This is a genomic window from Streptomyces sp. B15 (genome assembly GCF_018070605.1).
GTDB lineage: Bacteria > Actinomycetota > Actinomycetes > Streptomycetales > Streptomycetaceae > Streptomyces > Streptomyces smyrnaeus.
Map to the genome: position 1 here is coordinate 1 of NZ_JAGPXJ010000072.1, position 40,613 is coordinate 40,613.

34 protein-coding genes and 1 rRNA gene are annotated in these 40,613 nt (G+C 72.3%); 25 read left to right on the plus strand and 10 right to left on the minus strand.

Going from position 1 to position 40,613, the window contains the following annotated elements:
- Position 1 precedes the first annotated feature (1 nt).
- Positions 2-118: ribosomal RNA gene (gene rrf, locus KBY19_RS26470) — 5S ribosomal RNA — on the plus strand.
- Between the two features lie 1,055 nt (positions 119-1,173).
- On the plus strand, positions 1,174-1,932 hold the full coding sequence (locus KBY19_RS37635) for a tetratricopeptide repeat protein (protein WP_307842768.1): 759 nt from the start codon (positions 1,174-1,176) through the stop codon (positions 1,930-1,932).
- A 129-nt stretch (positions 1,933-2,061) separates the two neighbouring features.
- On the opposite strand, the gene KBY19_RS26480 is transcribed toward KBY19_RS37635, so the two are convergent.
- The 5 genes from KBY19_RS26480 to KBY19_RS26500 all read right to left on the minus strand — a co-directional run bounded on the left by KBY19_RS26480 (position 2,062) and on the right by KBY19_RS26500 (position 8,959).
- Positions 2,062-3,900 carry an IucA/IucC family siderophore biosynthesis protein gene (locus KBY19_RS26480; RefSeq protein ID WP_210966844.1) on the minus strand — a complete coding sequence of 613 codons (1,839 nt, stop codon included), beginning with the start codon at positions 3,898-3,900 and terminating at the stop codon, positions 2,062-2,064.
- A complete protein-coding gene (locus KBY19_RS26485) occupies positions 3,897-4,478 on the minus strand; it encodes a GNAT family N-acetyltransferase (RefSeq protein WP_185016467.1) in 582 nt (193 codons plus the stop codon). The genes KBY19_RS26480 and KBY19_RS26485 overlap by 4 nt, the downstream gene beginning before the upstream one ends.
- Positions 4,475-5,860, minus strand: coding sequence for a lysine N(6)-hydroxylase/L-ornithine N(5)-oxygenase family protein (locus KBY19_RS26490; protein WP_307843628.1), 1,386 nt, complete (start codon positions 5,858-5,860; stop codon positions 4,475-4,477). The genes KBY19_RS26485 and KBY19_RS26490 overlap by 4 nt, the downstream gene beginning before the upstream one ends.
- Before the next feature lie 23 nt (positions 5,861-5,883).
- Positions 5,884-7,428, minus strand: a complete 1,545-nt coding sequence (locus KBY19_RS26495) for an aspartate aminotransferase family protein (RefSeq protein WP_210966846.1) — start codon at positions 7,426-7,428, stop codon at positions 5,884-5,886.
- A gap of 241 nt (positions 7,429-7,669) precedes the next feature.
- Positions 7,670-8,959, minus strand: a complete 1,290-nt coding sequence (locus tag KBY19_RS26500; protein WP_185016464.1) for a DUF1015 family protein — start codon at positions 8,957-8,959, stop codon at positions 7,670-7,672.
- A 156-nt stretch (positions 8,960-9,115) separates the two neighbouring features.
- Here KBY19_RS26500 and KBY19_RS26505 point away from each other — a divergent pair, with 156 nt between their 5' ends.
- Positions 9,116-10,219 carry an HAD hydrolase-like protein gene (locus KBY19_RS26505; RefSeq protein ID WP_210957577.1) on the plus strand — a complete coding sequence of 368 codons (1,104 nt, stop codon included), beginning with the start codon at positions 9,116-9,118 and terminating at the stop codon, positions 10,217-10,219.
- A gap of 21 nt (positions 10,220-10,240) precedes the next feature.
- Here KBY19_RS26505 and KBY19_RS26510 read toward each other — a convergent pair whose 3' ends face one another.
- The gene (locus KBY19_RS26510) at positions 10,241-11,155 is read right to left on the minus strand and encodes a siderophore-interacting protein (protein ID WP_210966847.1); all 915 of its coding nucleotides are present in this window, start codon (positions 11,153-11,155) and stop codon (positions 10,241-10,243) included.
- A gap of 90 nt (positions 11,156-11,245) precedes the next feature.
- On the minus strand, positions 11,246-12,253 hold the full coding sequence (locus KBY19_RS26515; RefSeq protein ID WP_185016462.1) for an ABC transporter substrate-binding protein: 1,008 nt from the start codon (positions 12,251-12,253) through the stop codon (positions 11,246-11,248).
- A 245-nt stretch (positions 12,254-12,498) separates the two neighbouring features.
- On the opposite strand from KBY19_RS26515, the gene KBY19_RS26520 reads away from it, so the two are divergent.
- From KBY19_RS26520 to KBY19_RS26555, 8 genes are all read left to right on the plus strand, one after another.
- A complete protein-coding gene (locus KBY19_RS26520) occupies positions 12,499-13,518 on the plus strand; it encodes an iron chelate uptake ABC transporter family permease subunit (protein ID WP_307842767.1) in 1,020 nt (339 codons plus the stop codon).
- Positions 13,515-14,567, plus strand: a complete 1,053-nt coding sequence (locus tag KBY19_RS26525) for an iron chelate uptake ABC transporter family permease subunit (RefSeq protein ID WP_210966848.1) — start codon at positions 13,515-13,517, stop codon at positions 14,565-14,567. Before KBY19_RS26520 ends, KBY19_RS26525 begins: the two co-directional genes overlap by 4 nt.
- A 154-nt stretch (positions 14,568-14,721) precedes the next feature.
- Entirely contained in the window at positions 14,722-15,564 is an 843-nt protein-coding gene (locus tag KBY19_RS26530) for an ABC transporter ATP-binding protein (protein WP_099879277.1), read from the plus strand.
- A 47-nt stretch (positions 15,565-15,611) separates the two neighbouring features.
- Positions 15,612-16,034 carry a hypothetical protein gene (locus KBY19_RS36880; RefSeq protein WP_247691449.1) on the plus strand — a complete coding sequence of 141 codons (423 nt, stop codon included), beginning with the start codon at positions 15,612-15,614 and terminating at the stop codon, positions 16,032-16,034.
- 3 nt (positions 16,035-16,037) lie between these two features.
- On the plus strand, positions 16,038-16,844 hold the full coding sequence (locus KBY19_RS26540) for a TlyA family RNA methyltransferase (RefSeq protein ID WP_210966849.1): 807 nt from the start codon (positions 16,038-16,040) through the stop codon (positions 16,842-16,844).
- 50 nt (positions 16,845-16,894) lie between these two features.
- On the plus strand, positions 16,895-17,842 hold the full coding sequence (locus KBY19_RS26545; RefSeq protein ID WP_099879273.1) for an NAD kinase: 948 nt from the start codon (positions 16,895-16,897) through the stop codon (positions 17,840-17,842).
- A gap of 129 nt (positions 17,843-17,971) precedes the next feature.
- A complete protein-coding gene (gene recN, locus KBY19_RS26550) occupies positions 17,972-19,714 on the plus strand; it encodes a DNA repair protein RecN (RefSeq protein WP_210966850.1) in 1,743 nt (580 codons plus the stop codon).
- A gap of 245 nt (positions 19,715-19,959) precedes the next feature.
- A complete protein-coding gene (locus KBY19_RS26555) occupies positions 19,960-21,168 on the plus strand; it encodes a glycosyltransferase family 4 protein (protein WP_307843629.1) in 1,209 nt (402 codons plus the stop codon).
- Positions 21,169-21,329: 161 nt separating this feature from the next.
- Here KBY19_RS26555 and KBY19_RS26560 read toward each other — a convergent pair whose 3' ends face one another.
- Complete coding sequence (locus tag KBY19_RS26560; protein ID WP_099879266.1) at positions 21,330-23,159, minus strand: glycoside hydrolase family 15 protein; 1,830 nt, start codon at positions 23,157-23,159, stop codon at positions 21,330-21,332.
- A gap of 428 nt (positions 23,160-23,587) precedes the next feature.
- Here KBY19_RS26560 and KBY19_RS26565 point away from each other — a divergent pair, with 428 nt between their 5' ends.
- From KBY19_RS26565 to KBY19_RS26605, 9 genes are all read left to right on the plus strand, one after another.
- Positions 23,588-25,237: a CTP synthase gene (locus KBY19_RS26565; RefSeq protein ID WP_099879264.1), complete on the plus strand. Its 1,650-nt coding sequence runs from the start codon at positions 23,588-23,590 to the stop codon at positions 25,235-25,237.
- A gap of 5 nt (positions 25,238-25,242) precedes the next feature.
- Positions 25,243-25,881, plus strand: a complete 639-nt coding sequence (locus KBY19_RS26570) for an NUDIX domain-containing protein (RefSeq protein ID WP_099879262.1) — start codon at positions 25,243-25,245, stop codon at positions 25,879-25,881.
- Positions 25,882-26,062: 181 nt separating this feature from the next.
- A complete protein-coding gene (locus KBY19_RS26575) occupies positions 26,063-28,417 on the plus strand; it encodes a tetratricopeptide repeat protein (RefSeq protein ID WP_210966852.1) in 2,355 nt (784 codons plus the stop codon).
- 216 nt (positions 28,418-28,633) lie between these two features.
- A complete protein-coding gene (gene ald, locus KBY19_RS26580; RefSeq protein WP_099886369.1) occupies positions 28,634-29,749 on the plus strand; it encodes an alanine dehydrogenase in 1,116 nt (371 codons plus the stop codon).
- A gap of 382 nt (positions 29,750-30,131) precedes the next feature.
- Positions 30,132-31,337 carry a ParA family protein gene (locus KBY19_RS26585; RefSeq protein WP_099879258.1) on the plus strand — a complete coding sequence of 402 codons (1,206 nt, stop codon included), beginning with the start codon at positions 30,132-30,134 and terminating at the stop codon, positions 31,335-31,337.
- A complete protein-coding gene (locus tag KBY19_RS26590; RefSeq protein ID WP_185019337.1) occupies positions 31,334-32,056 on the plus strand; it encodes a hypothetical protein in 723 nt (240 codons plus the stop codon). Before KBY19_RS26585 ends, KBY19_RS26590 begins: the two co-directional genes overlap by 4 nt.
- 25 nt (positions 32,057-32,081) lie before the next feature.
- Complete coding sequence (locus KBY19_RS26595) at positions 32,082-33,194, plus strand: ScpA family protein (RefSeq protein ID WP_185016456.1); 1,113 nt, start codon at positions 32,082-32,084, stop codon at positions 33,192-33,194.
- An 85-nt stretch (positions 33,195-33,279) separates the two neighbouring features.
- Complete coding sequence (gene scpB / locus KBY19_RS26600) at positions 33,280-33,912, plus strand: SMC-Scp complex subunit ScpB (RefSeq protein ID WP_099886368.1); 633 nt, start codon at positions 33,280-33,282, stop codon at positions 33,910-33,912.
- Positions 33,912-35,153 (plus strand): pseudouridine synthase, encoded by a 1,242-nt coding sequence (locus KBY19_RS26605; protein WP_099879252.1) that lies wholly within the window; start codon positions 33,912-33,914, stop codon positions 35,151-35,153. The genes scpB and KBY19_RS26605 overlap by 1 nt, the downstream gene beginning before the upstream one ends.
- 52 nt (positions 35,154-35,205) lie before the next feature.
- Here KBY19_RS26605 and KBY19_RS26610 read toward each other — a convergent pair whose 3' ends face one another.
- Positions 35,206-35,526 (minus strand): DUF952 domain-containing protein, encoded by a 321-nt coding sequence (locus KBY19_RS26610; RefSeq protein WP_099879250.1) that lies wholly within the window; start codon positions 35,524-35,526, stop codon positions 35,206-35,208.
- A gap of 110 nt (positions 35,527-35,636) precedes the next feature.
- Here KBY19_RS26610 and aroH point away from each other — a divergent pair, with 110 nt between their 5' ends.
- From aroH to der, 5 genes are all read left to right on the plus strand, one after another.
- Positions 35,637-36,008, plus strand: a complete 372-nt coding sequence (gene aroH / locus KBY19_RS26615) for a chorismate mutase (RefSeq protein ID WP_099879248.1) — start codon at positions 35,637-35,639, stop codon at positions 36,006-36,008.
- 45 nt (positions 36,009-36,053) lie between these two features.
- Positions 36,054-37,163 carry a prephenate dehydrogenase gene (locus KBY19_RS26620; protein WP_099879246.1) on the plus strand — a complete coding sequence of 370 codons (1,110 nt, stop codon included), beginning with the start codon at positions 36,054-36,056 and terminating at the stop codon, positions 37,161-37,163.
- Positions 37,164-37,307: 144 nt separating this feature from the next.
- On the plus strand, positions 37,308-38,042 hold the full coding sequence (gene cmk, locus KBY19_RS26625; RefSeq protein WP_307842763.1) for a (d)CMP kinase: 735 nt from the start codon (positions 37,308-37,310) through the stop codon (positions 38,040-38,042).
- On the plus strand, positions 38,039-38,728 hold the full coding sequence (locus KBY19_RS26630) for a lysophospholipid acyltransferase family protein (protein ID WP_307843630.1): 690 nt from the start codon (positions 38,039-38,041) through the stop codon (positions 38,726-38,728). Before cmk ends, KBY19_RS26630 begins: the two co-directional genes overlap by 4 nt.
- Positions 38,729-38,808: 80 nt before the next feature.
- Positions 38,809-40,287, plus strand: a complete 1,479-nt coding sequence (der, locus tag KBY19_RS26635; protein ID WP_099879242.1) for a ribosome biogenesis GTPase Der — start codon at positions 38,809-38,811, stop codon at positions 40,285-40,287.
- Between the two features lie 63 nt (positions 40,288-40,350).
- On the opposite strand, the gene KBY19_RS26640 is transcribed toward der, so the two are convergent.
- Entirely contained in the window at positions 40,351-40,611 is a 261-nt protein-coding gene (locus tag KBY19_RS26640) for a hypothetical protein (RefSeq protein WP_099879240.1), read from the minus strand.
- Positions 40,612-40,613 lie beyond the last annotated feature (2 nt).

The window sequence follows — 40,613 nt, forward strand, 5'->3', positions numbered from 1 at the left end:
TTTCGGTGGTCATAGCGTGAGGGAAACGCCCGGTTACATTCCGAACCCGGAAGCTAAGCCTTTCAGCGCCGATGGTACTGCATGCGGGAGTGTGTGGGAGAGTAGGACGCCGCCGAACAATCTTTGAGGCCCTTGGCCTCCAGCGTGCATGCGCTGGAGGCCAAGGGCCTTTTGTTTTTCCCTTGTCCTTTGTTCCTTGTCCCCTTGTCCTCCACTGACCCTCTCTTTTTCCTTCCGCTTTTTCGAAGAGCGCTGTTCCACCGCCTGCGCGAGAATCGACGTGCAGGCACGCAGACAGGAGTCCTCATGTCCCCCAGCTCCTCCGACGACCGCGACCGCGGCCGCGCCGAACGCCGGCCCCGACAGTCCGCCCCGCGCACCAGCGACGGCCGCGAGCGTGCTCGCGGGCCCAGGCGGGAGGACGGTGGCCGTGCCGGTGGAGGCTTCCGGCGCGATGAGCGAGGCGGCTCCTCCGGCGGGTTCCGCAGGGATGACCGCCGGGGTGACGAGCGACGGGGCGACGATCGCCGTCGGGAGGACCGGCCGCGCGGTGAGCGGGGGTTCGACAACCGCGGGCGTGACGACCGCCGTGGACGTGCCGGTGGCCAGGGTGGCCCCGGCTTCCGCCGCGACGACCGCCGGGACGACAGGCGGGACGACCGTCGTGACGAGCGGGGCCCATCGCAGCGCGGCGGAGACCCCCGCGGCCGAGACGGCGACCGGGATCGGGACAACCGCGGCCGCGGTGACAACCGGGGACGTTCGGATTTCCGGCGTGATGACAGGGGCCGTGACGACAGGGGCCGCCCCGAGCGGCGGGACGACCGGCGCGGGGGCTACCGGGGGGACCGGCCACAGCGGGACGACCGCGATCGCGAGCGCACGCCGTACCGCCGGGACGACCGGGACGGCGGGAGGCCGCAGGGCGGCCGGGGGCCGCGCCGTGAGGACGACCGCGCGGGTCGGCGGCCGTACGGCCAGGGCGGCGGACGTGGAAGGGACGACCGGCGCGACGACCGGCGCGACGAGCGCCGTGGTGGCGGCTTCCGGCGGGATGACAACCGTGGCGGCGGTGGCGGCTTCCGGCGTGGCGGGGACCGGGACCGGCCGCCGTACGGGCGCGGGGACCGGGACCGTGACCGGGGCGGCCGGGAGCGCCCGGACCGCGAGCCGCTGCGGCGGCTTCCGATCGACGAGGACGTCACCGGCGAGGAGCTGGACAAGGACGTCAAGCAGGAGCTGATGAGCCTGCCGAAGACGTTGGCGGAGGATGTCGCGCGCAACCTGGTGATGGTGGCGCGGTTGCTGGACGAGGAGCCCGAGCAGGCGTACGCGTACGCGAAGGTGGCGCTGCGGCTCGCGTCGCGGGTGCCGTCCGTGCGGGAGGCCGCCGGATTCGCGGCGTACGGGGTGCAGAAGTACTCCGAGGCGCTGGCCGAGTTCCGGGCCGCCCGGCGGATGACCGGACTCCAGCACCTGTGGCCGGTGATGGCCGACTGCGAGCGTGGGCTGGGACGTCCGGAGAAGGCGCTGGCGATGGCGGGCGAGCCCGAGGTGCACAAGCTCGACAAGGCGGGGCAGGTCGAGATGCGGCTGGTTGCCGCCGGGGCCCGCCGTGACATGGGGCAGCCGGACGCCGCGGTGGTGACGCTGCAGAGTCCGGAGCTGGCCTCCAATTCCATACAGCCGTGGACGGCCCGGCTGCGCTATGCGTACGCGGACGCTCTGCTGGAGGTCGGTCGGCAGGACGAGGCACGCGAGTGGTTCGCCAAGGCGCTGGAGGCGGATCAGGGCGGGTTGACCGACGCCTCCGACCGGCTCGCCGAGCTGGATGGTGTGGAGTTCATCGACGCCCTCGACGAGGAGGTCGAGGACTTCGAGGCGGACGAGGCGGACGAGGCGGCCTCCGGTGAGACGGAGTCCAAGGACTGAGTCCTCAGCAGCGCGCCGAGACGAAGAGCTGAAACGAAGAGCTGAAGCGAAGAGCCGAAGGGCGGATCCCCGCGCGGGGGTCCGCCCTTTTTCTCGGCTTTCGTCGACGGTCTACCGCCGGTGTGCGGCCTACCTGTGCGGGGCGAGCGGGTTCTTCAGCGTGCCGGTCAGCTGGAGGGCGCCGGCCGGGTCCTGGAGGTCGACCATCTGCTGGTTGTTGCGCAGCTGGAGGCGGTTGAGGCAGGAGAGGGCGAACTCGTCGGCGAACAGGTCGTACCGGGCGTGGCGGGCCGCCAGATGGGGGGTCGACTTCTGGTAGCTCTTCACCACGTCGGCCACCGTCGACCAGAAGGTCGCCTCGTCCAGCACGCCGGCGGCGTCGAGGGTGGGGGCGAGGAAGCGGAAGAAGCAGTCGAAGACGTCGGTGAACAGGGAGAGGATCTTCATGTCCTCGGGGACGTCCGCGCGGATGCGTTCCACCTCGGGCGGCAGTTCGGCGTCCTGGCTCATGACGGCGATCTCCTCGGCCAGGTCCTTGAAGAGCGCGCGGCGCGGGACGCCGTGCTCGTCCAAGACCAGGATCACGTTCTCGCCGTGCGGCATGAAGACCAGGTCGTAGGCGTAGAACGAGTGCAGGAGCGGCGTCAGATAGGCGTGCAGATAGGAGCGGAGCCACTCGGTGGGCTCCAGGCCCGAGCCTTCGATGAGCGCGGCGGCGAGTGAGTTGCCGTCGCGGTCGATGTGCAGGAGCGACGCCATGGTGGCGGGCTTCTCGCCCTCGTTCAGGAACGGTACCGGGCTCTCACGCCACAGGGCGGCGAGCATTTTGAGGTAGGGGGAGCCCTTGGGGGCGGCTGCCTCGTAGGGGGCGGGGTGGTAGCCGACGGCGGCGCGTTCGCGCAGCACCCCCAGCCCGGTGTCGCGCAGGATCTCGTCGCCGGCCACCAGTTCGGCCAGCCAGTCGTTGATGGCGGGGGTGGCTTCCATGTAGGCGGCGGACAGCCCGCGGACAAAGCCCATGTTGAGGACCGAGAGGGCGGTCTTCACATAGTGCTTGGCCGGGTTGGTGGCGTTGAAGAAGGTGCGGATGGACTGCTGGGCCAGGTGTTCGTCGTCGCCGTGGCCGAGGCAGACCAGATTGCGCTGGGCGATCTCGGCGGCGAAGGTCACCGACAGCTTGTTCCACCACTGCCAGGGGTGGACCGGCAGGAGGTAGTAGTCGTCCAACTCCAGGCCCTGCTCGGTCATGGCGGCGGAGAAGCGGCGCAGGGTGGCGGCGGACAACTCGGTGAGCAGCAGTTTGTCGTAGCCGAGGTCCGCGCAGGCGGTGAAGGTGGCGCGGTCACGGCGCGCGGCGACCCAGACCAGCCGTACCGGCGCGGCGGCCTCGGGGGCGTAGGCGCGGTACTCGGCGATGTCGAAGCCGAGGCGGCCGTTGTTGGCGACGAAGCAGGGGTGGCCCTCGGTCATGCCGGACTCGATGTCCTGGAAGCCGGCCGCGGCCAGCTGTGCCGCGGTGACCTCGGGGGCCGCCAGTTTGTAGGCGGTGCTGGCCAGGGTGGAGCTGATCTCCTCCAGGTAGACGGGGAGGATCTCCTCGCCGAGTCCCAGCGTGGTGCGCAGCTCGGTGATGAAGGCGAGGGCGTCCAGCGGGAGTTCGGCGCCGTCGCGGTGGCGGGTGACGCTGTCGGCGTCGACCTGCCAATGGTCGAGGGCGAAGCGGCGGGCGGCGAAGCGGTACTCGGTGGCGCCGTCGTCGGAGCGGACCGCGTAGCGGTTCTCGCCGTCGTCCAGCGGTGTCGGTCTCAGCAGCCGCTCGTGGGTGAACTCGGCCAGTGCTTTGCGGACGAGGAGCCGGGTGGCCCGGGCCCACCGTTCGGGGGTGAGATGGCTGACGGCGTCGTTCAGCTGGGTCTGCTGGGTCTGCTGGGTCTGCTGGGTCTGCAGGGGTGTGCTGGGGAGGGTCATGCGGAAGTCACTCCAGTGGCGGTCCGGAACTGCTCGCGGGTGCAGAAGCTGAGCAGGGCTTCTTTCTCCGGTTTGGTGAGGGTGGAATCGACCTGGAAGCCGACCGCTTCGTTGAGTGCGTGCACGGCGGTGTTGCGGACGTCGGGCTCGACGACGACGCGGTGGGTGTCCGGGTCGGAGAAGAGCATCGCCATGACGGTGGTGATGACGGCGCGGGTGAAGCCGTGGACGGGCTGTTCGGCGGGTGCGCACAGAAAGTGCATGCCGACGTCGCCGGTCTGGTGCGGGTAGAGCCCGGCCAGCTCCACATGGCGGGGGTCGTAGCGTTCCATGAGGAAGGCCGGCTCGCCGTTGTGGAAGCCGAGGAAGGCGTCGTGGTGCGCCGAGGCCGCGATGCTCATGAACTCGCGCTCCACCTGCGGCAGGGTGGCGTCCTGGAGCAGGTAGAAGGCGGATTTGGGGTGGGTCACCCAGCGGTGCAGCAGCTCGGCGTCGGTGAGCGCGTCGACGGGGCGGAGGGAGAAGGTGCCCAGCGCGTCGTCGACGCGGGTGAAGAGGATGGTGTCCGCGGTGGTCACAGCGCTGCCTCCAGATCGGACGGGTCCGTCGACACCGGGGCGCGGTGGTTTCCCGGGGTGTCGTCGGTGGGTGCGCTGAACTCCTGGAAGGCGATGGACTTCTCGACGGGGTAGACCTCGCGGCCGAGCAGCTCGCGGATGATGCAGGAGTTGCGGTAGGCGGCCATGCCCAGGTCGGGGGCGACGAAGCCGTGGGTGTGCAGCTCCGCGTTCTGGACGTAGATCTGCCGGCCGGTGGTGTCGACGCTGTAGTCGCGGCGTACGTCGAAGCGGCCGCGGGCGTCCCACTCGATGCGGTCGGCGATCGGGTCGAGGAAGGCGGGCCGCTGGTAGCGGTAGCCGGTGGCCAGGACCAGCCCCTCCGTGGTGAGGCTGAAGTCGCGCTTCTGCTCCTCCTGGCGCAGCCCGAGGGTGTAGGTGCCGCTCGACTCGTCGTACGAGGCGTCGGTGAGCGCGGTGTTGGTCATCAGCCGGGTCGGGCAGGGCGAGCGGCGGTTCTTCTGGTAGAGCAGGTCGAAGATGGCGTCGATCAGCTCGGAGTTGATGCCCTTGTAGAGGTTCTTCTGCGAGGCGACCAGGCTGTCGCGGGTGTCGGGCGGGAGGGAGTGGAAGTAGTCCACGTACTCCGGCGAGGTCATCTCCAGTGTCAGCTTGGTGTATTCGAGGGGGAAGAACCGGGGGGAGCGGGTGAGCCAGGTGAGGGAGTAGTCGTACCTGTCGATGTCCTGGAGGAGGTCGTAGTAGATCTCCGCCGCGCTCTGGCCGCTGCCGACGAGGGTGATGCTCTTCTTCCGCTGGAGGGCTTCCTTGTGCTCCAGATAGCGGGAGTTGTGGATCAGGTCGCCGCCCAGGTTCTGGCAGGGTTCGGGGAGGTAGGGCGGGGTGCCGGTGCCCAGGACGAGTTTCCGGGTGCGGAAGGTGCGGTGCTCGCCGCCGGGCAGCCGCTCGGCGTGGACGGTGTAGAGGCCGTCGCTCTCGTCGTACTCCACGGTGGTGACGCGGTGGCCGAAGCGTACGGTCTCGCCGAGGCGGTCCGCGGCCCAGGCGCAGTAGTCGCTGAACTCGGCGCGGAGCGGATAGAAGCTCTCGCGTATGTAGAACGAGTACAGCCGGCCGGATTCCTTGAGGTAGTTGAGGAAGGAGAACGGCGAGGTGGGGTCGGCGAGCGTGACCAGGTCCGACAGGAACGGGGTCTGCAGCGTGCTGTCGTCCAGCATCATGCCGGGGTGCCAGTTGAACTCCGGCTTGTCGTCCAGGAAGACGCCGTCGAGCTCCGGTATCGGCGCGGTCAGACAGGCGAGGCCCAGGTTGAAGGGGCCCAGGCCGATGGCGACGAAATCGTGTACGGGCGCATCGGCCGGGCGGGTGCTGGAGGGAGTCACGTGGGGGCTCCGTGGGGGGTCGGTCAGCATGCCTGGGCGGCGCTGAGGGCGGGTGAGGGGGCAGCGGTCCGCTGGGCGGTCTGCTGCTCGGCGTACTGGTCGGCGTGCGCGGCGATCAGATCGAGGACCGTGGCGATGTCGGCCAGCGAGGTCTCCGGGTTGAGCAGGGTGAACTTGAGGTAGTGGCGGCCGTCGACCACGGTTCCGGCGACGATGGCCTCGCCGGAGGCGAACAGCGCGTCGCGGGCGTACAGATTGGCCCGGTCGGTCAGCGTCTCCTCGTCCCCGTCCTGGGACCGCTGCCGTTCCGGGGGCAGACAGCGGAAGACGAGGGTGGAGAGTTGGGGCTCGACGACGACCTCGAACCGCTCGTCGCCCGCCAGCAGCCGCCAGGCGTCGGCGGCGCGGTCGACGACCTCGTCGAAGAGCTCACCGAGCGCGTCGGCGCCCATCACACGCAGCGTCATCCAGAGCTTGAGCGCGTCGAACCGGCGCGTGGTCTGGATCGACTTGTCGACCTGGTTGGGGATCTCCTTCTCCACGCTGCGCGCCGGGTTGAGGTAGTCGGCGTAGTAGGTGACATGGCGCAGCGTGTCCCGGTCGCGTACGAGTACGGCGCTGGAGCTGACCGGCTGGAAGAAGGACTTGTGGTAGTCGACGGTCACCGAGTCGGCGCGCTCGACACCGTCCAGCAGCGCGCGGCGGCGCTGCGAGGTGAGCAGGCCGCAACCGTAGGCGGCGTCCACGTGCAGCCACACGCCCGTCTGTTCACACAGCTCGGCGAGGGCGGGCAGCGGGTCGATGCTGCCGAAGTCCGTGGTGCCCGCCGTGGCGACGACGGCCATCACCGTCTCTCCCGCGCGCTCGCAGCGCTCCATCAGGTCGGCCAGCGCGTCGACGCGCATCCGGCGCTGCTCGTCGCAGGGCACCGGGACGACGGCCTCGGGGCCCAGACCCAGCAGAACGGCTGACTTCTCGATGCTGAAGTGGCTGCACTCGGAGGTCAGAATGCGCAGCTTCGGCAGGATCTGCGGAGTGCTCAGCGCCGTCTCGGAGTTCTTGCGTACGAGACGGCAGGTCTCCTCGCGGGCGAGCAGCAGAGCCTGAAGGTTGGACTGGGAGCCTCCGCTGGTGAAGATACCGTCGGCCGAGGGGCCGAAGCCGATGCGCTGCGCCGTCCATTCGACCAGGCGGCGCTCGATCAGGGTGCCGCCCGCGCTCTGGTCCCAGGTGTCCTGCGAGGAGTTGACGGCCGCGATGACGGCCTCGCCGAGCACGGCCGGTATGACCACGGGGCAGTTGAGGTGCGCGAGATAGCGCGGGTGGTGGAAGTAGACGGCGTCGCGGAGGTATACGCGCTCCAGTTCGTCCAGCGCCTCGCTCGCTGTGCCCAGGGGTTTCTCCAGATCCACAGCGGAGACGGTGGGGGCGAGCTCGGCCGGCGTGACGCCGGTGAACGGCTGTTCGGCGCCGGCGAGTTTGGCGGCGACCCGCTCGACGCCGTGCGTGAGGGAGCGCCTGTAGTGCTCCGCTGTCCTGTCGTTGAGCAGGTGGGACCTGCTGCTCATGAAGTGTCCTCCTGACACGGACGTGGCACACCGCGCGACTCGCGCGGTCAGGTAAGGCTAGCCTAACCAGCACCACTCGTCGGCGCGCAAGGGGGCCCTGGGCGGCCGCACGGAGGGGCCCGGAGGCGGGACCGTGGGCCGAAAACCGGGGCCCGGGACAGGAGGACCTCCGAGACATGCGGGCCTGGACAGCGAGGCCGGACGGACGCGGCGGTCAAGAAGGCCAGGAAGTCCCGGAAGCTCAGGAAAGCGTGCGGAGCACCAGCCCGGTCGCGGGCTTGGGGCCGAAGGAGGTGGACTTGCGGGGCATCGTGATGCCCTGTTCGGCCAGCCCCCGCACCGTCGACTCCGGAACGGACCGCAGCAGTACGGCCGTACCGCCGTGCGCCGCCGCCTGCTCAACGGCCGCCTCGACGTGGTGCAGATAGCCGATGTCCTCGGGACGGTCGGGTACCTGCCAGATGGTGTCCAGCAAGGTCGAGTGCAGCACCGTGGCGTCCAACTGCCGCCACGCCACCGGCTGCCGCGCATCGACCGTACGGGCCAGCAGCGCGGGGGAGGGCCGGTCGAGCAGGTGGAAGACGCCCTCGCCCTCGGTCAGCAGGAACGCGTTCCCCGCCGTGTCCTCCAACTCCTCCAGCGCCTCGTCCAGCGGCGCCTCCAGCGTACGCACGCGGAAGGCGCCGTCCTGTCCGTACGCGGCGCCCGCCCGGTCGAGGAGGTCGAGGGCGCGCTTGAGCGGAAGTCTCGGCAGCACCCGGTGGATGGCCCGCACCTGGAGGGGGTACCGCGCCGTGTCGACCAGCAGGACCAGGCCGTAGTCCCACGGCGATTCCCCGGTAGGGCCGCCCTGCTCGGCACGCAGCCGCAGATAGGTCGCCCAGCGGTGGTGGCCGTCGGCGATCAGGGCGCTGTGCCGGGAGAGTTCGGCGTCCACCTCGGCGAGTTCGGCCGGGTCCGTGACGGCCCACAGCCGGTGTGCGAAGCCGTCCTCGGTGGTCGTCGCCATCAGCGGCGCGTCGCGTGTCGCGCGCTCGATGACCGCGGTCGCACCGGTACGGGTGCCGTCGCCGCGGTAGGACAGCAGCAGCGGCTCGGGGTTGGCGGCCATCTCGCGCATCAGATCGGCGCGGTCGGCGACGACCTCGTCTATCACTCCCTCGTGCGGAAGGACGACGCCCTCCTCGGGGGCCGACAGCCGCAGGGCGCCGATGAGACCGCGCTGCAGCAGATCGCCCTTGCGCTGCTCGTAGACGTACAGCGCCGGGTGCGGATCGCGGGCCAGCACCCCGTCGGCCTGCCAGCGGCGCAGTGTCTCGGCCGCCTGGCGGTGCCGGGCCGCCGGGTCCTCGGTCTGCGGGAGGATGAGCCGCACGATGTTGTACGGGTCCGCCGTCTCCAGATGACGCAGCCCATCGGGCCTGACCACCACGTCGTACGGCGGCGAGGTGACGGCAGCGAGGCTGCTGACCCTCTCCGGCGCGTAGCGCAGCCCCCGGAACGGGGCGAGTCTCAGTCCTCGGACGGTCATCTGTGCATGGTATGCCCGTGCCCGTCACCCGGTGGAGCGGGGCACAGGGGGCGCAGGGGTGCGGAGCGGGCGGGGGTGTACGAGAGGATCGTCCACGGCGCCAGGGCCGGTCACGGTCTGCGCGTACCCGGGAGAGAGCACAAGGAGCGACCCCTCATGCACCACAGTCCCGCCGGCGGCACCCCCGCCGCCGACGCCCCCGTTGCCGACACCGCCGCGACAGCACCGTCGGCGGGCCCGCGGGCCGGCGAGAGCGCGCTGCACACCGCCTACGACACGGCGCTGCTGGACCTGGACGGGGTCGTGTACGCCGGGGGAGAGGCCGTGCCGCACGCGGTCGACTCGCTGGCGGCGGCGCGCCGGAGCGGTCTGCGGCTGGCGTATGTGACGAACAACGCCGCCCGCACCCCGCAGACCGTCGCGGCGCATCTGACGGAGTTGGGGGTGCCCGCGAAGGCGGACGAGGTCGTCACTTCCGCGCAGGCCGTCGCCCGCCTGATCGCCGAGCGGGTGCCGCGTGGCGCGCGCGTACTGGCCGTCGGCGCCGACGGGTTGCGGGTCGCGCTGGAGGAGCGGGGGCTGACGGTCGTCGAGACGGCCGACGAGGAACCCGCGGCCGTGGTGCAGGGGTACGGCGGGCCCACCATGGAGTGGGGGCGGCTGATCGAGGCGGCGCTCGCCGTGCAGCGCCAAGTGCCCTGGTTCGCTTCCAACACCGATCTGACGATCCCCAGCGGGCGGGGCATCGCGCCGGGCAACGGCTCGGCGGTGGAAGTCGTCCGCATCGCCACCCGGTGGATGCGGATCCCGCCCGAGCCCGTCGTCGCGGGCAAGCCGCTGCCGCCCATGCACCGGGAGTCCATCCTGCGCACCGGCGCGCGGCGGCCGTTGGTGGTCGGCGACCGGCTCGACACCGACATCGAGGGGGCGCACGCGGGGCGCGTGGACTCGCTTCTCGTACTGACCGGAGTGACCGACGCCGCCCAACTGCTCGCCGCCCGGCCCGTGCACCGGCCCACCTACGTGGCCCGCGACCTGCGGGGCCTGCTGGAGCCCCAGCCGCAGGTGACGGGGGACGCCGATGCGGGGTTCAGCTGCGGTGGCTGGACGGCGCACGCGGACGCGGAGCAGCTGACACTGCGGGGCGACGGCGATCCGATGGACGGGCTGCGCGCCCTGTGCGGGGCGGCCTGGACGGCGGCGGGGACCGGGGAGTGCCGACTGGATCCGGACAAGGCTCTGGCCCGGCTCGGGTTCTGAGGCCCGAGCCGGGCCGGTGCCTCAACCGGCGGAGCCCGCGAGGGCCTCCGCCACCAGCTGCTCCTCCGTCGCGCCCAGTCGCCAGTAGCCGGTGAACTTCACAGCGCGGCGGTCGAACCCGCGCTCGCCCACCAGGTGCCGCCGCAGCGCCTTGACGGTGCCTGCCTCCCCCGCGAGCCAGGCGTACGGCGTGCCCGTCGGCAGCTGAGCGCCGCGTACGGACTCGACCATCCGCTCCGACCGCGAAGCGGTGGCCGCTTCGTCCCGTACCAGCCAGGTGATCCGCGCGTCCGAGAGGGTCGGCAGGTCCTGGACGTCCTCGCGGTGCGGAACCTCCGCGAAGACCCGGACCGGCATCCCGGCCGGCAGCCACTCCAGGATGGCGCCGATGGCGGGCAGCGCCGTCTCGTCGCCGCTCAGCAGCACCCAGTCGGTGCCCTCGGGCGGCCGGAAGTCGACGCCGGCGTTGTCCTCGACGACCGGCCCGAGCAGGGTCACCCGGTCCCCGGGCATGGCCCGCAGCGCCCAGCGGGAGGCCGGGCCGGTCTCGCCGTGCAGCGCGAAGTCGACGTCCAGCTCGTCCACGCCCGGCGTCCTGCCGGAAGGTGCCCCCAGGCCGTACTCGCTGCCCCTGCGCAGCGCCCGCACGGTGTAGCTGCGCATGATGCCGCGGATGCTCTCGTCCATGGCGCGCCACTCGGTGAACCAGTTCTCACCGGCGTCCACCGGCACCACGGGCGCGGTCTGCCCGGGCTGCGGCAGGAACAGTTTGAAGCGCTGGTCCCGGCCGCCGGAGGCGAAACGATCCAGCTTCTCGCCCCCGAAGGTGACGCGCAGCATGGTCGGACCCAGTCGGCGGGTCCGTACGACGTGCAGTTCGAAGAACTCGAACGGAACGGTGGAGGGCGCGGACTGCGCCGTGCTGACCGTGCTCATCGTGTCTGCTCCTGACGAAGTGGATGGATTCGGCGGTGCGCGGGTGCGTGCGCGGGGTGGGCCGGGCCCGTCAGTGGACGGGGCGGTGCGTCAGCGGACCTTCTTGGCCTTCTCGATCGCCTCCGCGAGGTCTTCCAGCAGTGGTGCGGCGCCCGCGTAGGAGAAGCGCGGTTCGGCTGCCCATCCGGCGACCTGGCCCGCCTTGACGGCCGGCAGATCGTTCCAGGACGGCTTCGACTTGAGGGCCTTGGGCTGCAGGGACTGGGTGCGGTTGTCCAGAATGATCAGGTCGGCCTTGTACTTGTCGGCGTTCTCCCAGCTCAGTTCCTCGAAGAAGCCCTGCTTGCTGAGCTTCTCGGGCTTCACGAGGTCGACGCCGAGCTGCTTGAAGTACTGCAGGTCGGTGCTGGCGTCGGGGTCGGAGACGTAGAACAGGTCGGGCGCCCCGGCGGCGGCCATGACGCGGATGCCGCTCTTGGCGGTCTTGCGCACCCGCTCGGCCGCCTTCTCGAAGCGGGCCTTGGCGTCCGTGACGGACTTGGCCTTCACCTCCGCGCCCAGGGACTCGGCGAGCTTCGCGTACTGCCGGATGACCTCGTCCATCGGGATGCCCGCCGCCTTCATGGCCACCTGGGGCGCGAGCTTGTAGATCTTGTCCTTGCTCTCGTCCGGGACGTAGAAGAGCGCGTCCTTGAGGTACATGTTGCTGATCAGCAGCTGGGGACGGAGCTTGGCGTACTTCTCCAGGTCGAACTCGCCGAACGCGTTGCCGATGATCTTCATCTTGGAGATGTCCATCTCGCCGGCGAGCACATCGGGCTCGCCGTTCTTCTTCTTGGTCGGGCCGAAGACGCCGACGACCTTGTCGCGCACGCCGAAGTCCCACAGCGCGGCGGCGGTGGCCGTGTAGGCGACGATCCGCTCGGGAACGGCGTCCAGGGTGACCTTCTTCTCGCGGTCGTCGGTGAAGGACCAGCCCTTGCCCTTCGAGTCATCACCCGAACCGGAGCCGGAGTCACTTCCGCAGGCGGCGAGCAGTGCGCCGAGACCGGCGGCGCCGCCCGCGGCCAGCAGACCGCGGCGTGAAAGGTGGGACATAGGGGAGGAGCTGGGCATTTTTTTCTGGCCTTCTCTCGACGTACGGGGGACGAGCCGCGGGCAGCCGCGGACGTACAAGCGGGGCGGCCGTGGGGCCGAGTTCGCAGTTAGGCTAACCTAACCAAAGTTGTTGTTGTCCAGTGGCCGGGCACCCCGATTTCCCCGGCCCCGACCGGAGCGCGTACGTGACTCTCACCAAGTCCCCGCAGGTCCAAGGGGGTTCAGCGGCCGGGCAGGAGCAGTCGGTGGCCGGCCAGGAACAGCCCGTCCGCGCCCGGGCCCCGCTCGCGCGGGCCGCCGGGCTGCTGGCCGCCGCACTCGTCCTGCTGCTCGTCGTCTTCCTCAGCCTCGCCTTCGGCGCTCGTCCGCTCTCGCTGGGCGAGGCGTGGTCGGGGCTCGTCGACAGCGGCTCGGCGAGCTACACGGTCGTTCACGAGATGCGACTGCCGCGCACCCTCCTCGGCCTGCTCGCCGGTGCCGCGCTCGGTCTGGCGGGCGGTGTCATGCAGGCGCTCACCCGCAACCCGCTGGCCGACCCCGGCCTGCTGGGCATCAACGCGGGCGCCGCGGCCGCCGTCGTCACCGCCATCTCCTTCTTCGGCGTCGCCGGATACACCGGCTACATCGGCTTCGCCTTCCTCGGCGCCGCCGCCGTCTCCGTCCTCGTCTACGCCGTCGGCGGCGGGCGCGGCGCCACCCCGGCCCGGCTCGCCCTCGCGGGCACGGCTCTGAACGCCGCGCTGATCTCGTACGTGAGCGCCGTTCAGCTCCTGGACACCGCCTCGCTGGACCGGATGCGGTTCTGGATGGTCGGCTCGCTCGCCCGCGCCCAGGACGCGACGGTCGTCTCGGCGCTGCCCTTCATCGCCGTCGGCGCCCTGATCGCGCTGATCCTGGCCCGGCCGCTCAACGCCCTCGCCCTCGGCGACGACGCGGCACGCGCCCTCGGCTCCCGGCCCGCCCGGACCCGCGCCGCCGCCATCGTGTCCATCACCCTGCTGTGCGGCGCCGCCACCGCCGCCTGCGGCCCCATCGTCTTCGTCGGGCTGATGGTGCCGCACATGGTGCGCGCGCTCACCGGCCCCGACCAGCGCTGGATGCTGCCGTACTGCGCGATCCTGGCGCCCGTGCTGCTGCTCGGCGCCGACATCCTCGGCCGCGTCCTGGGCCGGCCCAGCGAGCTCCAGGTCGGCATCGTGACCGTCGTGGTGGGCGGCCCGTTCTTCCTCTACTTCGTACGCAGGCGGAGGGTGGCCCACGCATGAGCCTCACCCCGACCCGGGAAAGCGTCATCCGCACCCCCGGCGGCCTCTCCGTCAACTACCGGCCGCGCGCCCTGCTCGTCGGCATCGGCTGCCTGGTGCTCGCGCTCGTCGCCGCCGTGTTCGCGATCGGCAGCGGCGAATACCCGATGGCGCCCGGCGACGTCGTGCGCACCCTGCTCGGAGGGGGCGACACGGCCGACGCCTTCATCGTCAACGAACTACGGCTGCCCCGTACCGTGACCGCGCTGCTCGTCGGCGCCGGCCTGGGACTGTGCGGCGCCGTCTTCCAGGCCGTCGTCCGCAACCCGCTCGGCAGCCCCGACATCCTCGGCTTCACCAACGGGGCCGCGGCCGGAGCGCTGTTGGTCATCTTCCTCGCCGGCGGCAGCAGCGCACTGCTGGCGGGCGGCGCCGTCGCCGGTGCCGTCGTCACCGGCACGCTGATCTACGCCCTCGCCTGGAAGCGCGGCATGCACGGCTACCGGCTGGTGCTCGTCGGGGTCGGCGCCACCGCCATCCTGACCGGCGTCAACAGCTATCTCATCACCCGCGCGGGCATCACCGAGGCCTCCCGGGCCGTGCTGTGGATGACCGGAAGCCTGGACGGGCGCGGATGGGACGACGTCATGCCGCAGACCAGCGGCATGGTGGTGCTCGTCCCGCTGGTGCTGCTCGGCTGCGGACGCGCCCTGCGGATGATGGAGATGGGCGACGACGCCGCCTACGCGCTCGGCGTCCGCGTCGAACGCGTCCGGCTCACGCTGTTGGCGGCCGGGGTGCTGTTGGTGGCGCTGTCGGCCGCGGCCGCGGGACCCGTCTCCTTCGTCGCGCTGACCGCGCCCCAGCTCGCCCGGCGGCTGACGAAGGCGCCGGGCCCCAATCTGCTGCCCTCCCTGTGCATGGGCGCCGCGCTGCTGATCTGCGCCGATCTGGTGGCCCAGCGGGCCTTCGGAGAGCACCAGCTCCCCGTCGGCGTGATCACCGGAGTGCTGGGCGGCGGATACCTGGTGTGGCTGCTGGCCACCGAGCGCAGGGCGGGGCGGATATGAGCGAGTCCAACGTGCCGGGCGCGGTCGCCGGCCCACCGCCGGACCCTCGCCGTCGTGGCGCGGCGCCGTCGCGGCGGAATCGTTTGGGCCGAAATGACCACGTCCGGCCCGGACCCACTCAGGAAAGCACGCACACAACGGAGGCGGGGAAACGATGAAGACCGCGACGGAGAACAAGGAGCCGGCCTCCGACGGCGCTGCCACGGCGAGCGGCGCGCCCCGGCTGACCGGGAACGGACTCACCCTCGCCTACGACCAGCGCACCATCGCCCGCGAGCTCGACGTCGCCGTGCCCGACCAGTCGTTCACGGTCGTCGTGGGCCCCAACGCCTGCGGCAAGTCCACACTGCTGCGCGCCCTCTCGCGGATGCTCAAGCCCGTCCAGGGGCAGGTGCTCCTGGACGGCAACGACATCGCGGGCATGCCCGCCAAGGCGCTCGCCCGCACCCTGGGCCTGCTGCCCCAGTCGTCCACCGCGCCCGACGGGATCACCGTCGCCGATCTGGTGGCCCGGGGGCGCTACCCGCACCAGGGGCTGCTGCGCCAGTGGTCGCGGGACGACGAGCGGGTGGTGGCCGCCTCCATGGCGGCGACCGGCGTCGACGGCCTCGGTGACCGCTTCGTGGACGAACTCTCCGGCGGCCAGCGGCAGCGCGTCTGGATCGCGATGGCGCTGGCCCAGCAGACGCCGCTGCTGCTGCTGGACGAGCCCACCACCTATCTCGACATCGCGCACCAGATCGAGATCCTCGACCTGTGCGCGCGGTTGCACGAGGAGGAGGGCCGCACGCTCGTCGCCGTGCTGCACGACCTCAACCACGCCGCCCGCTACGCCACCCATCTGATCGCCATGCGGGACGGCCGCGTCGTGGCGCAGGGGGAGCCCGGTGAGGTGGTCACCTCGAAGCTGGTCGAGGAGGTCTTCGGGATGCCCTGCCGCGTCATCGACGACCCGGAGACCGGCACCCCGCTGGTGGTGCCCGCGGCGCGGCGCTGAGCCGTCGGACCCGGGGGTCTGTCACACCCGGGAGGTAGCGTCGGGGCATGAGCGAGTTCGCGCAGGGACCCGGGCACGGGCACGCCCCCGAGCAGCACCTCTCGGCAGGCGGCACCGAGCGGTACGACGAGACAGCGCAGCAGCCGCACGGGCGGGACGAGCAGGCCTCGGCAGCCGAGGTCGGGCAGGCCCCGCCGGCGCCCGCCGAAGGGGCCGAGGGCGCCGGCGGCGACCAGGAGCCGGCCGACCAAGCCGGCGAAGCCGGGGAAGCCGAAGTCGACGACGGCCCGCGGCCCCTCGGCGTGGGCGTGCGCCCCACTGGGTACGGCGCCGTCGACGCCCAGCTCAAGCGGCTGGAGGACGCCGACCACCTCGCCGTCTCCGGCCATCCGGAGGTGTACGAAGATGTCCACCGCGGCCTGCGCGAGAGCCTGGCCGCGCTGGACCGTCCTCACACACCCCGGAGCTGAGCCGTGGCACGACGCCGACTCGACGCGGAGCTGGTGCGCCGCAACCTCGCCCGTTCACGGGAGCACGCCGGCCAGTTGATCGCCGCGGGGCGGGTCACGATCGGGGGCAATGTGGCCGCCAAACCGGCCACCCAGGTCGAGACCAGCGCCGCCCTGGTCGTCAAGACCGACGAGAGCGATCCGGACTATGTCTCCCGCGGCGGCCACAAGCTCGCCGGGGCGCTGGAGGCCTTCGTGCCGCGCGGGCTACGGGTGGCGGATCGGCGCGCGCTGGACGCGGGGGCCTCCACGGGCGGCTTCACCGATGTGCTGCTGCGCGCCGGTGCGGGCCACGTCGTCGCCGTGGACGTGGGCTACGGGCAGCTCGCCTGGTCCCTGCGGAGCGACTCCCGGGTCACCGTCAAGGACCGCACCAATGTCCGGGAACTGACGGTGGAGGACATCGGCGGCGAGCCGGTGGAACTCGTCGTCGGTGATCTGTCGTTCATCCCCCTGGGGCTCGTGCTGCCCGCGCTGGTCCGCTGCGCCGTACCCGAGGCGGATCTGGTTCTGATGGTGAAACCACAGTTCGAAGTGGGCAGGGAACGGCTGGGCAGCGGCGGTGTCGTGCGCAGCCCCCAGCTGCGTGCCGAGGCCGTGCGTACGGTCGCCGGACACGCGGCGGCCCTGGGTCTGGGCGCACTGGGCGTCACCTCGAGCCCACTGCCCGGGCCTTGGGGAAACGTCGAATACTTTCTGTGGCTGCGCGCCGGGGCCGACGACCTCGACCCGGCCGAAGTCGAGCGAGCGGTGGCGGAGGGGCCCAAGTGACCGAGGACAGCCGAGCTACGCAGCCAGCACAGCCCCCGGTGTCCGGTCGGGTGAGCGCCCGGGACGCCGCCGCCGAGGACGGGGACCGAACGGTCTTCCTCCTCGCGCACACGGGCAGACCCGCCGCCGTGCGCAGCGCCGAACTGGTCGTCCAGGGGCTGCTGCGCTGCGGGATCGGAGTGCGGGTGCTCGTCGACGAGGCAGTCGACCTGCCGCTGCCCGACCGGGTGCAGACGGTGACGGCCAAGCCGGACGCCGCCGAGGGCTGTGAGCTGCTGGTGGTGCTCGGCGGTGACGGGACACTGCTGCGCGGTGCCGAGTTCGCCCGCGCCTCGGGGGTGCCGATGCTCGGCGTCAACCTCGGCCGGGTCGGGTTCCTCGCGGAGGCCGAGCGGGACGATCTGGACAAGGTTGTGGACCGGGTCGTCTCCCGCGCCTACGAGGTCGAGGAGCGGATGACCCTCGATGTGCTGGTGCGCAACGGCGGCCACGGCACGCACAGCCCGGGCAACGGCCACATCGTGCACGCCGACTGGGCGCTCAACGAGATCTCCGTCGAGAAGGCGGCCCGCGAGCGGATGCTGGAGGTCGTCATCGAGGTCGACGGCCGCCCCGTCTCCAGCTTCGGCGGTGACGGCGTGGTGTGCGCCAGCCCCACCGGGTCCACGGCGTACGCCTTCTCCGCCGGTGGGCCCGTGGTGTGGCCCGAGGTGGAGGCGCTGTTGATGGTGCCGATCAGCGCCCACGCGCTGTTCGCCAAGCCCCTGGTGACCGCGCCCGATTCGGTGCTGGCCGTCGAGGTGCAGCCGCAGACGCCGCACGGGGTGCTGTGGGCCGACGGGCGGCGCAGCGTCGAGCTGCCGGCCGGTGCCCGGGTGGAGGTGCGGCGCGGCGCGGTGCCGGTGCGGCTGGCGCGGCTGCACCACGCCTCGTTCACGGACCGCCTGGTGGCCAAGTTCGCGCTGCCGGTCACGGGCTGGCGCGGGGCGCCCCGGTAGTGCGGACCGCGGACCCGGAGGGAGAAAACGGATAAGTCATGGCAACCCGCAGTGGCGCGATATCGCGTACCGCCCCACGATCCGGCTACCACCCCGACCACAGGTGTGGCCGACACGAGGAGACCTCGTATGGTCGTATCCGTGTTGGAGGAGATGCGGATCAAAGCCCTGGGCGTGATCGACGACGCCGTTGTCGAGCTGTCGCCCGGCTTCACCGCGGTGACCGGCGAGACCGGAGCCGGTAAGACCATGGTCGTCACGAGCCTCGGGCTGCTGCTCGGAGGGCGTGCCGATGCCGGGCTCGTCCGGGTCGGTGCCAAGTCGGCCCTCGTCGAGGGCCGGATCGCTCTCGCGCCGGGCGCTGCGGCCGCGCGTCGCGCCGAGGAGGCGGGAGCCGAGCTCGACGAGGGCGCCCTGTTGGTCAGCCGGACGGTCTCGGCCGAAGGCCGCTCGCGGGCGCACGTGGGCGGCCGTTCGGTGCCGGTCGGGCTGCTGGCGGAGCTGAGTGACGACCTGGTGGCCGTGCACGGCCAGACCGACCAGCAGGGCCTGCTGCGGGCGGCGCGGCAGCGCGAGGCGCTGGACCGCTACGCGGGTCGGTCCGTGGCCCGGCCGCTGGCCGCCTACCAGGAGGCCTACCGCAGGCTGCGTACCGTCACGGCCGAGCTGACCGAGCTGACGACGCGTGCCCGTGAGCGCGCGCAGGAAGCGGACATGCTCCGCTTCGGTATCCAGGAGGTGGAGGCCGCCGACCCCCGGCCCGGTGAGGACGCCGAACTCGCGGCCGAGGCCGAACGGCTGGGCCACGCCGAGGCGCTGGCCTCGGCCGCCACCACCGCGCACGGTGCGCTGGCCGGTGACCCCGCCGACCCGGAGGGCGTCGACGCCGCCACCCTCGTCGGCGGTTCCCACCGCGCCCTGGAGGCGGTCCGCTCGCACGACCCGGCGCTGGCCGCGCTGGCCGAACGGCTGGGCGAGGTGCACATCCTGCTCTCCGACATCGCGGGCGAACTCGCCGGATACGCCGACAACCTGGACGCCGACCCGCTCCGCCTCGCCGCCGTCGAGGAGCGCCGCGCCGCGCTCGGGCAGCTGACCCGCAAGTACGGCGAGGACATCACCGCCGTGCTGGCCTGGGCCGAGCACAGCGCAGAGCGGCTGGCGGAGCTGGAGGGCGACGACGACCGGATCGGTGAACTGGGAGCCGAGCGGGACGCGCTCCGGACCGAACTCGCCTCGCTCGCCCGTACGCTCACCGAGGCGCGCGCGGACGCCGCCAAGCGGTTCGCGGACGCGGTCACCGAGGAGCTGACCGAGCTGGCCATGCCGCACGCCCGCGTCACCTTCGAACTCAAGCACACCGAGGACCCGGAAGGGCTCGACGTCGACGGGCGCACCCTGGCCTTCGGGCCGCACGGCACCGACGAGGTCGAGCTGCTGCTCGCCCCGCACCCGGGCGCCCCGCCCAGGCCGATCGCCAAGGGCGCCTCCGGTGGCGAGCTGTCCCGGGTGATGCTCGCCGTGGAGGTCGTCTTCGCCGACTCCGACCCGGTGCCGACCTATCTCTTCGACGAGGTGGACGCCGGCGTCGGTGGCAAGGCGGCGGTCGAGGTCGGCCGCAGGCTGGCGCGGCTGGCCAAGTCGGCGCAGGTGGTGGTGGTCACGCATCTGCCGCAGGTGGCCGCGTTCGCCGACCGCCATCTGGTGGTGCAGAAGACCGACGACGGCTCGGTGACCCGCAGCGGTGTACAGGCCATGGAGGGCGAGGACCGGGTGCGCGAGCTGTCCCGGATGCTCGCCGGGCAGGAGGACTCCGAACTCGCCCGCGCGCACGCCGAGGAACTCCTGGAAGCGGCCCGCACCGGCATCTGAGGTCCGACGGACGAGCATGGGCCCCGCCCCGTACCGGCAGCGGGGCGCCTTGACGCACAAAGGAGCGTGCGCGCTTCTTGAGGGGCGCGTGGCTGATTTACGAGCGCCGTCACTCGTGTGAGTGAGACCGTCAGGTCCGCGCCCTGCTGTGGCGGCTCGTCGGGCCGTACGGCGGCGCGATGGGTCGCCCTCGCCTGGCATCCTGGGCAGGCCCCGCCCCGACCGACCCAGGGAGTCCGCCTGCCGTGAGCCCGAGCCGTCCCCACGCGCCGCGTCGGCCTGCGGTCGGCGCGCGCCCGCCGCACGCCGTGCACGTGCTCGGCGGCGGCCCGGTGACCGACGGGGCCGGGGCACCCTCGGCGCGTACGGCGGCGCACACGCGCTCCCTCGCCCAGGGACTGATCGCACGCGGGGTGCGGGTGACCGTGTGCACTCGCCACGACGGCCCGCTGCGGCACGCCTTCAGGGAGACCGGCGCGGCGTTCGCCGCCCTGCCGGGCCGTACGGAGGCGGACGCGGCGGCCCGGCTGCGCACCGTCTGCGCCGACGCCGACCTGGTCCATGCGCACGGCCTGCGGGCCGGACTGCTGGCGGCCCTCGCGCTCGGCGGACGGCGCGGCGAGCTGCCGCTCGTCGTCACCTGGCACACCCTGCCGTGGCGGGCCCGGCCCGAGCACACCTCCCGCGCGGACGCCGCCCGCGAACTGGTGACCCGGCTGCTCGTACGGCGGGTGGCCCGCGCCGCCACCGTCGTCCTGGGCGCCACCACCGAACTGGTCGACATGGCGCGCCGCAGCGGTGCCCGCGACGCGCGGCTCGCCCAGGCCCCCGTCCCGCTGACCGGTGCCGCGCGGCAGCCGGAGGAGGAGAGCGCGGACGACCGGCAGATGCTGCGGCACAAGACACGCGCGGGCATGGGCGCCCTGGACCGCCCCCTGGTCGTCGCCGTCGGCAGGCTGGACCGGCAGCTGGGCCACGACACCGCGCTGACGGCCTCGCGGGCCTGGCGCGGACTGACCCCCGCACCGCTGCTCGCCGTCGCGGGAGAAGGCCCCGAGAGGGCCGCGCTGCAGCGCCGTATCGACGAGGAGAAGCTGCCCGTACGGCTGCTGGGGAGACGCAGCGACGCGCTGCGACTGCTGGCGGGCGCCGACATCGCCCTGCTGCCTGCCCGCTGCTGGGGCCATTCGCTGGTGGCGCAGGAGGCCCTGCGGGCGGGGGTGCCGCTGGTCGCCGCCGACGGCGGCGGGGTACCGGAGCTTGTCGGCTCCGCCGCCGTGCTGGTGCCCTGCGGGGACGCCGACTCGCTGTCCTCGGCCGTGCTCGGTCTGCTCGCCGATCCCGGCCGGCGCGCCGAGCTCGCCGCGGCGGGCCGCGCCCAGGCGCGGACCTGGCCCACCGAGGACCAGGTGGCCGCGCAGGTGCTGACTGTCTACGACGAGCTCCTGGGCTGACCGTCGCATGATGCGTGGCCCCGCAGGGTGGGCTGCGCTTGCCCGCCCTGCTGCCTGGGAGTGCCCCCGGACGGGGTCCGGGGGCAGTCTGCAACGCGCAGAAAGGGGCCCCTCAACGCGCAGAAAGGGGCCCCTCAACGCGCAGAAAGGGGCCCCTCGAATCAGACTCCGTACGCGCCCGACGCCGTCAGCCGCAGTGCCGTGTCGATCAGCGGCACGTGGCTGAACGCCTGCGGGAAGTTGCCGACCTGCCGCTGGCGGGCCGAGTCCCACTCCTCGGCGAGCAGGCCCACGTCGTTGCGCAGGGCCAGCAGCTTCTCGAACAGCTTCCGGGCCTCGTCCACCCGCCCGATCATCGCCAGGTCGTCGGCGAGCCAGAACGAGCAGGCCAGGAAGGCACCTTCCTCACCCTCGAGCCCGTCCACGTTCTCCGCCGCGCCGTCGGCGCCCCCCTCGCTGCTGGTGGGGTAGCGCAGCACGAAGCCGTCCTCGGTCGTCAGCTCCCGCTGGATGGCCTCGATGGTGCCGATGACCCGCTTGTCGTCCGGCGGCAGAAAGCCCATCTGAGGGATCAGCAGCAAGGAGGCGTCCAGCTCCTTGGAGCCGTAGGACTGGGTGAAGGTGTTGCGTTCCTTGTCGTAGCCCTTCTCGCAGACCTGGCGGTGGATCTCGTCCCGCAGGGCGCGCCAGCGCTCCAGCGGCCCGTCCACATCACCGGACTCGATGAGCTTGACCGTACGGTCGACGGCCACCCACGCCATCACCTTCGAGTGCACGAAGTGCCGGCGCGGGCCGCGCACCTCCCAGATGCCCTCGTCCTTCTCCTCCCAGTGGTTCTCCAGATAGCCGATCAGCTTGAGCTGGAGGAGCTGGGCGTAGTCGTTGCGCGCCAGGCCCGTCATATGGCCCAGATGCAGCGCCTCGACCATCTCGCCGTACACATCGAGCTGGAGCTGGCCGGCGGCGCCGTTGCCCACCCGCACCGGCTTGGAGCCCTCGTACCCCGGCAGCCAGCTCAACTCGGCCTCGGACAGCTCGCGTTCGCCCGCGATGCCGTACATGATCTGAAGGTTCTCCGGGTCGCCCGCCACCGCGCGCAGCAGCCATTCGCGCCAGGCGCGCGCCTCCTCGCGGTAGCCGGTGCGCAGGAGGGAGGAGAGGGTGATGGCCGCGTCCCTGAGCCAGGTGAAGCGGTAGTCCCAGTTCCGCATCCCCCCGATCTCCTCGGGCAGCGAGGTGGTCGGCGCGGCCACGATCCCACCGGTGGGCGCGTAGGTCAGTGCCTTGAGCGTGATCAGCGAGCGGACCACGGCCTCCCGGTAGGGCCCGTGGTACGTGCACGTCTCGACCCACTCGCGCCAGAAGTCCTCGGTGGTGCGCAGCGCCTCCTCCGGCTCCGGAAGCTCCGGCGCGGCCCGGTGGGAGGCCTCCCAGCTGATGGTGAACGCCACCCGGTCGCCCGGGCCGACGGTGAAGTCGGAGTAGGTCGTCAGGTCCTTGCCGTAGGTGTCGGCCTCGGTGTCCAGCCAGACCGAGTCCGGCCCGGCCACGGCCACCGTGCGGTTTCCCGCCTTGTGCACCCACGGCACGACCCAGCCGTAGGAGAACCGCATCCGCAGCGCCGAGCGCATCCGCACCCGCCCGCTGACGCCCTCCACGATCCGCACCAGCTGCGGTGCGTGGTTCTCGCGCGGAGGCATGAAGTCGATGATCCGGACGGTACCCCGCGGGGTGTCCCACTCCGATTCCAGCACCAGGGAGTCCCCCCGGTAGCGGCGGCGGTCGGCCCGTGGCGGGTCCCCGCCGGCCGGGTGGGCGGGGCCCACCCGCCAAAAGCCGTGCTCCTCGGTGCCGAGCAAGCCGGCGAACACCGCATGGGAGTCGAAGCGGGGGAGACAGAGCCAGTCGACCGAGCCGTCTCTGCCGACAAGGGCCGCTGTCTGCATATCCCCGATGAGTGCGTAATCCTCGATGCGCCCAGCCACGTGCATCTCCAGTCGAACGAACAACGAACTGCGACGCCCCCGCGGGACGTGCTGGATGACCTGTGCGTTTCTGCCTGTTCCCAGGCAAGTGTCCGTGAAGGATACGACGCAGCGAACCCTTCCGCTCGACGGTCGGCTGAGTCCGACTGCGCCGATTAGGTGACCTTCGCTACCGCGTTCACCTGCTGCGACTCCCTTGTCACCCTGGGCCGCGCCCAGCCCTTGGCGGACCCGGGCGCGAGCGGCGGCAAGCGCACCGGTCCGGCGGCACTGTTACGCTGGTAGCCCGTGGAGCGGTGGGCGAGCGAACGCGTTGTGTTCGAGACGACAGCCCCCCGAACCGCAGCGAGGCCACCCCGGGAAGCCCTTCAGGACACTCCCAGGATGCCAGCCTCCGCACCCCACCAAGCGACCACGGGAGCCCCCTCTTGGCCATGCCGCCTACGTCCATGACGACCAAGCACCTCTTCGTCACCGGGGGTGTCGCCTCCTCGCTCGGCAAGGGGCTCACCGCCTCCAGCCTGGGCGCGCTCCTGAAGGCGCGCGGCCTGCGGGTCACCATGCAGAAGCTCGACCCCTATCTGAACGTCGACCCGGGCACGATGAACCCCTTCCAGCACGGTGAGGTGTTCGTCACCAACGACGGCGCCGAGACCGATCTGGACATCGGCCACTACGAGCGCTTCCTCGACGTCGACCTCGACGGCAGCGCCAACGTGACCACGGGCCAGGTCTACTCCACGGTCATCGCCAAGGAGCGGCGCGGCGAGTACCTGGGCGACACCGTGCAGGTCATCCCGCACATCACCAACGAGATCAAGCACCGCATCCGCCGGATGGCCACCGACGACGTGGATGTCGTGATCACCGAGGTCGGCGGCACCGTCGGCGACATCGAGTCGCTGCCCTTCCTGGAGGCCGTCCGCCAGGTGCGGCACGAGGTCGGGCGCGACAACGTCTTCGTCGTGCACATCTCGCTGCTGCCCTACATCGGGCCCTCCGGCGAGCTGAAGACCAAGCCCACCCAGCACTCGGTCGCCGCGCTGCGCAACATCGGCATCCAGCCGGACGCCATCGTGCTGCGGGCCGACCGGGACGTGCCCGTCTCCATCAAGCGGAAGATCGGGCTGATGTGCGACGTGGACGACGCCGCCGTGGTCGCCTGCAAGGACGCCCGCTCCATCTACGACATCCCCAAGGTCCTGCACACCGAGGGCCTGGACGCCTACGTCGTGCGCAAGCTGGACCTGCCCTTCCGCGACGTGGACTGGACCCAGTGGGACGACCTGCTGCGCCGCGTCCACCAGCCCGACCACGAGGTGACGGTCGCGCTGGTCGGCAAGTACATCGACCTGCCCGACGCCTATCTGTCGGTCACCGAGGCGCTGCGCGCGGGCGGCTTCGCCAACCGGGCCCGTGTCAAGATCAAGTGGGTCACCTCCGACGACTGCCGCACTCCCGAGGGCGCCAAGCGGGAGCTCGGGGACTGCGACGCCGTCTGCATTCCCGGCGGCTTCGGCGAACGCGGCGTGGACGGCAAGGTCGGCGCCATCACCTACGCCCGTGAGAACCGCGTCCCGCTGCTCGGCCTCTGCCTGGGCCTGCAGTGCATCGTGATCGAGGGCGCCCGCAACCTGGCCGGTATCAAGGACGCCAACTCCACCGAGTTCGACCAGTCCACCGCGCACCCGGTCGTCTCCACCATGGAGGAGCAGCTCGACATCGTCGCCGGTGAGGGCGACATGGGCGGCACCATGCGGCTGGGCATGTACCCGGCCAAGCTCGCCGAGGGCTCCATCGTGCGCGAGACCTACGGCGGTGAGCCCTACGTCGAGGAGCGCCACCGCCACCGGTACGAGGTCAACAACCACTACCGCACCGAGCTGGAGAAGAAGGCCGGGCTGGTCTTCTCCGGCACCTCGCCCGACAACAAGCTGGTCGAGTACGTCGAGTACCCGCGCGAGGTCCACCCCTATCTGGTGGCCACCCAGGCCCACCCGGAGCTGCGCTCCCGCCCGACCCGGCCGCACCCGCTCTTCGCCGGCCTGGTCAAGGCCGCCGTCGAACGCCAGCAGGGAGAGTGAGCGCCATGGCCAGCCGTATCGCCGACACTCCCGAGGAGTGGGAGGTCACCGCGACCTCCACCCCGTTCCAGGGCAACAAGACCGGGGTCCGCACCGACCGGGTCGTCATGCCGGACGGCTCCGTCGTCAGCCGTGACTACCAGACCCACCCCGGGTCGGTCGCCATCCTGGCCCTCGACGACCAGGACCACGTACTGGTCCTCAGCCAGTACCGGCACCCCGTCCGCGAGAAGCTGTGGGAGATCCCGGCCGGACTGCTCGATGTGCCCGGCGAGAACCCGCTGGCGGCGGCGGAACGCGAGCTGTACGAGGAGGCCCACGTCAAGGCCGAGGACTGGCGCGTCCTCGTCGACGTCTACACCTCGCCCGGCGGCACCGACGAGGCCGTACGGATCTTCCTGGCCCGCCAGCTGTCCGAGGTGGAGGGCGAGCGCTTCGAGGTCTCCGAGGAGGAGGCCGAGATGGAGCTGGCCAGGGTGCCGCTGGAGGAGCTGGTACGGGGCGCGCTCGCCGGGCAGCTGCACAACAACTGCCTGGTGGTCGGGTGCCTGGCGCTGAGCGCCGCGCTGAGCAGCGGCGGTGGCCTGGGCGCGCTGCGGCCCGCCCAAGCGCCGTGGCCCGCGCGGCCCTTCGACCCGATGTGACCCTCCCTCCCCGGCCCCGTCCCGTTCAGGGGCGGGGCGGGGGGAAGGTCACCTGAGCCGATGTGGTGATTTTCGGGACGGGCGCGGCCGCCATGGGCGCCGGTGCGCACCACGCGGTGAACTACGCTCGCAGCATTCGTCCGCGCACACACCAGGTGAACAGCGAACGGGAGCGTAGCCCGTGACAGATCAGGCGGTGCAGCCCACGACCGCGGGGCCGGGCCCCCGCCCGTTCACCGGCCGCGACCGCGAACTTCGCGCACTGCGCGAGGACATCGAACGTGCCGGGCTGCACACGCTCTCCGGTCACCCTCCCGCGCAGAGCCGGGTGCTGCTGATCGCCGGGGCCCCCGGCTCCGGCCGCACCGCGCTGGCGGAAGAGTTCGTCGGGCGGATCGCCGACCGCTATCCGGGCGGAGTGCTGCGGGCGCGCCTCACCGAGCCGGGCGGTACCCCGGTGCCCGTCGAGCGCGCGGCACGCGACCTGCTGGCGGCCCTCTCCCGGCTGGGCACGCCCCACGCCGGGGACACCGGAAACGCTGCAAACGCCGGGAACGCCGCGGAGGCCGGGAAGACCGGCGAGAACCCGGCGGAAGCCCTCCCCGTCGCGGTGCCACCGCCCGGCGCCGACGAAGCCGTTGTCGCCGAGGCCTTGCGCACCGCCCTCACCCGCCGCGGCCGTACGATCCTGCTGCTCGACGACGTGGCCCACTCCGACCAGGTGCTCGACCTGGCGCCGGAGAACCGGGACTGTCTCGTCGTCGCCGTCTCCTCCGGGCCCCTCACCGACGTGCCCGATGTGCGCCCCTGCGCCCTCGGCGGTCTCGACCGGTCCGCGGCCGTCGCCCTGCTGGCCCGGCGTGCGGGCTCCTCGCCCCGGATCACCGTCGACCCGCGCAGCGCGGAGGTGCTGGCCGAGCAGTGCGGCGGTCTCCCGGCGGCGCTCACCCTGCTGGGCGGCTGGCTGGGTGCGCACACCAAGCTCTCGGTGCTCGAAGCCACGAGGATGCTGGCCCGGAGCGATCCCGGCGGTTCCGGCGGGCCGGGCGGGCCGGGCGTGCCCGGTGAGCCGGTGGAGCCGGACGACGAGGAGTTCGCCCAGCCCGTCGCGCCGCGGTCTCCCGCACCGCTGGCGCGGGCCTTCCGGCTCGTCCACGACTCCCTCTCGCAGCCGCTCGCGCGGCTGCTGCGGTTGCTCGCTCTCGCACCGGCCGGGATCGTCGAACCCCAGCTGGCCTCGGCGCTCGGCGGCTGCTCGATGAGCACCGCGCACTCCGCCCTGCAGGAGTACGTACGGCTGGGTCTGCTGCGTCCGCTCGACGGCGACCGCTACCAGGTGCCCGGGTGTCTGGATCCGCTGCTGCGGGCCCGGCTGGCGGCGCACGAGCGGCCGGAAGAGGTGCTGCTGGCCCGGGCCCGGATGCTGGAGCGGCTGGTGCGCCGGCTCCAGGCGTGCAGCGCGGTGTGCGAACCGGCCGGGTCCGAGGCGCGCAGGCAGTTGGCGGGGATGCCGCGAGCGCTGCGCTTCCTGCACCCGCTGGAGGCGCGGAACTGGCTGGAGGTGCGCCGTCCGGCGCTGCTGTCGGCGGCCCGGATGGCCGTCGCGGAGGGCGGTGGGGAGCTCGACACCCTGGCCCGCCGTCTGGTCTCGGCGCTGGCCCGCGCGCTGGACGCGCACTGCGCGCCCGAGGAGGCCGAGCCGGAGCTGTACCGGCTGCACGAGCTGGTGCTGCGGGTCGCCGAGCGCAACCGGATGCACCGGGAGCGCGCCGCCGCGCTGCTCAACCTCGGCGATCTCGACGCGCAGACCGACCGTCTGGAGGACGCCCTCGTCCGCTACCGCACCGCGCTGGACGCGGCCCGCCAGGGCGGCGACGAGCGGGTCGCGGGCCGGGCACTGGAGTCGCTGGGCGGCGGCTACGCGGAGCTGGGCGACTGGGACCGGGCCGCCGACTGGTACGGCAGGGCGCTGGCCCTGCGGCTGTCCCGTGACGAGCGTGCCGACCGGGAGGCGACGGCGCGGCTGCACGGCCGGATCGGTGCCGTCCATGCCCGGGCGGAGCGCTGGGAGGAGGCGCTGCGGGCCTGGCGGGCCTCGGCGGCGGCGTTCCGCAGGCTCCAGGACCAGGGTGCCCAGGCCCGGGCGCTGGCGGAGGCGGCCCGGGTGCAGGAGTTCGCGGGCCGGCCGCAGGAGGCGCTGCGTACGTTCGGCCAGGCGCTGGAGGTGTCGCGGGGCGCGGGGGACGTCCGGCTGGAGGCGGCGCTCCAGCTGCGGGCCGCCGACGCCTGCGGCCGGGCGGGGAGTCTGCGGGCGGCCCAGCGGCACCGTGCGGCGGCCGCCCGGCTGCTCGGTCCGGCGGCGGCGCGGGCCGAGGCGCAGGACGTGTGGCCGGATGCGGAACCGGGGAGGGCGGCGGCCGAGCCGGCCCGTGCGGGGACGTCGGAGCCGGTGCGGGCGGGGGAGCGCGGGTTCCCAGCGGGAGAGGCGGAACCGCGTGGTGGGTACCCGGCGGACGGCGGTGGCGAGGGTCACTGAGCGACCGCCCGCGGCGCTGACAACGGCTGCGTCGCGCCTCCCCATCAGCAACCTGCGAAACGTATAGCAATCTCGAAAAAGATCGACCCTTTGTAAGGCTGGACAGCTCAGCTTCCTTCATTAGACTGGTCGAGCCGCGGTCCCCCCGGTGTTTTCGAGCATGCGCGACCCGGCTTTCTCTGCCTTCTGCACCCTGAGTGAAGGACCGTGATCGACGTGAAGGTCGGTATCCCCCGCGAGGTCAAGAACAACGAGTTCCGTGTCGCCATCACCCCGGCCGGGGTCAACGAGCTGGTGCGGAACGGTCACGAGGTGTTCGTGGAGCAGGAGGCCGGAGCCGGCTCCTCCATCCCCGACGCGGAGTACACCGCCGCCGGCGCCACCATCCTGGGGACGGCCGACGAGGTGTGGGCCACCGCCGACCTGCTGCTGAAGGTCAAGGAGCCGGTGGCCGAGGAGTACCACAGGCTCCGCAAGGACCAGACGCTCTTCACCTACCTCCACCTCGCCGCCTCCCGCGAGTGCACCGACGCGCTGCTGGCGTCGGGCACCACGGCCATCGCCTACGAGACGGTCGAGCCGGCCAACCGGACGCTGCCGCTGCTGGCCCCGATGTCCGAGGTCGCGGGCCGGATCGCCCCGCAGGTCGGCGCCTACCACCTGATGGCCTCCGCCGGCGGCCGCGGAGTGCTGCCCGGCGGTGTGCCCGGAGTGAACCCGGGCCGCGCGGTGGTCATCGGCGGCGGCGTCTCCGGCTGGAACGCCACCCAGATCGCCGTCGGTCTCGGCTTCCACGTCACGCTGCTCGACAAGGACGTCAACAAGCTCCGCGAGGCCGACAAGATCTTCGGCAACCGGGTGCGCACCATCACCTCCAACGCCTTCGAGCTGGAGCGGGCGGTGCTGGAGGCCGACCTGGTCGTGGGTGCCGTGCTGATCCCTGGTGCCAAGGCGCCGAAGCTGATCAGCAACGACCTCGTCTCGCGGATGAAGCCGGGAAGTGTTCTTGTCGACATCGCGATCGACCAGGGCGGCTGCTTCGAGGACTCGCGGCCGACCACCCACGCCGAGCCGACCTTCCGCGTCCACGACTCGGTCTTCTACTGCGTCGCCAACATGCCCGGCGCCGTGCCCAACACCTCCACCCACGCGCTGACCAACGCCACGCTGCCCTACATCGTGGAACTGGCCAACCGCGGCTGGCGGGAGGCGCTGCGCCGCGACCCGGCGCTGGCCAAGGGCCTCAACGCGCATGACGGGGAGCTCACTTACGGCCCGGTCGGCGAGGCGCACGAGATGCCGGTGCGCGACATCGCGACGCTGCTGGGCTGAGCCCCGGCCGACCGGCGGGCCGGCGCGAGGGCCGGGACAGGGCCCGGCCGGGGTCAACCCCCGGCGTCAACGTCGGCAACCTCACGTCACCGTCCGGACCTTGGAGGGAAGGTCCGGACGGTGACGTCGTCGTGTCCGCGAGACGGCGACCCGACTTGCCCGTAACGTAACTGTCCGACCTTTTTGCTCACCCGGGAAACCACCCGGACGTCACCCGGGAGCCTCTTGACATCAGGGGGCCCGCATACCGACACATCGGGCCGTCTGAGGCGGATTGTGTTGCTGCGGACCGCCGACACGCCATAGAGTCGCCAACCGTCGGCATGGTGTCACGCTGACTAGTCGAGAAATTTCCTGGTCACCATTGGAGGTACGACGACTTGTGAACGAGTCGACATTTTCTCCCGGGGGTGGTCAACCAGGAGCGCCTGTACGAGGCCAGGGGTCCTCAGGTCCCACAGGACCCGAGGGTGTCGGCTCCGTCGCTGTCCGCACCTTCGCAGCCCACCAGAACCCGACGCCCATGACAGCCAACCAGAGCACGGACGGCCAACACGTGAACGCCACGGCCGGCGACGCTGCGAACGGTCAGTCCGCCGAGCGTTTCGCCGACTACAGTGACCCGCACTACGACCCCGCCTACGGCGAACTGCCCGAGGGTCACTTCTACGATCCGGACGCGGAATACGAACCCGATCCGGAGTACGCGGCCACGCTCGCGCCCGACGCCGCGCGCCAGCGGCGGGAGCGCATCGGTCCGACCGGGCGCCCGCTGCCGTACTTCCCGATCCCGGGCCCGGTGAACGAGCACGGCCCGGCCAAGATCATCGCGATGTGCAACCAGAAGGGCGGGGTCGGCAAGACGACCTCGACCATCAACCTGGGCGCGGCGCTGGCCGAGTACGGACGGCGGGTGCTGCTCGTCGACTTCGACCCGCAGGGCGCCCTCTCCGTCGGCCTCGGCGTCAACCCGATGGAGCTGGACCTGACGGTCTACAACCTCCTGATGGAGCGCGGCCTGGCCCCGGACGAGGTGCTGCTCAAGACCGCGGTCGCCGGGATGGACCTGCTGCCGAGCAACATCGACCTGTCGGCGGCCGAGGTGCAGCTCGTCAGCGAAGTGGCCCGCGAGTCGACGCTCCAGCGCGCCCTGGGCCCGCTGCTCAACGACTACGACTTCATCGTCATCGACTGCCAGCCCTCGCTCGGTCTGCTCACCGTCAACGCCCTCACCGCGGCGCACAAGGTGATCGTTCCGCTGGAGTGCGAGTTCTTCGCACTGCGCGGTGTCGCGCTGCTGACCGAGACGATCGAGAAGGTCCAGGAGCGGCTCAACCCGCAGCTCGAACTGGACGGCATCCTGGCGACGATGTACGACTCGCGAACGGTGCACAGCCGTGAAGTGCTCGCGCGGGTCGTGGAGGCGTTCGACGACAACGTCTACCACACCGTCATCGGGCGCACCGTCCGCTTCCCCGAGACCACCGTCGCGGGCGAGCCGATCACGACGTACGCCTCCAACTCCGTCGGTGCCGCCGCCTATCGCCAGCTCGCCAGGGAGGTGCTCGCCCGGTGCCACGCCGAGTGAGTCTCCCGGCAGCCGACGAACTGTTCCGTACGACCGGCGGTGCCGCCGTACAGTCCTCGGCGCCGCAGCAGGAGGAGCCCGCGCAGGTCGGGCAGGCGAACGGGGGGACGCCGTCGGCCCAGCCGTCGGCGGGTCCCTCGGCAGCCGCCTCGTCCCGTGGCCCCAAGGTGCCCGCACCCGCCTCCGAGCCCGACCCGGAGGCCGACGCCGCCGAACAGCAGCCGACGGCCGAGGCCGGCGGCGACTTCGGGGGCTACGCGGGGAACGAGTCGGCCAACGGCGGCCGGCGCACGGCCCGCGGCACGCGCGGCGGGACCAGGACGGACGAGCAGCGTCCGGCCGCCTCGCCCCAACAGGCCGTTCCCGCACCCGCCGAGCGGACCGGCCGCCGCGGCAGCGGGGCCAAGGGCCGCCAGGCGACGGGCCCTTCCGCTCCTGCCGCGTCCTCCACCGGCTCCGCGGCGCCCGCGGCCTCCTCCCGCCGCGGCCGGGCCGCCCGCCGTCCCAGCGGACGCGAACGGCACGACGAGAAGATCACCGTCTATGTCTCGGCCGAGGAACTGATGGACCTCGAGCACGCCCGGCTGGTGCTGCGCGGCGAGCACGGACTCGCCGTCGACCGCGGGCGGATCGTGCGCGAGGCCGTCGCCGTGGTGCTGGCCGATCTCGAATCCCGGGGAGACGCGAGCATTCTCGTACGGCGGTTGCGCGGGCGCTGACCTGCTTGCCAGTACGCTGCCTGCGATGCCCACTCCTGACGACGCACTCCGCAGCCGGGGCTCCCGCCGACCGCTGGGGCGGGGGCCCGGAGCGGCGTACGAGTCGGAGCGGGCGACCGCGGACCCACCGGAGCCCGTCGTCGGGGCGGAACCGGCGTCCGCGGCGGCACCGAAGGTGCCCGTCCCGGCCGCTCCAGCGCCCGTACCGCAGCAGCCTGTTGCCGAGCCCGAGCCCGAGCCGGAGCCGGAAGCAGCGCCCGAGCCGGAGGTACCCGGGCCCGAGCCGCAGCGGGAGGCGGCGCCCGGGCCTGACCCGGAGGCCGAGCAGGAGGAGGCCGACGACGGCCGATTCAGAGTCGTCCTGGACAACTTCGAGGGCCCCTTCGACCTGTTGCTCCAGCTGATCTCCAAGCACAAGCTGGACGTCACCGAAGTCGCGCTCTCCAAGGTCACCGACGAGTTCATGGCCCATATCCGCGGCATGGGCCCGGAGTGGGACCTCGACCAGGCCACCGAGTTCCTGGTCGTCGCCGCCACCCTGCTCGACCTGAAGGCCGCCAGGCTGCTGCCGCAGGCCGAGGTGGAGGACGAGGCCGATCTGGCACTGCTGGAGGCCCGGGACCTGCTCTTCGCGCGGCTGCTCCAATACCGCGCCTACAAAGAGATCGCCGGTATCTTCGCCGCCCGGCTGGACGAGGAGGCCCGGCGCTTTCCCCGCACCGTCGGCCTGGAGGAGCAGCACGCCGAGCTGCTGCCCGAAGTGGCGCTCAGCGTCGGCCCGGAGGGTTTCGCCGAACTGGCCGTCAAGGCGATGCGGCCCAAACCCAAGCCCCAGGTCTACGTCGAGCACATCCACGCCCCGCTCGTCAGCGTCCGCGAACAGGCGGAAGTGGTCGTGGCGCGGCTGCGGGAGCGGGGCGAGGCCAGCTTCCAGGAGCTCACCGAGGACGCGCCCGACACCCTCACGGTCGTCGCCCGCTTCCTCGCGCTGCTGGAGCTGTACCGCGAGCGGGCCGTCGCGCTGGAGCAGGACGAGGCGCTGGGGGCGCTCCTCGTCAGATGGAGCGGCACGGCGGACACCGAACCGCTGGTGACCGACGAGTTCGACCAGGAGCCAGGGGAGCGCAAGGATGACTGAGATCACCGAGCCCGACGAGGCGCCCGGGAGCGAAGGGGCCGCAGCGGGCTACGAGGTGCAGGAGGCGGCCGCGGAGACGGGCGGGATGCCCGCGGACCCCGCCGGAGGCTCCGAGGTCGCACAGCTGCCGCTGAAGCCCGCGCTGGAGGCCGTCCTGATGGTCGTGGACGAGCCCGCCACCCCCGAACATCTGGCCAAGGTGCTGGAGCGGCGCCCCCGCGAGGTCTCCGACGCGCTGCGCGAGCTGGCGGACGAGTACACGACCCAGGGCCGCGGCTTCGAACTGCGGCTGGTCGCGGGGGGTTGGCGCTTCTACACACGCGGTGACTACGCGGACGCGGTCGAACGCTTCGTCCTGGACGGGCAACAGGCGCGGCTGACCCAGGCGGCGCTGGAGACCCTGGCGGTGGTCGCCTACCGGCAGCCGGTCAGCCGCTCCAGGGTCTCGGCCGTACGGGGAGTGAACTGCGACGGCGTGATGCGCACCCTCCTGCAGCGGGGTCTGGTGGAGGAGGCGGGCGCGGAACCCGAAACAGGTGCGATCCTTTACAGGACGACGCATTACTTTCTGGAGCGGATGGGCCTGCGCGGCCTGGACGAGCTTCCGGAGCTGGCGCCCTTCCTTCCGGAAGCGGAAGCCGTGGAGGGGGAGACCCAGGAAGGCATGCCGTCGTTCGACGTAGACGATCCTTCCCCCGACTCCCAGACGGAACATTGATGCGAAGCAGTGGCAGGAACACCGGCGGTAACCGAGGCGACAAGCAGGGCGGCGCGGGCCGCGCCGGCCAGGGGGGCCGGCGCGGGCAGGACGGCCAGCGCGGGCAGGGCGCCCCACGAGGCCAGCGGAGCCAGGGCGGGCAGCGAGGGCGGCAGTCCTCCTCCGACGCCCGGCCGCTCCGCCCCGAGGAGCGCCGCTACACCCAGGGCGGCGCCAAGCCCGGCGGCGGGCCCGGCGCCAAGCCCGGCGGCGGTCCCAAGGCGGGCGGTGGCCCCAAGGCGGGCGGCGGTCCCAAGGCCGGCGGCCCCCGCAGCGGTGCTCCGAAGGGCACCGGCGGCAAGCCCGGCGGCGCCAAGAGCAACGTGCGCAAGGACGTGACCAAGAGCGGCGCTCCCAAGGCGCGCGCCCGCAAGGCCTCGGCGCCCGCGCGCCCCCGCGAGTACGAGGCGCAGATCGAGGAGCGCAACCGGGCCCGGCACGCCAAGCCGCCGGTCAAGCTCCCCAAGACCTTCGGGGAGCAGGAGGGCGAGCGCCTGCAGAAGGTGCTGGCCCGCGCGGGCATGGGCTCCCGGCGCGCCTGCGAGGAGCTCGTGGATCAGGCCAGGGTCGAGGTCAACGGCGAGATCGTCCGCGAGCAGGGGCTGCGTGTCGACCCGGACAAGGACGAGATCAAGGTCGACGGGCTGACGATCGCGACCCAGTCGCACGTCTTCTTCGCCCTCAACAAGCCCGCCGGAGTCGTCGCCTCCATGGAGGACCCGGACGGCCGCCAGTGCCTGGGCGACTACGTGCAGAACCGGGAGACCCGGCTCTTCCACGTGGGCCGTCTCGACACCGAGACGGAGGGGCTCATCCTGCTCACCAACCACGGTGAGCTGGCCCACCGCCTCACGCATCCGCGGTACGGCGTCACCAAGACCTATCTGGCCGCCATCCAGGGGCCGCTGCCGCGGGACCTCGGCAAGCAGCTGAAGTCCGGCATCCGGCTCGACGACGGATACGCCCGCGCCGACCACTTCAAGGTCGTGGAGAACACCGGGAAGAACTACCTGGTCGAGGTCTCGCTGCACGAGGGGCGCAAGCACATCGTGCGCCGGATGCTCGCCGAGGCCGGGTTCCCGGTGGACAAGCTCGTGCGGACCCGCTTCGGGCCCATCGCCCTCGGTGACCAGAAGTCCGGTTGGCTCCGGCGCCTCACCAACACCGAGGTCGGCATGCTCATGCGGGAGGTCGGCCTCTAGCGAGGGCCCGGCGGGGTGGGCAGGGGCCCGGCCGGCCCCGCGCCCCACGGCCTCACGACCACAGGGCGAACTCCACGGCGCGGCCGTCGGCATCGCGGCGCACCTCCAGCATGCCGGCCACCGCGGACCTGTTGACCCGCCCATGGATGCGCGGTGCGGGCTCCCAGCACACGCGGGCGTCCAGCCGCCGCTCGTCGATCATCAGGGCCATCACAGGACCGACGGCGTCACGGAAGTGGGCGTCGGCGACGGCGAGTGCCAGCTCCTCGTCGGCCGTACACGGGATGAACCCCTCCTCGGCCAGCGCGCGCGGCGCGTACGGGCGGTCCGGGGCGTGCAACCAGTCGTCGAGCGGGACCACGTGGAAGAGCATGTCCTACTTGTACCGTCTCACTGGGCGGGCGGCCCGGACATCCGCGCGTGGCCGTACCTACCCTGACCCGGCCAGGCACAGGCAGGCACAGGCAAGGACGAGGAGCGGCGGTGGCGGAGCGAGCAGTGCGCGCGGTGCGCGGCGCGGTGCAACTGGACCGGGACGAGGCCGAGCACATGAACGAGCGGGTCGGCCAGTTGCTGACCACGGTGCTGGAGCGCAACAACCTCGCCACCGAGGACCTGATCAGCATCTGGTTCACGGCCACCCCGGACCTGCACAGCGACTTCCCGGCAGCCGCGGCCCGCAAGCTGGGCATCGTGGACGTGCCGCTCATCTGCGCACAGGAACTCGAGGTGGCGGGCGCGATGCCCCGGGTCATCCGTATCCTGGCTCACACGGAGACCGAACTGCCCAGGTCCGGCATCAACCACGTCTATCTGGGCGCGGCTGCCGCACTTCGCAAGGACATCGCCCAGTAAGGATCCGCCTCGGCGGAGATCCGCAGCAGAAGGACACCGCTCGCAATGCGCACCGCCCTCGTGCTCGGCACGGGACTCATCGGCACCTCGGCCGCGCTGGCCCTGTCCGCGCGGGGAGTGAAGGTGCACCTCAGCGACCGCGACCCGGAGCGGGTCCGTACGGCCGCCGCACTGGGGGCCGGGATCGAAGGGGAGCCGGCCCCGGGGTCACCCGTGGACCTGGCGATCGTGGCCGTCCCGCCCGCGCATCTGGCGGTGACCGTGGCCGATGTGCAGCGCCGGGGCCTCGCCCGCGGGGTCATCGACGTGGGCAGCGTCAAGGGCGGACCGCGCCGGGAGCTGATCGCACTCGGCGGCGATCTGACGACGTACCTGGGCAGCCACCCGATGTCGGGCAGGGAGCAGTCGGGGCCGCTGGCCGCGACCGCCGACCTGTTCGAGGGGCGGCCCTGGGTGCTCACCCCCACCCAGGGCACCGACACCGCCCGGGGCACCGACACCGAGGTGCTCAACCTCGCGCTGGAGCTGATCGCGCTGTGCGGGGCCGTGCCGGTGGTGATGGACGCGGACGCGCACGACCGCGCGGTCGCTCTCGTCTCGCACACCCCGCAGCTGCTCTCCACCCTGGTGGCCGCGCGGCTGGAGGAGGCCGCGGAGACGGACGTGAGGCTGTGCGGCCAGGGCATCCGGGACGTGACGAGGATCGCGGGTTCCGATCCGGGGATGTGGGTGGACATCCTGGCCGCCAACCCGGGCCCGGTGGCCGACATCCTCGCCGAGGTGGCGACCGACCTGGACACGGCGGTGCGGGCGCTGCGCGAGTTGGACTCGGCCGACGAGGCCGAGCGGGTCGGCGGTGCGGCGGGCGTGGAGGCGCTGCTGCGCCGCGGCAACGCGGGGCGGGCCCGGGTCCCGGGCAAGCACGGCCAGGCGCCGACCGCCTACGAGACCGTGACGGTGCTGATCAGCGACCGCCCCGGACAGCTGGCCAGGATCTTCGCGGACGCGGGGTCGGTGGGCGTCAACATCGAGGACGTCCGCATCGAGCACGCGACCGGTCAGCAGGCCGGCTATATGCAGCTCATGGTGGAGCCGGGCGCGGTACCGGTGCTGGAGCAGGAGCTGCGGGAGCGCGGCTGGTCGCTGCGGCAGTGACGACGGCGACCGGCCCCCGCCCGGACGCGCGGCCTGGCGTGTCCGTGGCAGCCGGTAGCCTTGTGCGGGGACCCGGCCGGTCCCGCCCGCCCCGTGCGCTGCCGCGCGCCGAGAGCCTCAGACCCACGAAAGGTGCCCACAACCGTGTCTGCAACCCCGGCAGTGATTGTCGCCATCGACGGCCCCTCCGGCACGGGCAAGTCGAGCACCTCCAAGGCCGTCGCGGCCCAGCTGGGGCTGAGCTACCTCGACACCGGCGCGCAGTACCGGGCGATCACCTGGTGGATGCTGAACAACGGTGTGGACGTGGCCGACCCCGACGCGATCGCGGCGGCCGCCGGCAAGCCCAGCATCGTCTCGGGCACCGACCCGCTCGCCCCGGCGATCTCCGCCGACGGCGTGGACGCCTCGGGTCCGATCCGCACCCCCGAGGTCACCGCCGCGGTCAGCGCGGTCAGTGCGGTGCCCGAGGTCCGGGAGCGCATCACCGAGCTGCAGCGGACCATCGCGGCGAAGGCGGGCGGCGGCATCGTCGTCGAGGGCCGGGACATCGGCACCACCGTGCTGCCCGACGCGGACCTGAAGGTCTTCCTCACCGCCTCGGCCGAGGCCCGGGCCGCCCGCCGCAACGGGGAGCTGAAGGCCACCGACGGCAAGCCCGTCAGCGACCTGGCCGCCACCCAGCAGGCGCTGGCCGCGCGGGACAAGGCGGACTCCAGCCGTAAGACCTCCCCGCTGAAGAAGGCCGACGACGCCGTCGAGGTGGACACCACCGAGCTGTCCTTGGAGCAGGTCGTCGAGTGCGTCGTCACCCTCGTGGAGAAGGCGGCGGCGGGCAAGACGGGTCCCGCTGGGAGCAGGGAGAAGGCTGCCAGGTGACGGGAAGCGACTCCGCGCCGGGCGGGGCCCCGAGCGAGCGGGGCGCCGCTGTCGGCCGCCGGATCGGCATAGGGCTGATGAACTCGCTGTGGCGGCCCCGGGTGCTGGGTGCCTGGCGGGTACCGGCGACGGGTCCGGTGATCCTGGCGGGCAACCACGCGCACAACGTCGACGGACCCATGCTGATGGGCACGGCACCCCGGCCGGTGCACTTCCTGATCAAGAAGGAGGCGTTCATCGGCCCGCTCGACCCCTTTCTGCGCGGCATCGGCCAGCTCAAGGTCGACCGCAGCGCCGCCGACCGCGGCGCCGTCACCGACGCGCTGGCGGTGCTGCAGGCCGGCGGGGTGCTGGGCATCTTCCCGGAGGGCACCCGGGGCCAGGGCGACTTCGCGGCGCTGCGTGGCGGGCTGGCCTACTTCGCGCTGCGCTCCGGGGCACCCGTCGTACCGGTCGCGGTGCTCGGCAGCGCGGACCGTGCGGGCCGGCTGATACGGGTGCTGCCGCCGCTGCGCAGCCGGATCGATGTGGTCTTCGGTGACCCGTTCACCGTGGGCGACGGCTCCGGGCGGCGGACCAGGACGGCGCTGGACGAGGCCACCGTGCGGCTCCAGGAGCGGCTCGCCGGGCATCTGACCGACGCCAGGCGGCTCACCGGCCTTTGCCGGCCTCCGGCCGGGCGGTAACCCCACCCACAACACCGCTCCAGCAGCCGCGGCACCGGCAGCAGCTGTTCAGACCCGATGAACGACGAGGACGAGACGTCATGAACGACCAGATGCACCCCGCCGAAGACGGCCCCGAGCACGTCCACGGTGAGCTGGGTGACGCCGAGTTCGCCGAGTTCATGGAGCTCGCCGCGGAGGAGGGCTTCGACCAGGAGGAGGTCGAGGGCGCGCTCGGTGAGGCGGGGCACGGACCGCTGCCCGTGCTCGCCGTCGTCGGCCGCCCCAATGTCGGCAAGTCGACGCTGGTGAACCGCATCATCGGCCGCCGCGAGGCCGTGGTGGAGGACCGCCCGGGCGTCACCAGGGACCGGGTGACCTACGAGGCCGAGTGGGCGGGCCGCCGCTTCAAGGTGGTGGACACCGGCGGCTGGGAGCAGGACGTCCTGGGCATCGACGCCTCCGTCGCGGCGCAGGCCGAGTTCGCCGTCGAGGCCGCCGATGCCGTGGTGTTCGTGGTGGACGCCATGGTGGGCGCCACCGACACCGACGAGGCCGTCGTCAAGCTGCTGCGCCGCGCGGGCAAGCCCGTGGTGCTGTGTGCCAACAAGGTCGACGGCCCCTCCGGCGAGGCGGACGCCGCCTATCTGTGGTCGCTGGGCCTGGGCGAGCCGTACCCGGTCTCGGCGCTGCACGGGCGCGGTACGGGCGACATGCTGGACGAGGTGCTCAAGGTGCTGCCGGACGCGCCGCAGCAGACCTTCGGCGGCGCCCCGCTGGGCGGGCCGCGCCGGATCGCGCTGATCGGCCGCCCCAACGTCGGCAAGTCGTCGCTGCTGAACAAGGTGGCCGGCGAGGAGCGCGTCGTCGTCAACGAGCAGGCGGGTACCACCCGCGACCCGGTGGACGAGCTGATCGAACTGGGCGGCAAGACCTGGAAGTTCGTCGACACGGCGGGCATCAGGCGGCGCGTCCATATGACCGAGGGCGCCGACTACTACGCCTCGCTGCGCACGGCGGCGGCGCTGGAGAAGGCCGAGGTCGCGGTCGTGCTGATCGACGTCAGCGAGTCGATCAGCGTGCAGGACCTGCGCATCGTCACCATGGCCGTGGAGTCCGGCCGGGCCGTGGTGCTGGCGTACAACAAGTGGGACACCCTGGATGAGGAACGCCGCTTCTACCTGGAGCGGGAGATCGAGCGGGACCTCGTCCAGGTGCGCTGGGCGCCGCGGGTCAACGTCTCGGCGCGCACCGGCCGGCACATGGAGAAGCTGGTGCCGGCCATCGAGACGGCGCTGGAGAGCTGGGAGACCCGGGTTCCGACGGGAAAGCTGAACGCCTTTCTCGGTGAGATCGTCGCGGCGCACCCCCACCCGGTGCGCGGCGGGAAGCAGCCGCGGATCCTCTTCGGCACCCAGGCCGGGACCAGGCCGCCGCGTTTCGTGCTGTTCGCCTCCGGCTTCCTGGAGGCCGGCTACCGCCGCTTCGTGGAGCGGCGGCTGCGTGAGGAGTTCGGCTTCGAGGGGACGCCGGTGCAGATCTCGGTGCGGGTGCGCGAGAAGCGCGGCCGCAAGAAGTAGCGGAAGGCCCCGGCGCCGCCTGCGGCGCGGCCCGGGGCGTTCCCGCCCCGCGCCGGGCCGGTCTCAGTGCTGGTGGCCGTGGCGGGGGGCCGGGGGCAGTGCGGGCAGATGCCATTGGGGGGTGTGCCAGGAGCCGGCCGACGCCTCCTGGTCGCCCCACGATCCCGTCCCCGTGCCGTGCACCGTGCCGAACCCCTCGAAGCGCAGCTCCTCCTCACCCGTACGGTCCCCGGGCAGGGCCCGGAAGAGTCTGCGGTACTCCGCGTACAGCGAGTCGTAGATGGGGGTGGACCCTTCCGGGGACGAGCTGTGCGGTGTCCGCATCC

Coding starts and splice junctions, on each gene's coding strand:
- KBY19_RS26560 (WP_099879266.1), bottom strand. CDS start 23,159: ATGCACGTGGCTGGGCGCATCGAGGATTACGCACTCATCGGGGATATG.
- KBY19_RS26495 (WP_210966846.1), bottom strand. CDS start 7,428: ATGAGCAGCAGGTCCCACCTGCTCAACGACAGGACAGCGGAGCACTAC.
- KBY19_RS26640 (WP_099879240.1), bottom strand. CDS start 40,611: ATGCGGACACCGCACAGCTCGTCCCCGGAAGGGTCCACCCCCATCTAC.
- KBY19_RS26610 (WP_099879250.1), bottom strand. CDS start 35,526: ATGCTCTTCCACGTGGTCCCGCTCGACGACTGGTTGCACGCCCCGGAC.
- KBY19_RS26620 (WP_099879246.1), top strand. CDS start 36,054: ATGCGCACCGCCCTCGTGCTCGGCACGGGACTCATCGGCACCTCGGCC.
- KBY19_RS26595 (WP_185016456.1), top strand. CDS start 32,082: ATGCCCACTCCTGACGACGCACTCCGCAGCCGGGGCTCCCGCCGACCG.
- KBY19_RS26525 (WP_210966848.1), top strand. CDS start 13,515: ATGAGCCTCACCCCGACCCGGGAAAGCGTCATCCGCACCCCCGGCGGC.
- KBY19_RS26500 (WP_185016464.1), bottom strand. CDS start 8,959: ATGACCGTCCGAGGACTGAGACTCGCCCCGTTCCGGGGGCTGCGCTAC.
- KBY19_RS26605 (WP_099879252.1), top strand. CDS start 33,912: ATGCGAAGCAGTGGCAGGAACACCGGCGGTAACCGAGGCGACAAGCAG.
- KBY19_RS26510 (WP_210966847.1), bottom strand. CDS start 11,155: ATGAGCACGGTCAGCACGGCGCAGTCCGCGCCCTCCACCGTTCCGTTC.
- KBY19_RS26565 (WP_099879264.1), top strand. CDS start 23,588: ATGCCGCCTACGTCCATGACGACCAAGCACCTCTTCGTCACCGGGGGT.
- scpB (WP_099886368.1), top strand. CDS start 33,280: ATGCCCGCGGACCCCGCCGGAGGCTCCGAGGTCGCACAGCTGCCGCTG.
- der (WP_099879242.1), top strand. CDS start 38,809: ATGAACGACCAGATGCACCCCGCCGAAGACGGCCCCGAGCACGTCCAC.
- KBY19_RS26530 (WP_099879277.1), top strand. CDS start 14,722: ATGAAGACCGCGACGGAGAACAAGGAGCCGGCCTCCGACGGCGCTGCC.
- KBY19_RS36880 (WP_247691449.1), top strand. CDS start 15,612: ATGAGCGAGTTCGCGCAGGGACCCGGGCACGGGCACGCCCCCGAGCAG.
- recN (WP_210966850.1), top strand. CDS start 17,972: ATGGTCGTATCCGTGTTGGAGGAGATGCGGATCAAAGCCCTGGGCGTG.
- KBY19_RS26570 (WP_099879262.1), top strand. CDS start 25,243: ATGGCCAGCCGTATCGCCGACACTCCCGAGGAGTGGGAGGTCACCGCG.
- KBY19_RS26480 (WP_210966844.1), bottom strand. CDS start 3,900: ATGACCCTCCCCAGCACACCCCTGCAGACCCAGCAGACCCAGCAGACC.
- KBY19_RS26505 (WP_210957577.1), top strand. CDS start 9,116: ATGCACCACAGTCCCGCCGGCGGCACCCCCGCCGCCGACGCCCCCGTT.
- KBY19_RS26515 (WP_185016462.1), bottom strand. CDS start 12,253: ATGTCCCACCTTTCACGCCGCGGTCTGCTGGCCGCGGGCGGCGCCGCC.